Consider the following 57,671-nt stretch of genomic DNA (forward strand, 5'->3'; position numbering starts at 1 on the left):
TTTTTGCAATTGGTGCAGCTTTAGGTGCTGCCGTTGGGTATGTAGTTGCTTCCGATAAAAAAGAAGAATGGCTGAAAAGTGCAAATAATTTGGCCGATAAAATTGTTACCAATATAAAAAATACAGTAGCAAAGGGTAAGCATCATGCTGAAGAAATAGAGGAAGATGCAGAAGGATGATAGAGAAGAAATAAATGACCTGAATAGCCTTTTTTCATCACTAAAGGACGATACGTCGGTTTATGTAGAAAAAAGGCTTAGGATATTTAAATTAAGAGCATACGAAAAAACGTCGATAGCTAGTTCGTATATCGTATACGGAGTGTTGCTTTGTATTGTTTTATTCACGATTTTTATTTTAGGGCTTATTGCTCTTGGCTTTGTGTTTGGCAGTCTATTGGAAAGTTATGCGATGGGATTTGGAGTGTTGATTTTAATTGTTGTTTTAACATTTATATTGATGCTTTTCAGCGCAAAATCAATCAGACGAGTTTTTTCTAATATTATAGTGCGGATAATCAATAAAATAGAAAAAGATGAAGAATAAACTGTCGCCAATAGAGCAGTTGAGACAAGAACGCTTAGAACTAATAGCCGAATGTAAAGAACGTGAGGAGGAAATGTTATATAAAGTATCGTATCTGAAACAAAATTTTGGTTCGCTGCTTTTAGGTTCGGTAATAAATAGTACACGTAGCTCTTTTGGTTCTTTTCTTTCGGGTTTCTCTTCGGGCTGTAATGGCAGTCGACCGGCAATAATCGATAAAATAACGGCCTATGCTCCTATGGTTTTAGGAATGTTGCAACCTATTTTGATAAGTATGATAACCCGCAAAATAAAGTCTTGGTTATTCGGTAAAAAAAATAAAAGCTAAATTCTTATTAGGCTTATTTATATAAGAAATGAGAAGCTTGAATTAGTTTCTCATTTTTATTTTTACTGGTACTATGAAAAATATCTGCTCACTTTTAATACGAGTGTGCATTTTGGACTATCGTTATATATTTTGGTTTGTATTTTTATGAGATTTTGATGATTTTAATTTGTTTTTTATTCGTCAAATCTGAAATCATTATTTTAACTTTGTGATGCTTTTATAGAGGCAGTAATCCATATTTTTTTACTAAATTTATTGATTGGTGCTATGAAGATGTTTCGACAACTAAACTATAACAAACAACATAAAAATCGCTATGGGAAGAGAAATTAAATTTAGTCTCCTTTACCGTGACATGTGGCAGTCTTCAGGGAAATATCAGCCACGTGTTGATCAGTTAACACAAATTGCACCGGTTATTGTCGATATGGGATGTTTTGCCCGTGTTGAGACAAATGGAGGAGCTTTCGAACAAGTAAACCTTCTGTATGGAGAAAATCCGAATAAATCTGTTCGGGAATGGACTGCTCCTTTTAATAAAGCCGGAATACAAACACACATGCTCGAACGGGGGTTGAATGCTTTACGCATGTATCCAGTTCCTAAAGATGTAAGACAATTAATGTTCAAAGTAAAATGCGCACAGGGTACAAACATCGCACGTTCGTTCGATGGATTGAATGATCCTCGCAATCTTGAACTTTCAGTAAAGTATGCGAAAGAAGCAGGGATGATTTCACAAACTGCATTATGTATAACACATTCGCCTGTACACACAGTAGAATATTATCTTAATTTTGCAGATAAGCTGGTTGAGTTCGGAGCCGATGAAATTTGTTTGAAGGACATGGCGGGAATAGGGCGTCCTGCATTTTTAGGAAAGCTTGTAAAAGCACTAAAAGACAGGCATCCTAATATACCTATTGAATATCATGGACATACAGGTCCCGGTTTCTCTGTTGCCTCTATGTTGGAAGTAGCCCGTGCCGGTGCCGATTATCTAGATGTAGCTATGGAGCCTTTGGCTTGGGGTATGGTTCATCCGGATGTAATAACAATACAAGCAATGTTAAAAGACGCAGGCTTTTTAGTGCCGGATATTAACATGAATGCTTATATGGAAGCCCGTTCTTTGACACAATCGTTCATTGATGATTTCCTCGGGTATTTTATTGATCCATCTAACAAAATAATGACATCATTACTTGTTGGATGTGGACTTCCGGGAGGAATGATGGGATCGATGATGGCAGACCTTAGAGGAATGCACTCTGCAATAAATATGGCATTACGCAATAATGGTAAACCAGAAGTGACACTGAATGATCTTGTTGTTCAATTGTTCCAAGAGGTAGAGTATGTATGGCCTAAACTAGGCTATCCTCCATTAGTGACGCCTTTTAGCCAATATGTGAAAAACATTGCATTGATGAATATTTTTGCAATGGCTCAAGGTGAACCACGCTTCTCGAAAATAGATAAAGATAGCTGGAATATGATTCTGGGTAAGACTGGTAAACTTCCGGGTAAACTGGACGATGAAATAATAGAACTTGCCCAAAAACAAGGATTGGAATTTTACACAGGAAATCCTCAGGACGAATATCCAGATGCATTAGATCAGTATCGTAAAGAGATGGATGAGAATGGATGGGATTATGGTCAGGATGACGAAGAATTGTTTGAATTGGCTATGCACGACCGTCAGTATCGCGACTATAAATCAGGCTTGGCTAAAGAACGTTTTAATGCTGATCTTGAAAAAGAAAAGGCTAAAGCCGGAGCTCCTATAATTGTAACACGTCAGGTTGTTGAAGTGCCAGCATTTGATGCAAAAGCTATTCAGGAAAAATATCCTGAAGCAAAACCACTTCAGGCTGTTAGCTCGGGACAGGTAATATGGCAAGTTGATTTGGTTGATCCATCTACAGCTCCTGTTATCGGAACTTCTGTAAAAGAGGGAGATACTATATGCTTTATTCAAACTTATTATGGAATAGAAGAAGTAAAAGCTTTGGCTTCAGGGAAAATTCTTCAGATAGAAACCAAGCAAGGAGATAAAGTACAGAAAAATCAAGTGTTAGCTTATATAGGATAGAAGCTTAACTGATTTAGAATGAGTATATAAGGCTGCATTTCGAGAATGATCGGGATGCAGTCTTTTTTGATAAAAAAGATTAATATTTAGGTTACCCCAATAAACTAATAATCCTTTATTTTGTTTATCTATAAGTAATGTAGGTTATTAAAAATGGCTCTTAGAGGGAAATTACTAGCAATAAGAATAACAAAAGGACTAAAATATACTGTTTTTGCAACAAACCTTGTTGTAATAGTCTTACTATTGCTATCGGTTAAGGCGACGTCAATAGCTCCGTCTTCATCAATAATTATAGCATATCTGGGAATGGGATTTCCATTTCTGGCATTATTAAATGTCTTTTACTTAATCTTATGGATTATCACATTTAGGTGGTGGTATGTTATTATACAGCTGGTAATTCTTGTTCTGTGTTGGGAGTCTATCTACACCTACTTCCCGTATAACTCAATGCAGGAGGTGCCCAAAAATAACCTGAAAGTATTATCCTATAATGTTAGGGGATTTGATTGGTTAACAGGAAGTGAGGCGCGGAAAAACCCTGTGTTTGAGTATCTGGCGAATAATGATGCTGATATTATATGTTTGCAAGAGTTTGCTGTTGATGATAAGAAGGGAAGAAACAGGCTTATTTCATTACAAGAGTTTGATGATATAATGAAAGATTACCCATATCGGGCTATTGTTCGGTTGGGTGAAGAAAATCTACCCAATATTTATGGTCTGGCTTGTTATTCCAAGTATCCGATATTGACACAGGCCCGATTGCCAATAAATAGTGCGTTCAATGGATCGGCTATGTATGAGATTCGGATTGGTATGAAGAAGATCACTATTGTTAATAGCCATCTCGAATCGAACCGTATAACAGCAGAAGACAAGGTATTATATAAGAAGCTTGTAGTGGAGCCAACTCAGGAAAAAATGAATGAGATGGCCCAGATGGTACAAAAGAGGCTTGAGCCGGCTTTTAAAACACGCGAACAACAAGCTGATATTATTGCTAACTGTGTAAAGCAACAGCGAGAAAAAACATCGGCGATTATACTTTGTGGCGATTTTAATGATACACCAATCTCATATGCATACGAAACAATAAGAGGCAATATGACAGATTCGTTTAAGCGTACGGGACGAGGACTAGGCATAACATATCATGCCAATGGTTTTTGGTTCCGTATAGACTATATAATGCACACAAAGAATCTTAAATCATATAACAGTTATGTCGATAAAGTGAAATACTCCGATCATTATCCTATTTACAGCTATATATCGCTCGACGGGCTTTAAATTATTCTATATCTACAACAGTTATTCCTGCACCTCCGAATTGTACATGCTCATCCTGATAGTTCTTTATATTGGGAACAGTTCTCAGATAATCTCTGATTAATTGTCGGAGAATGCCTGTTCCAGTTCCATGTAAAATACGTACACGGGAAGCACCAATCTGGATAGCATCATCAATATAGTACATCACAGCTTGCAAAGCTTCTTCGCCACGCATTCCTCGAACATCTAAATCAAGCTTAAAGTTTAATTTCTTTTCGTTTATTTGCTCTCGTGCTTGCGAAACGACTATTCCCGATTGCTTATTTTCTCTTTTTATCTGATTCCTACTGACATATTCTAATAGTTCGAGCTTTGTATTGGTTTTTATCATGCCAAAAGCAACAACCACATTTTTACCTTGAATATCCATAACTTCCCCAATAGAGGTTTGCCCTTTAATACGAACTGAGTCTCCGATAGATATCGTTTCTTCTTTTTTGCTTTTTACAGAATCTTGTTTGTCTTTTTTCTTTTTATCCCGATTTTTTAGTTTTTCTATCTTTTGCTGTATTTTGTTATCAATAACAGCGTTATTCTCCGATAGAGAATCCTTAAATTTATTTAGCTCTTGTCGAACAAGTTTTGTTTTTTCTTTTTCAGCCTGTGCCTCTTTTATTGTACGGATTGTGTTCTCAATCTTAGCATTTGTTTCAGCTATAAGCCGTTCGGCTTCCTGTTTTGCTTTAGCCAAAATTTCTTTTCGTTGTTTTTCGATTGATACAAGATCGCTTTCATATCCCGAAGTTATTTCTTCGAGGCGTTTTTCTTTTTTGCGGATATTTTGTCGTTTAGTTTCCCAATAACGTTTATCCCGAACAATGTCCTGCAGGTATTTATCCATATTAATATAATCGCTACCTACAATTTCCGAGGCTTCGGAAATGACGTCTTCGGGTAAACCTATTTTACGGGCGATTTCGATTGCAAATGAACTTCCCGGATTACCGATAGATAGTTTGAATAGTGGCTGCATTTGATGCCGATCGTATAACATTGCCCCATTTATAACACCTTTGTTTTCGTTTGCAAAGTGTTTCAGATTTTGATAGTGGGTTGTTATAACACCAAATGCTTCTTTTTCGTTAAATCTTTTCAAGAGCGATTCGGCAATTGCTCCTCCAATCTGGGGTTCGGTTCCTCCACCAAACTCATCTATCAACAATATGCTTTTGGTATTACAGTTTCTTACAAAGTATTTCATATTTGTAAGATGAGAACTGTATGTACTCAAGTCGTTTTCGATAGATTGTTCGTCACCTATATCAATAAATATATCGTCGAAGATTCCAACTTTCGAGGTTTCATATAAGGGGATAGGTATACCACATTGCAGCATATATTGCAGTAAACCTACGGTTTTAAGGCACACCGATTTTCCTCCCGCATTAGGCCCCGATATTATTAATATGCGATTTTCGCTATCTAAGTATATATCAAGGGGCACAACCTCTTTCTGCTGTTTTTTATGCGACAAATAGAGTAGGGGATGTTTAGCCTTTTCCCAAATAATTTGTTGTTTGTTTTCGATATTTGGAACTATAGCATTAATATCGAGAGAGAATTTTGCTTTAGCCCTAATAAAATCGATAAGAGCCAGAAACTCGTATGACTGTATAATATCGGGAACTGATGGACGAACAACATCTGTTATTGCTGTAAGTATACGAACAATCTCTCTTTTTTCTTCGTTTTCAAGTTCTCTTATCCGGTTATTTGCTTCAACAACTTCCGATGGCTCTATAAAAACGGTTTTACCTGTCGCCGATTCGTCGTGTACAATCCCTTTTAGTTTTCGTTTGAAGGCGGGGGCAACAGGAATAACTAAACGCCCATCGCGCATTGTTGGTGTTACATCTTTTTCAACCAGACCTTCGCTTTGGGCTGCCCGAAGGATAGAGTTTAATGTGCGTGATATGCTGCCCGAAGTTTGGTGTATTTCGCGCCGTATGCGGCTTAGTTCGGGTGATGCATTATCTCTAATCCGTCCGAATTTGTCGAGTATGGAGTCAATCTTTTTTATTAGTTCGGGGAAAGTTATAACATTTCCGGCTAAAGCCTTTAAATGAGGGTAAGGGCTGTTATCATCATCTTCTTTATTCAAAAAACTAACAATATCGGCTATGGTTTGAAGAGAACGGCGTAAGTCAAATAAGGCGTTTTCGTCAAGCCATGTTCCTTCTACCCTTATATTCTTAAGAGACGGGCGAACATCGAAGAAGTAATTAGTCGGAAAATTATCTTCTTCTTGTATAATTCTCACAAACTCATTGGTCTGTGCTAATTGTTTCTTTATTATATCATAATCTGACAAAAATGACATTTCTTCGGTTTTTTCAATACCTAGAGGACTGAGGCATTTGTCGGCAATTAATTGTCGTATTTTGTCAAAACCTATTTTATATTCAAAATTTTCGGGGTAAATCACTTTTCAATTTAATATTTAAGTATGCTGCACAAAAGTTACAGCTAAAAATTATTTATATATAAATTCTATATTACTATAATACAACCTTGAAATAACAGTACTCAATGGACTATTTTTGCAAAACCTGACAGTTCTGACAGATTTATCGTTTTTTTTTATTCATCACTTTTTTAGTTTAAGTCATATAATTTATGCTTCTACACGTACATATATGATAGAAAACCTGACAATGACAATTGTTGTATGTAGATGAAAAATCTGACAACAATATTGTCATTACTTATACATCACTGCAGGCTAATGTAAATCTACAATATAAATCTAATATATAGATAAATAAATGACAGATAAACGGCTTTTCGTATTGTATTATAACGACTCGAAAAAAGCACAAATATACTAGTTTTTATAATTAATTGCTCGTAAAATATTAATTATAAAATGTAGATGCATTATTATAATAGTGTACTTTTCAGATCGTATATTATACTATCCGGTAGTTTTCTTTTCATTTTGTAAAGGCTAGTTTGCAGTATCATATTTAATCTTTTTTTTCGCCTTTAGCGAAACGGTTTTATTCATATAAAATGATTAAATTTGCGAACCGGAACAACGTTAAGGTTATTCACTCAAGTAAATTAATAATAATAAATTTCAAAACAATGGTAAATTACAAAGATTTAGGTCTTGTGAACACAAAAGAAATGTTCGCTAAAGCTATTAAAGGTGGATATGCAATTCCTGCTTTCAACTTTAATAACATGGAGCAATTGCAAGCTATCGTTCAAGCAGCTGCTGAAACAAAATCTCCTGTGATTCTTCAAGTATCTAAAGGTGCACGTGAATATGCTAATCCTATCTTGTTGCGTTATATGGCTCAGGGAGCTGTTGAATATGCAAAAAGCTTAGGATGGGAAAAACCACAAATCGTTCTTCATCTTGACCATGGCGATTCTTTCGAAACATGTAAAGCTTGTATCGATTCAGGTTTTTCATCTGTTATGATCGATGGTTCTCACTTCTCGTATGAGGAGAATGTAGCTCTTACTAAAAAAGTAGTTGAATATGCTCACCAGTTTGATGTAACAGTAGAAGGAGAACTTGGAGTGTTAGCAGGTATCGAAGATGATGTTGTTGCAGAACACCACACATATACACAACCTGAAGAAGTAGTTGATTTTGCTACTAGAACAGGTTGCGATTCATTAGCAATCTCAATCGGTACATCTCACGGAGCTAATAAATTTACTCCTGCACAATGTACTAAAGATGCTAACGGAGTATTGGTCCCTCCTCCATTGCGTTTCGATATTCTTGAAGGCGTAGAAAAAGAACTTCCAGGATTTCCTATCGTGTTGCATGGAGCATCTTCAGTTCCACAAGAAGAAGTTGCAACAATTAATAAATATGGCGGTGCATTGAAAGATGCTATCGGTATTCCAGAAGAGCAATTGCGTAAAGCTGCTGCATCTGCTGTATGTAAAATCAATATCGACTCGGATAGCCGTTTAGCAATGACTGCTGCTGTTCGTGAAGTTTTTGCAACAAAACCTGGAGAATTCGACCCACGTAAATATTTAGGTCCTGCTCGCGAAAATATGAAAAAACTGTACAAGCATAAAATCGAATCGGTTTTAGGAAGTGCAGGTAAAGCTTAATTTATACTTTAGGTATATATAAAATAAAAACTCCTGAGTCTTTTTAGATTTCAGGAGTTTTTTATTGTTTGATATTATGTTGTTAATTACAACCACAGCCCGAACCGCATCCACAGCTGTCGGCTTGTTGCGAAGGATCGTCGCAATCGCAATCCCCGCATCCACAGCCACCATGAGGAGCAAAAAGGGCAGCAATTTCTTCGGCAGAGGCGTCTCTAACTGTAAGTATCTTTCCTGCAAAGTGTAAGGTTTCGCCCGCAAGAGGATGATTGAAATCCATTTTTACAGTATTGTCTCCAACTTCAACAACCGATCCGTTTAAACGATGTCCTTCCGAATCCATCATTGGTATTGTGTTTCCTACAAAAAGAATTTTGTCATCAACTTGTCCGTCTACAACAAATATATCTTTAGGAAGGTCTACAATTTTTTCGTCTTCAAATTCGCCATATGCCTGATCGGGAGTAAGAGTGAATTTGAAAGAGTCGCCTTCGGCATGGTTAGCCAAAGCCGCTTCAAAAGCTTCAATCATCGAATTTGTTCCGTATATAAATTCCAAAGGATTTTCGGCTGTAGCTCTTTCCATTAATTCTAGTTCATCGCCTTCACCAACATTTAGGTCGTATGTTAAGGATACAAATTTATTAGCTTCAATTTTCATTTTTTTCTATACATTAAATAGTTAATAATTCAGGCACTTTTATAGCCATAACAAAGTTACAATAACTATGCCTAACTTGTAATATTAAAAGTTAATTTATCTGATAAATAATTATTTATTTATTGCTTTTGCTAGATTAGCAAAAGCTTGTTCGATGATGCTTCGGGGCGATCCCATATTCATACGCATAAAGCCTTCGCCTCCTTCGCCAAACATTGTTCCATCATTCAAGGCTAGCTTGGCATCATTTACAAATAAAGATACTAATTCGGATTGAGGAAGGTTTAACTCCCGACAATCGAGCCATAATAGGAAGGATGCTTGTGGTATTATTGCTTTTATTTGAGGTATATTTTTCTTCAAAAAATCGTCGGCATATTTTATATTCTCCTTAATATATGCTTTAACCTCTTTGAGCCATTCGTCTCCTTTAGTATAAGCTACTTCGGTTGCCAGATATGCAAATATATGCCCCTCTTGTAATTCGCTTCGATGTAAGTAATTATAAAATATCTCTCTGATCTCTTTATTTGGGATAACAGAGAAAGAGCTTACTATACCTGCAATATTAAAGGTCTTACTTGGAGCCATAAATGTAATACTGGTTTGTGCCGCTTTTTCTGAAACCGATGCGAATGGAATATGCTTGTGCCCATCGAATACAAGATCGGAATGGATTTCGTCGGATATAACGAGTATATTATTATCGTAACAAATATCAGCTAAATCCGATAATTCTTGTTTAGTCCAAGCCCTTCCTCCGGGGTTGTGCGGATTACATAGAATCAGTACTTTGCATGAAGGTTCGATAAGCGATTTTAAACCATCGAAGTCCATCTCATATTGTTCAGCTTTTAACACTAAAGGGTTGTCTACAACTTCTCGCTCATGCATTGTTGGCACAATGCGGAATGGGTGGTATACCGGAGGTTGTATAATAATCTTATCTTTATTGTTTGTGAAACAGTCTATGGCAAATGCTATACCTTTAACTATACCCGGTATAAAACTTATCCATTCTTGTTCTATATTCCACTTGTGGCTATTATATAACCAGTTTATTATAGCATCGTAATAGCTTTGCGAAGGCATTGTATAACCAAATATTCCGTGTTTTGCCCGTTCGATAATAGCTTCGGCTATTTCGACAGGAGAAGCAAAATCCATATCGGCAACCCATAGGGGGATTAAATCATCTCGTCCGTAACGTTCTTTCAATACATCTGTCTTTATGGCATAAGTACCCTTTCGTTCAATTATTTGGTCAAAATTATATTTGCTCATATTTGTTATATAATGTAGTTGTATAATATTGCAAAGTTATTCAAAAAAAAGCAGCATGGGTTTTCCCATGCTGCTAAATATTTATTGTATTGATAAATTTTACTTTATTTTCAACTTCAATTTATCGGCTTTCTTATCAAAGCTTGCTTCGATTACACTTCCATCTTTTAAGTCTCCCGAAAGAACTTGGTCGGCTATTTCACTTTCCAAATAGTTTTGAATTGCTCTTTTCAAAGGACGTGCGCCAAATTGAGGATCGTATCCTTTCTCAGCTAAAAAGTCTTTTGCATCTTCCGAAACTTCAACACTATATCCTAACTCGTTCGTCCATTTGAAGAATTCTTTCAATTCGATATCTATAATCCTTCTTATTGACTCTTTGCTTAATGGATTAAAGTATAAAATATCGTCAATCCTGTTCAAGAACTCGGGCGAGAATGTTTTATTTAAAGCTTTTTGTAAAACGCCTCTCGAAAATTCATGCTCATTTCCTTTCAATACTTCTGCTCCAAAACCAATACCTTTTCCAAAGTCTTTTAACTGACGTGTTCCAACATTGGTTGTCATAATGATGATAGTATTCTTGAAGTCAACTTTCCGTCCTAAACTATCGGTCAAGTGACCTTCGTCCATAACCTGAAGTAATATGTTGAATACATCAGGGTGAGCTTTTTCTATTTCGTCGAGCAAAACAACAGAATATGGTTTACGTCTTACTTTTTCGGTAATAATACCACCTTCTTCATATCCTACATATCCCGGAGGTGCTCCAACCAATCTCGATACATTGAATTTTTCCATGTATTCGCTCATGTCTATTCTTATCATAGCGTCGGCCGAACCAAACAGCTCTTTGGCTATCATTTTAGCCAAGTGAGTTTTACCAACCCCTGTGGGGCCAAGAAACATGAATGAGCCAATTGGCTTTTTCGGATCGCGTAACCCTACACGGTTGCGGATAATAGCTTTTACTACCTGATCGATTGCCGTATCCTGATCGATTACCACATTTTTTAAGGTATCTTTCATTTTAGACAATTTCTCTGTTTCGCTTTCCTGAGCCGTCTGAACCGGAACACCTGACATCATGGCTACGACTTCTGCCACTTTTTCAGCGTCAACAATTTGAGGCTGTTCTTTCAGTTCACTTTCCCATTTATTTTCTTCTTCTTCCAGTTTCACCATCAACTGACGTTGTTTGTCTCTGAAACTTGCAGCCAGCTCATATTTTTGAGCTTTTACTGCCTCGGTTTTTTTCTCAACAACTTCGTTTAATTCCTTTTCTAATTCTTCGATTATTGGCGGAACAACAATGTTTGATATGTGCATTCTGGAACCGGCTTCGTCTAATGCATCAATAGCTTTGTCAGGGAAGTTACGGTCTGTAATATATCTATCGGTCAGTTTTACACAAGCTTCAAGGGCATCTTCAGTGTATTTTACATTGTGATGTTCTTCGTAACGCCCTTTTATATTGTTTAATATTTGCAATGTTTCTTCTGCTGTGGTTGGTTCAACCACAATTTTTTGAAAGCGACGCTCTAGTGCTCCATCTTTTTCAATAGTTTTACGGTATTCGTCAAGCGTTGTAGCTCCAATACATTGTATTTCGCCTCTTGCTAATGCAGGTTTTAGCATATTGGCTGCGTCTAACGAGCCTGTTGCACCTCCAGCACCTACAATTGTGTGTATCTCGTCGATAAACAGAATTATATTCGGATTTTTTGATAACTCGTTCAATATTGCTTTGATGCGCTCTTCAAATTGTCCTCTGTATTTCGTTCCGGCTACAACCGAAGCCATATCGAGTGCAATAACACGTTTGTCGAACAATAGACGCGAAACTTTCTTTTGTATAATCCGTAAAGCTAAACCTTCAACAATAGCCGATTTTCCAACACCCGGTTCTCCAATAAGTACCGGATTGTTTTTCTTTCTTCGGCTTAGTATTTGGGCAAGTCTTTCTATCTCGTTTTCTCTGCCTACTATTGGGTCGAGTTTGTTTTCTTCGGCGGCTTTGGTCATATCAATACCAAAATTATCAAGAACAGGTGTATCTGTTGCCTGACGCGATTGAGTGTTGACATTAGATTTGCCGTTTCCGCTTAAACTTTCTTCTTCATCTTCGTCATCGTCTGTGAAATCGGCTCCCATTTGAGGCGAAAACAAATCGTCGTCGTTTTTGGCCGACGAATCTAACGATTTTATATATGAAAACATTCCTGGATAATCCATATTATAATCATGTAATGTTGTGGCTGCAAGATTATCATAGTCTTTCAGTATGGCTAGTAACAAATGTTCCGAATCGGTTTCTTCACTTTTTGTTAAACGCGATTCGAGAATACTAAGCTTAAGTATCTTTTCGGTACTTTTTGTGAGAACAATTTCGTTACCACTGTTAGAGTCTGTATCTTGATGTGCCAGAATTTTAGAATCGATATTCTTTTTTAATTCTTTTGTATCTATACCAAAATCATTTAATGCCTGTATGGCTAATCCTTCTCCGTTTCGGAGTATTCCAAGCATCAAATGTTCGGGAGCCAGATAATTGCATTGAAGCCGCCCAGCTTCTTCTCGGCTGAAACTCATTATTTTGCGGACTCTTTGCGAAAAATTATTTTCCATAACCTTTACCTCCGTTTACTTCTGATGTGTTTGTTTTTACAAATATAAGACATATTTCAATCTTGGAATCTATGAATGCCTTACTTTATTTTATAGGTAAACAAAAACTATGCCATAAAAGTTTTGTGAATATAACAGATTCTCTGTATATAGGTTTTTGTTTGTTTGCCTAAGTTTGTGAGATACACCCTGTATCAATTAAATAGTTAGCGCAATAAAATACTATTATAAGATGTATGCTAAATTATTTTTCTTAATTTTGCGTCCAATCTTCATACAAAAGAACAAAATAAAAGTATAACAATCAAAGTAAAAACTGAAAAATATACGAAAAAATGAGTTTATCAAATCAATCACCTACACTGGAAGAGATCCAGAGCTTTGAAGGAAAATACCCTAAACAACTGTGGCTTCTATTTACTGTTGAAATGTGGGAGCGTTTCTGTTTTTATGGAATGCGAGGAATTCTTACTATTTTCATGATAGATCAACTATTGATTGCTGAGGATGAGGCGAAATTAACATATGCAGCTATTCAGTCGTTTGTATATGCTTTCACTTTCTTAGGAGGAATATTTGCAGATAAGGTATTGGGATTCAAAAAATCGTTGTTGTTTGGAGCTCTGTTAATGATTCTTGGTAATGGCTTAGTTGCTTTATCGCCACAAGATTTATTTTTCATAGGTATTTCGCTTGTTGTAATTGGAACAGGATTTTTCAAACCTAATATTTCGTCAATGGTTGGCGATTTATATAAAGAAGGTGATGCTCGTAAAGAAGCTGGATTTAGTATGTTTTATGCTGGAATAAATGTTGGTGCATTTATGGGGGGTACTTTGTGTGTATACTTAGGTAAAACCTATTCTTGGCAATTGGCTTTTTTAGCTGCATCAATAGTAATGCTTCTGGGTTTAATAACGTTTGTATTTACAAAAAAATATCTTGGTCCTATTGGCGATTCTCCTTTAAAAAATTTACTGCCAAATAAGCGCCGCCTGAAAGAGCTTGCTGTATACATAATTGCAGTTTTAACTATACCATTTATATATGTAATGATACAAAACACCAATTATACCGATTATTTCATGTATATTATTGGACCTGCATCATTGGCTTTCTTCTTTTATAAGTGGTTTCAGGAAAAAGATATAATTGCTCGTAAAAAATTGATAGCTGCATTATTATTTATTCTTTTTTCTATCGTATTTTTTGCCTTATTTGAACAAGCCGGAGGAGCCTTGGCCGTATTTGCTTTAAATAATTTACATGATAAATTACTCTTTTTTCATATTGATCCCAATATAGTGAATAATAGCTCAAATGCTTTTTTTGTTATAGCGTTTAGTCCGTTACTGGGGCTATTCTGGTTGTGGTTAAATAAAAGGAAGAAAGAACCAAGTACAGTTGTTAAATTTGGCTTAGGATTTATTCTCTTAGCTCTGTCGTATATGATAATGTATTCATTGATTTATTTTGCTAATCAAAATGGTATGACCTCTTTAAATGTCTTTACTGGTGGATATTTGGTTATGACGCTTGCCGAGCTTTGCATTTCGCCCATAGGCTTGTCGATGATAACTAATCTTTCGCCTAAAAATATGGCTGGAACGATGATGGGGTTGTGGTTTCTTGGTAGTGCATATGGGCAGTATATTGCAGGATTGTTAGGAGCAAATGTTGTTACAGCGGCAGAGGGAGCTTCTAATCTAGATAAATTAATTTCATATTGTCAGGGATATCAGCAACTAGCTATAGGTGCTATAATTGTAGCTGTATTAATGTTTATTTTGATACCCGTATTTCGTAAATTAATGCAGGGCTCAAAATAAAAACATAATATAACAAAGCCTTAAAAGGTCTTAAGCTAAAACTTAAGGCCTTTTGTTTTATCTTTGTAGCCGGGAAAATAAATTAGATGCAATGCTTAAATACATATATATATTGGGTGGAACAATATCGTTAAGCTTAGGCTTTTTAGGGTTAATTGTGCCGGGTATTCCCACAACTCCATTTGTTTTACTTACAGGTTTTTTATATGCAAAAAGTTCGCCCCGTTTATATAGTCGTTTAGAAAAAAACAAATTAACAGGAGCATGCCTCAGAGGTGTAAAAGACGGCTTTAGCCTTAAAGTAAGATTGTTTTTATTAATGTTAATGTGGACAATGGTGTCGATAACCGCATTCGTTGTTTTTAGGGATGGAGTAATGTTTTACGTGATGTTTGGCTTAGGTGTAATAGGCACAATATCCCAGTTGTTATTTGTTAAGAAAAAAAGACCAATAGTAGAGATTCTGATAGATGAAAGCGATGAAAAGAGTAATGATAGCTATCGAAAATAATTAAAAACATTATTGTAATTATAGCATAATTTATTTTCTTTGTATTGAATGGCTATAAAAGAGTGAAGATAAACCTATAAAGACTACATAAAAAAGCTTATTATAAATTTAAAACAATAGAATGAAAATGGAAAACAAGGATCAACAAAACCAAATACAAATAGAGCTAACAGACGAAGTTGCTCAAGGTATATATTCGAATCTTGCGATTATATCGCATTCAACGTCGGAGTTTGTTATAGATTTTGTACGTATTGTACCGGGAGTTCCGAAAGCGAAAGTTAAATCGAGAATTATTTTAACGCCCGAACATGCAAAGCGATTGTTATTAGCTTTAAAAGATAATGTGTCGAAATACGAATCGCAAAACGAGACTATCAAATTAGATAATAAAGGAGGATTCTTTCCCCCGGTAGGAGGTGAAGCTTAAGCTCCTGTTTTTTTGAGGCATAAAAGTTAAAGTTGTGAAAGTCGAATTTCCAAACTATTTGGTAAGCAAAGCAGTTACCAATGCTTTTAGCCTTCTATATAAAGAATATTGAAGAATGTAAATAAATAACGAATCCCCGCCGAACATTTTCAGTGGGGATTCGTTATTTATATGTATATTACAATTGTTTCGTATAAAACGATTGACCGAAAATTATAATTGAAAATTATAATTGTTTGATAAACAGGGGTCTTGTTGAAACAAGGAAAAGAAGTATATTAAACTTTCTTATTAATGTCAAGGTGCGTCGTTTATCTTTAAATTAAGTTATAAATATTATTTATATGTAATAGATGGAAGGGGAAACACAAAAATTCAATTTCTATAGCATGTTCAGGGATGGGTTTCGAAATATGACCCTTGGAAAAACTTTATGGATTTTGGTTATTATAAAACTTATTATAATGTTTCTGATACTACGTCCGTTTTTTTTTCCGAATTTCTTGGGTTCGAAATTTGATGATAGCGAAGATAAAGCCGATTATGTTCGCCAGCAACTTATCGAAAGAACAGAATCGGAAAGCGAAGATAAAAGAAACTAATATTATATTAATACCTTAACAATACTAACCTTATGGAATTTTTAAGCACTTCGTTAATTGATTGGTCGCGGCTGCAATTTGCCATGACAGCAATGTATCATTGGCTGTTTGTTCCTTTAACATTAGGTTTGGGTGTCATTATGTCTATCATGGAAACTATGTATGTAAAGACAGGCAACGAACAATGGAAAAAAACAGCTAAATTTTGGATGAATATTTTTGGAATCAATTTCGCTATAGGAGTTGCAACCGGACTTATTCTTGAATTTCAGTTTGGAACAAACTGGTCGAATTACAGTTGGTTTGTTGGCGATATATTTGGTGCGCCATTAGCGATTGAAGCAATTGTTGCTTTTTTTCTGGAAGCTACATTTATATCTATTATGTTTTTCGGATGGAAACGAGTTAGTAAAAAAGCTCACTTGGCTGCAACATGGTTAACTGTTACAGGAGCAACAATTTCGGCCTTGTGGATACTTGTTGCTAATGCGTGGATGCAATATCCCATAGGTATGGAATTTAATCCCGATACTACGCGCAACGAAATGATAGATTTTTGGGCTGTAGCATTGTCTCCGGTAGCTATCAACAAATTTTTCCATACAGTTATTTCTTGTTGGATTTTAGGTAGCGTATTTGTTATTGGAGTAGCATCGTGGTATATACTAAAAAAACGTAATCTGGAGTTTGCCAGACAAAGTATAAAAATAGCTTCGGTTTTCGGACTTATAGCTTCTTTGTTAACGCTTTATACAGGTGATGGTTCGGCATATCATGTCGCTCAACGGCAACCAATGAAACTGGCAGCAATGGAAGGCTTGTATGAAGGACAAAATGGAACAGGGCTTGTTGTTGTCGCAATACCTAATTTAGATAAAAAATCGTATAATGACGGAAAAGATGCTTTTGTGTTTGATATAAGTATTCCTAAAATGTTGTCATTTTTAGGATATCGCGATTTTGATGCCTTTGTCCCCGGTATAAAAGATATTATTGATGGTGGATATCAAACAGAAGGCGGCATTGCTCTTTCTTTTGCCGAAAAGCAAGCCCGAGGTAAACAAGCACACGAAGAATGGAAAGCATATAAACAAGCTAAAAAAGAGGGCGATATTGAATCGGCGGAAATTCATAAAGAAAAATTAAAAGAAAATTATGCATATTTTGGCTATTCATATTTAGATTCGCCCGAAGATTTAATTCCTAATATACCGTTAACATTCTGGTCGTTCAGGGTGATGGTTGGTTTAGGATGTTTCTTCATTTTATTATTTATACTGGTGCTTTATTTTGATTATAAAAAGACCTTACAAAATAAAAAATGGTTACTCTGGTTGTCGGTGTTCTCTATACCTTTAGCTTATATTGCAGGGCAGGCAGGTTGGATTGTAGCCGAAGTAGGTCGTCAACCGTGGACAATACAAGATGTTTTACCTGTTCAGGCTGCAGTTTCGGCACTATCAACGGGTTCGGTAATGGTAACTTTCTTTTTATTCCTTGTGCTATTTACAGCATTATTGATTGCAGAAATACGAATTATGTTGAACCAAATAAAAAAGGGACCTGAAGCAGAATAGTTTAATGGGAATTCTTTTTTATTAAAAAATATAAAGTTATGTTCGAATATTCATTTTTACAGCATTACTGGTGGTTTCTAATTAGCCTGATAGGTGGTATATTGGTGTTTTTGCTTTTTGTACAAGGTGGTCAATCCATGATTTTTTCATTGGCTAAGACCAAAGAGCATCGTATAATATTGATAAATGCTCTTGGACGCAAATGGGAATATACATTTACTACTTTAGTTACATTTGGAGGGGCGTTATTTGCTTCATTTCCATTGTTTTATTCAACAAGTTTTGGAGGGGCGTACTGGGTGTGGATGGCTATTCTATTTTGTTTCGTAATTCAAGCTGTTGCTTACGAGTATCATTCAAAACCGGGTAATACCTATGGAATGAAAACTTATCGTTGGTTTTTATTTATTAACGGATTGTTGGGTACATTCCTTATTGGTGTGGCGGTTGCTACATTCTTTACCGGTTCGGAGTTTGGTGTTAATAAAGGTAATATTATAAATAATGTTACAAATGATCCTTTGGCTCTCACTATTAGTCGTTGGCAAAATGCTTGGCATGGTCTGGAGGCTTTAGCTAATTTTCGAAATTTAAGTCTGGGATTAACTGTGTTTTTTCTGGCTCGCACATTGGCTTGTTTATTCTTTATAAATCGTTTGCAAGATCAGGATATGGTAAAACGCTCACGTAAATTTTTATTATATAATGGTTTACCGTTTGTTGTATTCTTTCTGGTATTTGTAATATGGACATTTTTATCGGAAGGATTTGCTGTAAATCCGGCTACAAATGAAGTTTATATGGAGCAATACAAATATTTCAATAATCTGATTGAAATGCCTGTTGTTTTTGCTTTATTCGTGATTGGTGTTTTAGCTGTATTGTATGGTATTGGGCGCAGCCTTATGTCAGAGAAGTTTTCGTATGGAATCTTTTTTGCAGGGGTAGGTACGGTCTTAACTGTTTGCTGTTTATTATTAATAACAGGATTCAATAACACAGCATATTATCCATCAACTTACGACTTACAGGCTTCGTTAACAATCCAGAATTCGTCGTCAAGTGAATTTACTTTAACAGCTATGACGTATGTGTCATTCCTTGTTCCTTTTGTTTTAGCATATATTGTTTATGCATGGAGTGCATTAGAGCGAAAAAAATTTGACAGTAAAGACTTAAAAGAGGACGGACATGTTTATTGATATTTTGTAATTCCGGAATATTTCGATATAAAACAGCCTTTCGGGGCTGTTTTTCGTTTATACTTATATGGGTATATTATTCTTATTTGCTTAAAATTGTGTAGCTTTGCGCTAAATTTATAGATAAGTTCTTAATATGGGAAATTTAGTAGCGATAGTTGGCCGTCCTAATGTAGGTAAATCGACATTGTTTAATCGATTAACGGAGTCGCGTCAGGCGATAGTAGACGAAACGTCAGGCACAACTCGCGATCGTCAATATGGAAAAGTAGAGTGGGGTGGACAAGAGTTTTCGTTAGTCGATACCGGAGGTTGGGTTATAAACTCTGACGATATTTTTGAAGAAGAAATAAATAAACAGGTACATATTGCTATTGAAGAAGCCGATGTTATTTTGTTTGTTGTAGATGTGATGAATGGATTAACAGACTTGGATCAAAGTGTTGCTAACATTTTACGCAGGACAACTAAACCCATATTATTAGTGTCGAATAAGGCCGATAACTTTAATTTACATGCCCAATCAGCCGAGTTTTATGCTTTAGGTTTGGGCGATCCAGTAAATATATCGGCAATAAATGGTTCTGGTACAGGCGATTTGTTAGACGATATTATTTCAAAGTTTACAAAGAAAGAAGAGGAAGAGGTTTTGGAGGAAATTCCTCGTATAGCAATAGTTGGTAGACCTAACGCTGGAAAATCTTCATTCGTAAATGCTCTTTTAGGCGAAGACAGAAATATTGTTACAAACATAGCAGGAACTACCCGTGATTCAATCTATACTCGTTTCGATAAATTTAATATGGATTTTTATCTGGTTGATACGGCGGGTATTAGAAAAAAAGGAAAAGTTGAAGAGGGCTTAGAGTATTATTCGGTTATCCGATCGATAAGAGCAATAGAAAATTCAGATGTATGTGTACTTATGCTTGATGCAACACAGGGTATCGAAAGTCAGGATTTGAATATATTTTCGCTTATACAAAAAAACCGTAAGGGATTGGTTGTGTGCATAAATAAGTGGGATTTGGTCGAAAATAAAGAGCAAATCGTAATTAAAACTTTCGAGAATGCGATACGAAATAGGTTAGCTCCATTTACCGATTTTCCAATAATATTTGCATCAGCTCTTACCAAACAACGTATTCTAAAAGTATTGGAAACAGCAAAAGAGGTTTATGCCCGTAGAAAAACAAAAATACCTACACATAAATTGAATGAGGTGATGCTTCCTATAATAGAAAACACTCCACCTCCGTCCAATAAAGGTAAGTATGTAAAAATAAAGTATGTAACACAAATACCTCATACCCAAGTACCTACTTTTGTGTTTTTTTGCAATTTACCTCAATGGGTAAAAGACCCCTATAAGCGTTTTCTTGAAAATCGTATTCGCGATCATTGGGATTTATCCGGAACACCTATTAATATAATAATAAGGGAAAAATAGGACGAAAATAATACAGAATAATGAATATAGTAAAATTCTGGTTTAAGAATGCACGCCCACAATCGTTGCCACAAAGTGTCTTCCCCGCTGTTTTAGCGGTGTGTTTGGCATCATCTAATGATGATTTTTCCTTACTGTTAGGAGTGTTAGGTGTACTGGGGGTAATAATGGGGCATTTGGGGCTGAATTTATTTGATGATTATTTTGATTATAAAAAAAAGGATGCATCGTACCGTGATCGTATGGCTCACGAAGGTTTTCGTGCTCGCATAGGCAAGTGTTTATATCTTACAAATGGACAAACGACAGTCAAAAGCCTGTTGTTTGTATGTTGCATTTTTTGTGCTTTGGCTCTTTTGTGTGGCGCTGTAATCTGGTATTTTAGAGGAGAAAGTATACTATACATCGCTGTTATTACAGCGGTGTTAGGAATTTCATATTCAGGAATGCCTCTTCGCCTTAGTTATCATGGTTTAGGCGAAATTTTAATAGGTATAATATTTGGTCCGTTAGTAATGATGGGCACTTTTTATGCAGCATGTGGATTAATAAATCTCACAGTTTTATTTATATCTATTCCCGTGGGGTTACTCGTAACCAACATTGTATATGTACATGCTATACTCGATTTCGAGCCAGATAAAAAAATAGGAAAACACACATTAGCTGTTTTACTTAATAACAAAAAGGCAATGCTTTTAGTTTTGTCCGTAATTTTGTTTACACCTTATCTTCTTATTTCATACGCGGTGTTTATGTCGTATGTTTCAAGTTATTATTTGCTGTTAATAATAACACTGCCCATGGCTGTTTCGTTATTTGCAATGATGGTAAAATTTGTAAAAAATCCCCATTACAGATTTAGTCCGCGCATTTGGATGGGACCAATGGCTCATTGGGATAGATTACAGATTGCCGGAATAGATTGGTTTATGATCCGATGGTATTTAGCTAGAAATTTATTATCGGCATTCTGCTTAATAGTTCTTGTTTTATCACTTATTGAGTAATTTGTAAGTGTCTGGTATCATGAATTCTACGTTCTATTTGCCTCTATGGTTTTTTAAGGCTAAGTTTTTGGGAAAGAAAGATCCATTGCAATCTGTTATATTTATTTCGGATAAGTGCAACTTGGCTTGTAAGCATTGTAATGTTTATTCACGCCAAAACCCCAATATAAAGACTTACGAACAGATAAAAGAAGAACTTGAATATTGCTATAAGCGGGGATCTCGTTTTGTCGACTTTGAGGGGGGAGAACCTACAATCTGGACTGACGGAGACTATGATATAAATAGTCTTATAGCTTTGGCAAAACATATAGGATTTTTTTCTACTACTGTAACAACAAATGCGGTATTACCTTTCGATAAATTAAAGGCAGATTCGATATGGGTAAGTCTTGATGGATTAGGCGAATATCATAACCGTATAAGAGGAAATGGTGTATTTGATAAACTGGTAAAAAATATCGAGACAAGCGGTCATCCTGATTTAAGTGTTAATATGGTTGTTAATGCTTTGAACTATCAGTCTGTGGATGAAACTATTGAGTTTGTTAAAGATAATCCTTTTATAAAATCAATTTCGATAAACTTTCACACGCCTTATAAAGGAACAGAAAGCTTGTTTCTCAATTGGGATATTCGCTGTCAGGTTATAGATAAAGTAATAGCATATAAGAAGAAAAAATATCCGATTATGAATTCGGTATCGGGACTTAAATTAATGAAACATAATAAGTTTAAGAAACAATGTTGGGTCTCGAATTTTATACTTGCTGATGGTACACGATTGAATACTTGTTCTGGCGAAAATGCAGGCATTTGCGATCAGTGTGGGTTATGTATGGCCGGAGAAATGCATAGTGTAATGACTTTAAAACCCGATACAATTTTAGCCGGAATGAGGCTACGTATGTAATGAAAAGCTACTATCAGAAATGGTTTTTTATTCAACCATTTTCAGATATATCTCAAATTTACTACCTTTATGCCTTAAATTTTTGAAAAATAGAACTAAATCAATATTTTAATATAATAAAACAATAATTCAGTTATGGCAACTACTGCGGATATTAGAAACGGGATGTGTATAGATATAGAAGGACAATACTATGTGATTGTTGAATTTCTTCATGTAAAGCCCGGAAAAGGAGCAGCTTTTGTTCGAACAAAAATGAGGAATGTAACTACAGGTCGTATTTTAGACAGAACATTCAATGCTGGTGTTAAACTAGACGAAGTTCGTATCGAAAGACGTCCATATCAGTTTCTTTATAAAGACGGAGAGGAATATGTTTTAATGAATAATGAAACTTTTGAGCAAATCAATCTTAGTGGCGATCAGATAGATGGTGTCGCTTTTCTTAAAGAAGGTGATACTATTGATGTACAAGTTCATGCCGAATCAGAAACCGTACTTACAGCAGAACTTCCTCAGAATGTAATATTAGAGGTTACTTATACCGAACCGGGATTGAAAGGTGATACTGCTACAAACACATTGAAACCTGCAACTGTTGAAACAGGTGCCGAGGTGCGTGTTCCTTTATTTATAAACGAAGGAGAAAAAATAAAAATTAATACTCGCGACGGTTCATATGTTGAACGCGTGAGAAATTAATTTGGTATTGTAAAAAACAAATGATAAAATCGTACTTGGTTTTCTTAAATAAGAGCAAGTGCGATTTTTTATTGATTATATAAAGATATGAGTAAGTCGAAATTGAATGATATGGAAGACGAGAATTGGGATGATCCATCAATTCAGGATTTTGAGCTAATGCAACGTTATGCTTTTGTTACTCAAAGGGCTATCGATCATAATTTTGTGGGGTATTGCTACCGTGAGTATTCAGATATTAAGATCGACAGTGGTTGGCGTTTTATCTATGGAGATGAAGATGAAGATTACCTAGATAATCCGGATAATGTAATAACTCAGGATCTGTCTGACATTGTTGATTGGAAACCTGAATTAAAAGACTTATTAACTCAAAAGCCGGGATCAGAATTCGAATGGAACCCTGAAACGGAAAGTTTTGACCGAATATAAATAATACTAAGTATGATTGAAAAAGTTGAGATGTTTATAGATGCTTGTTCTCAAAACAAAATATTAAGATTCCTGTTATTCGCATTGTCGATTATAGGTGTTTTCGGGCTTATTCTATTTATGAATATCAAAACGCCGTTATTAGGAGATGATTTTACCTATCAACATATCTTTGATACTACTCAAAAAATTCATTCTTTTGACGATATTATTCAATCACAACAGAATCATTACTATACATGGGGGGGGCGGGTAGTTGTGCATACCATCGCTCAATTATTACTAATGTTAGATCCATTAACTGCGGATATAATAAATTCACTGGCTTTTATTTTATTTATAGCACTTATATATCTGCATATTAATGGTAGAAAATCATTTAGTGTAAGTCTGTTTTTAGGCGTTTTTTTGCTAATCTGGTATTTGGAGCCGTTTGGAGAAACAATACTGTGGATAACCGGAAGTGCTAATTACATGTGGGGTAGCATGCTAATTCTGGCCTTTCTTCTTCCTTTCAGATTTTATAGGAATGGAGAATACAAACCTGTACAGAACTATATAGTTGCGCTTATCATGTTTGTATTCGGGACTATTGCCGGATGTACTAATGAGAATATAGCAGCTGCAATGTTGTTAATGATTGTATTGTTCTTTATGTTTTACCGAAAAAATAAATGGAAAATTCCAGTTTGGGTTTATACCGGATTTGCCGGAGCTTTAATTGGTTATTTTATTATGATTATAGCGCCAGGCAATGCTATTCGTGCCGAAGGTACAGAAACTTCTATTTTTCATATTATATATCGTTTATTTAGGCATACACAAGCTTTACTAAACAATATAGGTATATTAAGTTTAGTTACATTGGTATTATTTGTCCTTCAAAAGAAGAAAAATCAAAATAAAGATGTTATATATTATGCTCTGATTTATGTAATAGCAACATTGTCTGCTATTTATGTAATGGTGTTTTCTCCGGCTTTCCCCGAAAGGGCTTGGTTTGGTGTATATGCTTTAAGTATTGTGGCTTTAGGTATACTTGCTGTGAACACTAATAATGCGCTAATTCGTAATATAAAATATTCATTTATTATATTAGGTTTACTAGCCTTGATCTTTAATTTGTTTGATATATATAAAGAATTGAATAGGGTAGAGGCTATACACAAAAATCGGACTAGCTTGATATTAGAGAGTAAAACCGAAGGTAAATCAACCGTTGAATTCGTCAAGTACGAAACAGCAAATAAATATGTTGTAGAAGATCCTACTTATTCTGCTGCTTTATTGACTATATTTTATGAAATAGATGTAAGATATAAAAAGTAGAAATGCGAATAAAGAATGTTTATAATAAGAATTTGAAATTCTTAACAATCCTCTTATCTTTGTAACTTGTCAATAATAAAAATAGATGAAAAAGTTTTATTTGTTATTTATAGTAATTCTGGGTTTTAGTGCATGCGAAACATCGCCAAAACAGTTTAATGATACTGTTATGCAAAATATTCAATATTCGGAAAAGTTAGTGTTGACTTACGATTCGATAGTTGATAAAGCCTTATTAACAGGTAATACCGAGAAGATACGAATAATGTCGGAAGATGTATCGGGCGAAATACTAATGAGGATTGACGAAGTGAAAAAATTAAAACCAACGGTTGAAGGTACAAATTTAAAAGTAGCAGCAATATCGTATCTTGAGTCAATGATGGAATTTGTTATAGCACAGAAAATATATACCAATTTAACCGACTCTTTAACACAAGATCAAGCAGCTATTTTTGATAATAAAAATGCAAATATAGTGCGTAATCTGAAGGCCAGCAGTCAGATTTATCATGAGTATCAATCAGCATATTCGAAGATAAAAAAATTGAATTAAGACAATAAGAATATATTTTAATTTATCTAAACTCTTAACCAAATGAAAAAATTACTATTTACACTATTTGCAACTGCACTGTTGTTAACTTCTTGCGGTCCTGATCCGGTGAAATTTAACGACTCGATGGTTTCTCTAATGACTAAAGCTCAAAAAGATTATGAAAGTGTGCACGAATCGTATGAAAAACTTCTTGAAGAAGAGAAATACGATCAAATGGGTACTATTTCAAAATCGGCAGTCGACAGTTTAAATGTTCGTTTAGAAGCTGTGAAAAAACTTGAAGTTCCATCAAATGGAGAAGAATTTCAAGCTGCATCTATCAGTTTTATCGAAGCATTAATTGCTGCTGCTAAAGAATATGACAAATTAGAGATAATGGGAAAAGAAGATGCTACGAATGAAGAAATACAGGCTGCTGTTGATGCTATTGAGGCTAAGGACGATGCTGTAGATTCAGCTTTTGATAGTGTAACATCAATGCAAAAAGAATTTGCTAAAAAGAAAAATATAGAATTAAGATAAATCTTCGTATTTGCAACTTAATTCAGTATAAAATTAATGAAAGGTAAACACAAGCTTAATTATTTTTTAAGCTTGTGTTTATTCATTTAAAGCTAAAAAAAGTGAACCGGAAAAAGAAGATAATTAACGATCCTGTTTTTGGATTTATATCCATTCCTAATAACTTTCTGTATAGTTTGATTAGCCATTCATATATGCAAAGGCTAAACAGAATAAAACAAATGGGATTAGCAGCATTTGTGTATCCGGGAGCACAACACACTCGTTTTCATCATTCTATAGGTGCAATGTATTTGATGCAGGAGGCAATAGATACGCTACACTCTAAAGGCCATGAAATAACAAAAGATGAAGCTAACGGGGCTTTGGCGAGTATACTTCTTCATGACATTGGACATGGTCCGTTTTCTCATGCTTTAGAAAATACTTTGGTCAATGGAATAAATCATGAAGATATTTCATTGATGCTGATGCAATCTTTAAATACTCAACAAAATGGAACTTTAGATACTTGTATTTCTATTTTTAAGAATGAATATCCCAAACGTTTTTTGCATCAACTGGTAAGTGGTCAGTTAGATGTTGACAGACTTGATTATTTGCGCAGAGATAGTTTCTTTACAGGAGTTACAGAAGGAAATATCGGCTCGGCACGTATTATTAAAATGCTTAATGTCCGAAATGATAAATTGGTTGTTGAAGCTAAAGGTATTTATTCGATCGAAAATTTTCTTACTTCGCGCAGATTAATGTATTGGCAAGTTTATTTACATAAAACGGCTGTTGCCGCCGAAAAAATGTTAATAAATGTATTAACTAGGGCTAAAGAACTAACACAAGATGGGATTGATTTATTTGCCTCACCATCATTGAAATACTTTTTAAAAAATAACCCATCGAAAGAAAGTTTTAAATCAGAGGCTTTACAACATTTTGTAAATTTAGACGATAACGATATCTGGTGTGCAATGAAAGTATGGGCAAAGCATAACGATGTTGTTTTGTCGACTTTAAGTTCTGCTCTTGTTGACCGCAATTTATTTAAAATAGAAATATTATCAACACCCAAAGACCCTCAGTCCATAAAGCAACAGATTGACAGATATATTTCAAAGTTCAATATTTCGGAACATGAAGCCGAATATTTTATTTCGGCTGATAATATTTCTACCAATATGTATACAGAGCTTGACGACAGCATTGATATTTTGTATAACGATGGCACAGTAAAAGATATATCTGAGGCATCGGATATGCTTAATATTGAATTGTTATCGAAGCGAATAGAGAAATATTATTTTTCCTATCTTAAAACATAGAAATATTTTAAAGCCATCTAATTTTTGTATATTTCAAGGAAAGGGTATAAGGCTACTAGCTAAATCTGCTTAATATTGCTTACTTTTTGGGAGGCTTTCACTATCTTTGTTATATTATTGAAGCTTTTTTCAAACTTTAGCCATTCTATAAATAGATAAAATGAATTCGAAATATCCGTCGACTCTTTTAGAAAATGCAGTTAATGAGTTTTCTCGTTTACCGGGCATTGGACGAAAGACCGCATTGCGTTTAGTATTGTGGCTGTTGCGGCAAGATAACACAATGGTCGACTCTTTTACTTCCACACTTGTAACACTTAAACAGAATATTAATTACTGCAAAATATGTTATAATATAAGCGACGATGAAGTATGTCCAATTTGTTCGAATCCATTAAGAGATACGAGTATAATATGCGTGGTAGAAAATATAAAGGAAGTAATGGCTATCGAAAACACATCTCAATTTAGAGGACTATACCATGTTTTAGGAGGAATTATTTCGCCTATTGAAGGAATTGGGCCAAATGATTTACAAATAGATAGTCTTATTGAACGAATTTCTAAGGGAGGTATTAATGAGGTTATTTTAGCTTTGAGTACTACTATGGAAGGAGATACTACAAATTTTTATTTATATAAGAAATTAGTAAATTTCGACATAAAAGTGTCGGTAATAGCTCGTGGTATATCGGTTGGAGATGAAATTGAATATGCTGATGAGATAACTTTAGGGCGCTCTATACTGAATAGGACTTTGTTTAATGAATCATTTAAATTATAATCATGGAGGAAACTTTAGTTGAAAAATCGACTAAATTAGGTAAAGGGTTGAAGCTCTATTTTGTGTTTTCGGTCTTTATTTTATCTATCTTTTTTATTTATACTGTTATATATACTATAAGATATAATGTTTGGAGTCCGAACGAAGTACTAGAACGCTATGTGATATTACTGACTTTAATTGGTATACCTGGAATATTAAGATTATTTTATGTTCAAAATAATAAGATTATAAATTATAGTACTGAAAAGTATATCAAACTGTATAAAAAATATTATATTTTGAGGTTAACTGTTCTTAATTGTATTGCGATAGTTAATATTATATCGTTACATATTTCAGGATCGAAAAATTTTATATATATGACTATCATTGTTATATTTGTTTTTTTCTTTTGCATACCTCAAAAGACTTTATATACAACTATAGATAAAAGTGAAAATAAATAATATAAAAAAATTGTATGGTTATAGCTGTTGATTTTGACGGAACAATTGTTGAACACGAATATCCGAGAATAGGGCGTGCAATTCCTTTTGCTATTGAAACATTATTAAAGTTACAACAAGAACGGCACATTTTACTTTTATGGAGTGTGCGCGAAGGTGATTTACTACAAGAGGCTGTAGATTACTGCGAAAGTAAAGGTTTAAAGTTTTATGCAGCTAATAAAAATCATCCGGAAGAAGATCGGGCAACTGCTGCACGAAAACTTGATGCTGATTTATTTATAGATGACAGAAACTTAGGAGGACTTCCTGATTGGGGGGTAATATACCATGCAATACAGGCAAAAGAAAGAGGTGAGGTTTCGTTTGAAAAAATAATGATGCTTTCGGGCGAGAGCAAAACTAGTCGTCGTAAGAAGAATTTTTTCATACGCTTAGGCGAGATGATAGAAAAAAACAAAGGATATTAGGGCTTGTTTTGCGGTAAATGGATATGAAATTATCAGTTATTATTGTTAACTACAATGTAAAATATTTTCTTGAACAATGTTTGCTTTCGGTTGAAGAATCAAATTTTCCGTTCGAATATGAAGTGTTTGTTGTTGATAATAATTCAAGTGATAATTCGATTGCTTATTTAAGCGAAAAATTTCCCAATGTTTTTTTTATAGCTAACTCTGATAATCCGGGATTTGCAAAAGCCAATAATCAATGTATAAAAGTCTCGAAAGGTGAATATATATTATTATTAAACCCCGATACTGTTGTTGGCGAAAATGTTTTCAGTAACGTTTGTGATTTTGCAGACAAGAATCCTATAGCTGGGGCTATCGGAGTGAAAATGATAAACGGATATGGTGAATTTTTAGCCGAATCGAAACGGGGATTTCCGACACCATGGGCTTCGTTCTGCAAAATATTCGGATTAACTAAGCTTTTTCCAAATTCAACTTTTTTCGGGCGATATCACTTAAAATATTTGGATGAAAATAGTATTCATAGGGTAGACGTACTGGCTGGTGCATTCATGTTGCTTAGGCGGTCGGCTCTCAATAAATCGGGGTTACTTGATGAAGATTTCTTTATGTATGGCGAGGATATTGACTTGTCGTATCGCATAATGAAGGCAGGATATGAAAACTATTATCTTCCGGAAAAGATAATTCACTATAAAGGAGAGAGCACCAAAAAGGATATAAAATATGTAAAGGTCTTTTATCAGGCTATGCATATCTTTTTTAAAAAACATTACCCTCACTTTGGAAAGATATATTCCTTATTTATTACCTCCGGCATTTATGCTCGGGCAGCTGTTGCTGCAATGAAACGAATAATAACTGCTGTTTTCAACATAAAAAAAACAAAAAAAGGGCTTAATGTTGTATTACTTGATCATTCCAGCCTTTCATATTCTCAGATTATAAATAAAATGGATAAGGAAAAGCGGAAAAATACTGAATACCGAATTTATTCGCCGAAATCGGGGATGATTATTGGTAGTAATTTCGCAGAAAAAGCCAATAATGATGCTGAACAATAATATCTTAAATCTAAGAGCGGTAGAACCCGAAGATTTAGACATTTTATATAGATGGGAGAATAATACCAATTTGTGGATACACGGCAATAGTATATCTCCTTATTCAAAACAAACTCTTCGTCAATATATATTAGATAGTCAAACTAGCGATATATATCAGAATAAGCAACTTCGATTGATGATTGATCTAAAAAGCGAAGGCAATAAAACAATAGGGGCTATAGATCTTTACGATTTGGATATTCACAATCTTAGATGCGGGATAGGTATTTTGTTGGATAAGGAATATCAAAAGAAAGGTTTTGCCGGCATAGCTCTTGATTTAGTGAAATTGTATGCATTTTCTTTTTTACGTTTACACCAATTGTATGCTTATATAATTGCAGATAACAAAGCGAGTATTCGTTTGTTCGAAAAATCGGGTTTTGATAGATGTGGAATCTTCAAAGAATGGATATGTGCAACGGATGATTATAAGGATGTTTTTATATACCAGTTAATACATAAAAGTGATGATTGAAGATATAAAAAAAGCTTGCGAAGTGATGATGGATGGCGGAATAATTTTGTACCCTACAGATACAATTTGGGGTATAGGATGTGATGCTACAAATCGGGATGCAGTTAAGCGAATATATGAATTGAAACAGCGTGCAGATAATAAATCAATGATTGTATTATTGGATAATTCGGTAAAACTTAATTATTATATAGAAGATGTTCCGGATATTGCATGGGATTTAATTGATCTTACCGAAAAGCCTTTAACTATTATATATGACGGAGCTCGAAATGTTGCTCCCAATTTGATTGCAGAAGATGGCTCGCTGGCAATCCGCATTACGAAAGAAAGGTTCTCGCAAGAATTATGTCGCCGGTTCCGAAAAGCCATAGTTTCTACTTCGGCAAATATTAGTGGTGTATCTTCGCCTCAAAGTTATGACGAAATATCGGATGTGATTAAGAATGGAGTAGATTATATCATTAAGTTCGGGCAAGATGACCAGTCGAAAGCTCAAGCATCGAGTATTATTAAATTAGGAAAGAATAGCGAAGTTAAAATAATCAGGCAATAAAAAAACAGCAGATTTTCCTGCTGTTTTTCTAATGATAATAATTAGCCTTAGTCAATTATATAAATTTATTCGATGTATTAATTATTAAACCATACAGGTGCGTCTTCGGGCGCAAAACTACAAAAGCCTGTTTCTTCCAGATTATATTCAGATAATACATTTTTGACTACATCTATAAAAGCATCTTTATCAAAAATAATGAAATCGATATAAGAAAAATGGAATCCTGTAGCTCCTCCTAACGAGTTTGCAATATGGCGTTCTTCGGCGATAGCCATAATTTTGTCCTCTATTTCAGACCTGAACGGAACCATTTCTTTTTGAGGAACATTTATATTTTCGTAATATATGAAGCCAAAATCTACACCGTCGGCTTTAAATTTATTGAAAAAATCGTTGTCTCCATTGAAAAATGCATTTAACATAGGTATACAAGCAGTATATCCAATCATAACATCCTCACGTAACGACCATTCTTTCTTTTCGGTCGGTTTCATTTTGTAGCTACTATATACATCGTAAGGATTCTCGTATTTAGGCCATTCTTTTTCGTCTGCAATTTTCACTATCAGATTCTTAAAATCAGAAAGAGAAACGACATTACCATTTAATTCTTCATCAGTAAAATCAATATATCCAATATATTCCATAGTATATAATTCGCCAATAAATTGATCGAGAAATATAAAGAACATATTAAATCGTTGATCTTCGTCTAACTCCATTAGTTTGGGAGAATATACCTGAAGGTTTATTTTAGGGCGTTCTTCATCTATTTCGTAATAGATTACAACGTCATCTTTCGATAATGAAATGTCATACATTTGTATGCCGAAATTAGAATTAGGATGGCCCGGTTTTGTTGAATAAAAATTCCATTTTTCACTCAAGCTTTCGGGGGCCATCTGATGCCAGTAATGTAGTTCTAGCAATCTGGCTCTGTCTCCTTCGGGAGTTAATATCAATTCATATTTACCTTCGTCGTTAACGCCCATCTCGAAAAATGGATCTTCGAATGCAATATTTAATATACTGTTAACAAAATTGACCATTGTGTTAGCCTCTGCTTTATTATCTATCAGGCTTCTTACTTCTGCTTCTTCTTTTTCGAAAGCTTTCCAAAATTCAGAGACTCTTTCCTTAAATGTTTTTGTCATAGTTTTGTATTTGATTAATTATGTTGGTTATAGTAAAAAAAAAGATTAACGTGCTTTATTTAAAAGATAATAATCGAGTATTGTAATTGCGGCCATGGCTTCAACAATGGGTACTGCTCGTGGAAGTACACATGCATCGTGTCTTCCTCTGGCTTTTATACGTATATCCTTTCCGTTTGTATCAACAGTATCCTGTTCCATCAGTATAGTGGCAACAGGTTTAAAGGCAACCCTGAAATAAATGTCTTGCCCATTCGAAATTCCTCCCTGAATGCCGCCGGAGTGGTTTGTATGAGTATTTATTGTATTGTTATCGTTGTAAAATATATCATTAACTTCTGATCCGCGATGATTTACATCAAATCCATCTCCATATTCAAACCCCTTTACAGCATTTATGCTTAGCATAGCTGATCCTAATGCTGCATGTAATTTACCGAATACCGGTTCTCCTAAACCAACAGGAACGCCTTTTATCACGCAAGTAATCACGCCTCCGATAGTATCGCCTTTAGATCTGACTTCGTTTATGAGGTTTATCATTTCTTCGGCCTTATTTATATCAGGACATCTCACAGGTGTTGACTCAATTTGACCTAGATCATATTCTGTATATTTTTTGTCGAGAGTAATGCCTCCCACTTGAGAAGTGTATGCTGTTATATTGATATTTAATTGATTCAGTGCTAATTTTGCGATGGCTCCGGCTACGCACCGTGCAATAGTTTCGCGAGCTGACGAACGTCCACCTCCACGATGATCGCGTATTCCATATTTGTTTTGGTAAGTAAAATCGGCATGGGACGGGCGAAAAACATTCTTAAGGCTATCGTAGTCGGACGAATGTTGGTTATTATTCCATACTGTAAATCCTATTGGTGTTCCGGTTGTTTTACCATCAAATACTCCGGATAAGAATTGTACTTCATCCGCTTCTTTACGAGGTGTTGTTATTTTCGATTGTCCCGGGCGGCGGCGATTTAGTTCATTTTGTATAAACGTCATATCTAATTCAATTCCGGCAGGACAACCGTCTATTATTCCTCCAACAGCTACACCGTGTGATTCGCCAAATGATGTTAACCGAAAAATATTTCCAAATGAATTCATTCTTTTTAATCTTGAAATTTTGAGATATGACAAAGATAATATTCTTTGCTAAAATGAATATCATTTTTCGAGCTTTCATATTACTATTTTAAAAGCTTATAGGTGTTTATGCAACTATAAAAAATGAAATTATTACTCATAATCAAAATTTTTAAATGTATTTTTGTCGAATAGGAAAATCAAAAAATAGAATAAGATGAATTACTACAACCATCTCGCAGAATTGATTCATTTGCGCGCCACTAAATACAAAGACAAAACTGTTATTAAATACAGGGATAATGATGAAAAGAAATGGAAATCGGTATCGTGGAGGCGTTTTTCTGAAAAGATAATGAAAACTGCATGGGCTATGGCCGAGCAGGGAATTGATATTCAGTCGAGAGTAGGGATTTATTCACAAAACATGCTTCAATACTTAGTCACAGAATTTGGAGCCTATGCAAACAGAGCAATCGTTGTTCCTATTTATGCAACATCGTCTCCTGCTCAAATTGAATATATAATTAATGATGCTAAGATAGAGACTTTGTTTGTTGGCGAACAATTCCAGTATAACAATGCGTATAAAGTTATGCAGGAATCGAAAGTTTTGAAGCAAATTGTGGTTTTTGATACACACGTTAAATTTCATCCCGAAGATACGACTTCATTATATTTTGATGATTTCAACGCCGTAGGAGAGAATTCGGAGGCAGAAGTACAGGTTAATATAAGATTGAAAACTATTTCGGAAGAAGATACAGCGTGTATTATTTATACTTCGGGAACAACAGGCGAACCTAAAGGGGTTGTTTTGTTACACTCTTCTTTTCTAGAGGTCTTTCGTATTCACGATATACGACTCACAATGGTGTCGAATAAAGATGTTTCGATGAACTTTTTGCCTTTAGCTCATATATTTGAGAAGGCTTGGACTTATTATGCTTTGCATGTTGGTATGACTGTTGTTATAAATCAGGATGCAAAAGAAATTCAAAAATCAATTAAACAAGTTCATCCTACCATAATGTGTAGTGTGCCCCGTTTTTGGGAGAAAGTATATGCCGGTGTATTTGAAAAAATAAGTTCGTCGAAAGGTTTGATGAAATGGCTTTATCAGGATGCTATTAAAACTGGGAAAAAATATAATCTCGATTATAAAAACAATGGTATTGCACCGCCGTTGGGTAATAGAATAAAATTCTCATTATATAATAATACTATATATAAGGTTCTGAAAATGGTAATAGGTATTGACAAAGGGAATATATTTCCGTGTGCAGGTGCCCCATTATCAGATACTATTAACGAGTTTTTACAATCGGTAAATATACCTATAATAATAGGATATGGCTTAACCGAAACTTCAGCTACTGTTAGTTTTTATCCATCTCAGGGTTTTTTACTTAGTTCGGTAGGAACAATAATGCCAGATGTTCAGGTAAAAATAGATACCAATGGCGAGATATTAGTTAAAGGTAAAACCGTGATGAAAGAATATTACAAAAAGCCGGAAGAAACAGCTAAGGCTTTCACTGAAGATGGTTTCTTTAGAACAGGTGATGCTGGAGAACTTACAGCAACCGGTACCCTGATATTAAGAGACAGAATAAAAGACTTATATAAAACCGCAAATGGCAAATATATTGCACCACAAGCAATAGAAACAACTTTAGGTTCAGATCGTTTTATAGAAATGGTTGCCGTAATTGGCGATCAACGAAAATATGTAAGCGCCCTTATTATTCCTGATTATGTGAATTTAGAGGCATGGGCTAAAGAACATCATATAGAGTATGATAATATTTCGGAGTTGCTTAACCGAAAAGACGTAAATTCTATGATTGCAGGACGTATAGAGTTGCTTCAAGCTCATTTCGCGCCATTCGAAAAAGTAAAGAAATTTGCCTTGTTACCCGAACCATTCTCGATGGAAGGTGGAGAACTTACAAATACCCTGAAAATGAAACGTCGGTTTATTGCTGATAAATATAAAGATATTATTGATAAGATGTACGAAGAATAAAATCTTGATTTTTTTTGCCAAGAAACTAATTTAGAAGTAAATTTGCTGTTCTGAAATAAATTAAACAATAAAACATTTATGCAAATTGTCGCAAGATTGATACAATTACTTCCCATACAATCGGGGACCGGACGTAACGGAGAGTGGAAAAAACAAGAAATGATAGTCGAAACAGACGGACAATATCCTAAAAAGATATGTATATCTATGTGGGGAGATAAGATTAATGAGCCTGTTTTACAAATTGGAAATATGCTTGACATTAATTTTGACGTAGAAAGTCGTGAGTATAACGGACGTTGGTACACTGATGTTAAAGCTTGGAAAGTTGAATTAGCAGGGCAGGGGGGAAGCATGCCTTCGTCTTCGTTTGAGCAAAACAATACAACTACTTTAACACCACCTGCCGATTTTTCGTCAGACAGTGGAGACGATTTACCTTTCTGATAAAGGATAGAATATAAAAATAATATATAGTAAAGTCCCGTAATAAGTTAATTTTTTAATTACTTATTTCGGGGCTATTTTTATGGCGATATAATTAACTACTTCTTATTGTATTATATTCCATGTTTAATCGCATTTTGTACATGAAATGTAGTTATTTATACATGTTATAATATACGTTAATAGTGTAAATTTGAAAAATAACGGATTCTATACTTAGAACAAATAAAATTTACATCTAAATTATTACCATGAAAAAAAAATCACTAAAATTTGCAATAGTATTGTTATGTCTTGTTATAGGGACAAATGATGCTTTTTCTCAACAACTAGCTTTTCCCGGAGCCGAAGGGTTTGGAAAATATGCTATAGGAGGCAGAAACGGTACAGTATACCGGGTTACAAATCTTAACGATTCGGGTACAGGTTCGTTTAGAGATGCTGTTAGTAAATCCAATAGAATTGTTGTATTTGATGTGGCAGGTGTAATTCGTATTAGTTCACGAGTTGCTGTTTCTTCCAATATTTATATAGCGGGTCAAACAGCCCCGGGCGAAGGTATAACTATATACGGAAACGGATTGTCTTTTTCGGGTGCAACTAATACTATCTGTCGTTATCTGCGTATACGTATGGGTAAAGTTGGTACTAAAGATTCTGATGCCCTGGGTATTGCAAATGGTTATAATATGATTTTCGACCATGTTTCTGTAGCTTGGGGACTAGACGAAAATTTTTCTATCACACACGATGGAAAAGGTACAAACCCGAAGGATATTACTATTCAGAATAGTATTATCGGGCAAGGACTTTTAGCTCATTCGGCAGGAGGATTAATACAGCCCGAAGGTGGTATTACTATTTATCGCACCTTATATATTGATAACGATACTCGTAATCCTAAATTTAAAGGTACACACCAGTTTGTAAATAATATTGTTTATAACTGGAAAAGTGCAGCTTATATAATGGGAGGCGATTCTCAAGGTGCGTCCGAAGCTAATGCTGTCAGTAATTACTTTATAGTAGGACCTTCGGGAGGTACATCTGCTTTTAGTGGAGCTAATAGTCGTTACAGCATATATTCAAAAGACAATTGGATTGATAAAAACCGAAATGGAATATTGGATGGGCACTTAATTCCTCAGAATGAATTTAGTGGAGGCCCTACATTTGTTTCTACTCCTTATAACTATCCTCTTCTTCCAACAATTCCGGCATCGCAGGTATATGATGAGTTGATGAAATCGGTTGGAGCTTCATTACCGTATCGGGATAACCTTGACTGGTATCTGCTAAATGAATTAAGTTCGTTTGGAGTAAAAGGTGCAATAATAAATAATGAAACAGATTTGCCATTCGGAGCTCCGAATACATGGGCAATGTGGGGTGGAAATAGCAGAACTGATTCGGATGGAGATGGAATTCCCGATGAATGGGAAACTGCCAACGGACTAAATCCAAACAATGCATCGGATGCAATGCAAATAGCGGCAAACGGATATACGAATATAGAGAATTATATAAACTCTATTACAGAGGAGTATTCGCAGAATTATCTGAAAGCTCCAATGTGTTTGACTACAGTAGACAAAACACAGAATGAATTAGCCATTGAATGGTTAGGATATACAAAGAATGAGGAAGGCTATATTATTGAAGAAAAAATAGGTGATACTTTTCAGGAAGTAAAACGAGTTGGAAAAGGTATTACATCATATATGTTTACAGAATTAGAGGCCGAATCGGAGCATACTTACAGAGTAAAGGCCTATAATGGAAGTACAGAGACTAGTTATACTAACGAATTGACTGTTAGGACTAATCCTATTCCGGTTGAAGTTCTTGATTTATCTACATTTACCCCCGATTTGATATGGACTGGTTCACTATCCTCTTCTTGGGATACAACTTCGGAAAACTGGACCGGAGGAAAGTTTGAAAGTGGAAAAACGGTCTTATTTAACGATACATATACTGGAGAAACAGTTATTAATATTTCGGAGTCGGCAGAACAAGCGAATATGGTTGTGAATGCGGTCAGAGATTATCAGTTTACAGGTGAGGCTATTTCCGGAACAGGTTCTGTTAATAAAGCAGGAACGGGAACTTTGACTTTGGCAGATAATAATACTTACACCGGTGGTACAGTTATTCACGATGGGGTAATAGTAATAAATAAACTGGCTAACGGAGGCCAGCCAAGTTCTATTGGAGCATCAGAAAATTATGACTTTAATTGGGTTTGGAAGGGTGGAAAAATCAGTTATACAGGAGGCAATGTGACAACAGATCGTAATGTTGCCTTAGATGCGGCAACAGAGTTTGATGTGGCAAATTCTTCAGCAATAATTACAATGAATGGGGTTGTCAGTGGTGTTGGCGATTTTATTTTGTCGGGTTCGGGAGAGGTAAAAACCACATATGACAGAAATACCTATAGTGGTAACACCATATTAAAAGGCGGAACATATCATATGACTGGTAATAATGTTACATTTCAGGTTAATAAACTTATATTAGAAGGAGGAAAGTTTAAAACTTCGGGAGGTGCTGATGGTATGACCGGCAAGCATTATTACGACATTCAAGTAACTGGCGAAAACGAAAGTACATATGAAGTAACCCGTAATACGGAAGTTTATAGTAATTTCTCAGGAAATGGTGATTTAAAAATCAATCTCACTTATTTACGTGAGTACTATAAAGGAAACTGGGATAACTACACAGGTACATTAACAATTGTAGGAGGAGCTTCAAACTCGATTGATAAAACTAAAAATGTATTCAGTTTGAATAATGAGAATAATGGAGCAGGTATCCCTAATGCGCGTATTGTTTTGTCGGGTAGTGCTCGATTAAATAGTGCAAAAAGTGGTAGTACGATGTACTTAGGTGGTTTATCCGGTAGTTCAGGTAGTTCTCTGATAGGAAGTAATATTAAAGCAGCAGGAACAATGACATGGGTTGTTGGAGGCTTAGGTACAGATGAAGAATTCAATGGCATTATAAACAATGAAGCTATTGGTGGTCAGAAAGGTACTACTCACATTGTAAAAGAAGGCGACGGATATTGGAGATTAAATGCAAATAATATTTATAGCGGAACAACAACAGTAAACAGGGGTAATCTTATAATAAATGGAACTCCAACAGGAAGTGCTGCCATTACAGTTAATGAAGATGGAACATTATCAGGAACCGGGACATTATCTTCTGCTGTAACTGTAAAAAGTGGAGGAACTTTAGACCCCGGAGATTTGGGAGTTGGACGACTAACAATTAAAGGATTAATTAAACTGGAAAGTGGAAGCTCATTGAATGTTGATATTAAAAAGGTAAACAATACTTGCGATAGGATTATAGCAAGTGGAGGTATTAATATAGCCGGAGATTTAAATGTGAACCTTATTGATGGGCAATTTGCAAATGGAGATTCTTTCAGCATTATAACAACAGGTGCATTATCCGGCAAATTTGCGAATATAATACCTACTAATCCTGCAAGTGGTTTGTATTGGGATACTACAAGTTTATATACTAATGGTATATTAAAAGTGACAGATCAGTCAACAGGTATAGGTAGTGATCTTATTGATAGAATCTTAAAAGTTCAGGGTAGAACAATAGTAATAGAAGAACTATCTTCAGATGCTTATGTGGCTATATATAATATTACCGGAGTTTATTTATTCGAGGATGTTATTTCAGGTTCAGCAAGAATGGATGTTGACTCGGGTGTATATTTTGTGAAAATAGGAGATACAACAACAAAAGTTATAGTTAAATAACATAGAAGTTCAACAAATAAAATGGGGCTTGTCCGACTTTTTAGGACAGCCCCATTTGTATTTAAGTATGCTTATTGTTAAAATTATGCGTCTATTTTTGCGTATGTCGCATTTTCTTCAATAAATTCACGGCGAGGAGCAACATCTTCACCCATTAACATCGAGAATATGTGATCGGCTTCGGCAGCATTATCTATTGTAACTTGGCGAAGGGTTCTGAATTCAGGGTTCATTGTTGTATCCCATAACTGAGATGCGTTCATTTCTCCAAGACCTTTATATCGCTGTGTATGTACTGCATTTTCGTTACCATCAGCATATTTATCAATAAATATCTGACGTTGTAATTCGTTCCAACAATATTCTTCAACTTTTCCTTTTTTACATAGGTAGAGTGGGGGGGTTGCAATGTATACATATCCCAGTTCGATAAGTGAACGCATGTGGCGGAAGAAGAATGTAAGAATTAATGTAGCAATGTGACTACCATCTACGTCGGCATCGGTCATAATAATGATTTTATGATAACGCAGTTTTTCTATATTTAATTCTTTCGAATCTTCTTCTGTACCGATAGTTACACCTAACGCAGTGTATATGTTGCGTATTTCGTCACTTTCGAGCACTTTATGTTGCATGGCTTTTTCTACATTCAGAATTTTACCCCTTAAAGGTAATATTGCCTGAAACAGTCGGTCACGTCCTTGTTTTGCTGTACCTCCGGCCGAATCCCCTTCAACTAGGAATATTTCACAGTCAAATGGATCCTTGCTCGAACAGTCGGCAAGTTTCCCCGGAAGCCCTCCTCCCGATAGAGGCGACTTGCGTTGAACCATTTCGCGGGCTTTACGTGCAGCGTGGCGAGCCGTAGCGGCAAGTATAACTTTTTCAACAATAATTTTAGCTTCTTTCGGATGCTCTTCCAAATAGTAACCTAATGCTTCGCCTACAGCTTGGTCGACTGCTCCTATAACCTCGTTGTTTCCCAATTTAGTTTTAGTTTGTCCCTCAAATTGAGGTTCGGCTACTTTGATAGAAACAACAGCAGTTAATCCTTCACGAAAGTCATCGCCACTTATTTCTATTTTCAGCTTTTCGAGCATTTTCGAGTCATCCGCGTATTTCTTTAGAGTTCTGGAAAGACCCCTACGGAAACCTGTAAGATGTGTTCCTCCTTCTATAGTATTGATGTTGTTTACATACGAATACACATTTTCGTTATACGATGTATTGTATGTCATTGCAATCTCGACAGGTATTCCTTGTTTTTCTGTTACAATATGGATAACATCAGGCATTAAAGATTCTTTTGAAGCATCTATATAACGAACAAATTCTTCCAAACCTTTTTCGGAATAAAAAGTCTCGTTTTTGTAACTGCCATCTTCCTTTTGTATGCGTTTATCTGTTAATGAAAGTTTAACTCCGGCATTCAGAAACGCCAATTCGCGCAAACGGGTAGCTAATGTTTCGTATTTATATTCTGTTACTATAAATATTGAATCGTCTGGCTTAAAAGTTATAGTTGTTCCTGTTGAGTTGTCTTTTCCTAGTACTTCTATATCATGCAATGCTTTACCACACGAAAACTCTTGCATATAAAGGTTTCCTTCACGGCGAACTTCAGCTTTCAGGTATGTAGAAAGAGCATTAACACACGAAACTCCAACACCATGTAGCCCTCCTGATACCTTATAGGTACCTTTATCGAATTTACCTCCTGCATGAAGAACGGTAAGAACTACTTCTAGAGCCGATTTTTGCTCTTTTTCGTGAAAACCGACCGGGATTCCCCGTCCGTTGTCCCATACTGTAATTGAATTATCTTCGTTTATGTAAACCCTTATGTCGTTACAATAACCGGCTAGGGCTTCGTCAATAGAGTTGTCAACAACCTCATACACTAAATGATGCAAACCTTTTTCCCCGATATCCCCAATGTACATCGCAGGTCTTTTTCTAACAGCTTCTAAGCCTTCGAGTACCTGAATATTCTCTGCCGAATACGAGTTGCTCGCAGCATTTTTTTCTTTATCAGTCATATTAATTCCTTTTTCTATTAGCTTGATTTACAGGCTTTTGTTTTTAGTATTTTTGGGTTTTGAAAAACCTAACAAATATACAAAAAAAAACGCAGATAACCAACACTTAAAAGGTGTTTGTTAAATAAAAAGACTTTGATGTTTTAGTGGGCTATATCTCAATTTCGTCGGGCGAAATATATCCGTGTGATAAGCAGTAGAATGTGAGTCCTGATACTGTTTTTATACCAAGCTTGGCTGTAATGTTTTTACGGTGAGAGAGTACCGTATTCAGGCTTATATTAAGTTTGTCGGCTATTTCTTTATTGAGGTATCCTAATGCTATAAGCCGTAGTACATCTGTTTCGCGTTGTGAAATGAGTTGATTCTGATTGTCTGTCGAAATTTTGTCCGACAATATCATATCCTGCCAGTTGGTTATTCCGGCTTCGACTAAAGAGTCGATCATTGGCTTCAGAATTTTTTCTCTTATTCTATTGTGTTTATTTAGATCGTTTTGCAGGCTATCGACGGAAAAGAGTACGGCATAACACAGGTTTTCGTTAAAGTTTCCTGATATATGTTTAATCAATATATTTTTCATATCGAGTAACAACGCATGGGAAGAATCATCTTCTATCAGCCCGTTCTCGATCCTGTTTAAAAATTCAGATTTAAAGTCTTCAAATAATTTCCTTATTAATCTTAGCTGTTTATTGTCGGAGGCACTCATTGCTATAAAAGCGTTCAGGTGCTTTTCTATATTAGGAATGAGAGCATGGCGATAGTCTGAATCTGTCTTTTTTAGATAATTGGCAACCAAATCGATACTGAATTTTTTCAGTTTAGTTTCCGGAAAAAAATCTTCGTTTAAATATGTGTTGATTATGGCTAGAAAAAAGTCTTCGTTCAAATTATATTTCAGGCATAACTCCGTAACACTCAAATCTCCTATGCCAAGTTTAATACCAAACCTGTTTATTATAGGGATGAGAAAATTATGTTCGGATATTGCATCTGATAATATATCGGAATTATGAATAAATGCCATTGTTTGTTTTTCGACTATCGTATTCTTTATTTTTGGTAGAGGAAACGCCTTATGCTTCGCTTAGGTGTTTTCTCAAATTCTTCGTCTCTAATATTTACTTTTGTTATTTGACTGTACGACGGCAGTCTTTTATTGAGGTTTTTAATCTCATTCTGAAAGATACTTTCTATTTGAGATTGCTTTATGTTTCCTTTCTTTATTTGATCCTGATCGGGCACAATTAGTGCCACAAGTTTTCCTTCTTCCTCTATGATTAACGATTCCAGCACATAGGGGTAGTTGTTTAATAGTCCTTCTATCTCTTCGGGATATATATTTTGTCCCGAACCACCAAGAATCATTGTTTTGCTGCGCCCTTTAATGTATATATGCCCATCTTTATCAATTACACCTAAGTCTCCGGTATGCAGCCATCCGTCGTTCTCTATAACCTTTTCTGTTTCTTCAGGGTTTTTGAAATAACCTAACATTACATTATCGCCTTTAACCATTATTTCGCCCGATATATTCTCTCGATCGGAAGAATCTATTTTTACAGACATTCTGTCTACCGGTTTTCCGCACGATGTAGGGCGGTATGTTTCCCAATATTCATAACTTATTAATGGACCGCATTCGGTCATTCCATATCCAACAGTATATGGAAATTTTATTTTTGTCAAAAAGTCTCCCACTTCTTTGTTTAAAGCAGCACCTCCAATAACCACTTCTACTAAGTTTCCACCAAAAGTAGCCATTAACTTGTTGAGTACTTTTTTGTAAATAACTTGCTTGATAAAAGGAAGTTTAATTAAAGTTTTTACAGGCTGCTTATCGAGTTCGACAAAGACTTTGTTTTTTATAATTTTTTCGATAATAAGAGGAACTGCTATAATAAGTGTAGGCTTTACTTTGGCAAAGGCTTCTACTATTATTTGTGGAGAGGGTACCCGTGTCAGGAAATTAATATGACATCCTTTGGCTATCGATAATAATATTTCGAAAGCCAGTCCGTACATGTGTGCCATTGGAAGCATGCTGACAAAACCGTCGCCTCTTTTCACAAATGGGATCATATCAATTGCAAAACGGGTATTTGACCACAAACTTCTGTAGGGAATCATTACCCCTTTAGGGGTGCTCGTTGTTCCCGAAGTATAATTTAAGACAGCAAGTTCTTCGGGTTTTTCTTTGTGGTATTTTACATCGTCTGGACTAAATCCATCAGGGTATTTTTTGTTGAAAACCAAATTGGTGTCAGAACCTATTTCTATAGTTTGTTCGGAACGTGATTTTATTATTGAAAAATCGTCAATTAGGATAATTGTTTCTACGGCAGGCATTTCTTTCGGGTCGAGCTTTTCCCATACATATTCGCCAACAAAAAGAAATTTTGCTTCGGAGTGATTTATTATATTGTGAATACTTTGACTATCAAAATCGTGCAGAATAGTTGTCGGAACAGCTCCGTAAGATATTGTTGCAAAAAAAGACACTACCCAGTTTGCCATGTTTCGTCCACAGATAGCAACAGTATTTCCTTTTTGTATGTTTAGAGAGTCGAATATAAGATGAAGTTCGGCTATTTTGTGTGCAAAATCCTTGTACTTATATGTTTGACCATTGTAATCGCTTAATGCGGGAAGATCCCAGTTGTTTTTAATGCTGTCTTCTATTATTGCCAAAAATCTGTTATCCATTTATTCGCCGTAAATTAAAACTAAAAAATAAAACTGTAAGAGTTAATTAGCTATCACTTTAGTTTTTATATTTAGTTTATGTGCTAACTATATATAAACTCATATCACAAATATATATCATAAATGTCAAAAAAACTCTTAATTTGCGACGAAAAAGAGAATAACTGTTTTTTTGAATATAATTGCGTCCCAATATTTAACAAAAAAACATATCTTTGCTGCTTAGTGTTAAGCAAACTACTAGGGATGTTTGTCTGATGAATATCATAAAATTAGATTTTTAAGCCTGAAAATAAGACTAGATAAATGTATAAAAAGAAGATTTTGGTAACCGGAGGAGCCGGATTTATAGGTTCTCATTTATGTGAACGTTTATTGAATGAGGGAAATGAGGTTATCTGTTTAGATAATTATTTTACCGGATCGAAACAAAATATTATCCACTTAATGGATAATCCCTACTTCGAACTTATAAGACACGATGTGTCGAATCCTTTTTATATAGAAGTTGACGAAATTTATAATTTAGCTTGTCCGGCATCTCCTGTTCATTATCAACATGATGCAATCCAAACGGTAAAAACGTCAGTAATGGGGGCCATTAATATGTTGGGATTAGCAAAACGATTAAATATAAAGGTGTTACAGGCTTCTACCAGTGAAGTTTATGGCGATCCTGTTATACATCCGCAAGTTGAGTCTTATTGGGGAAATGTTAATCCGATAGGTATAAGATCTTGTTATGACGAGGGTAAGCGTTGTGCCGAGACTCTGTTTATGGACTATCATCGTCAGAACGGAGTAAAATCAAAGATTATACGTATATTTAACACTTACGGGCCTAATATGAATCCGAATGATGGTCGTGTTGTTTCTAATTTCATAGTACAAGCTTTAAAAAATGAAGATATAACAGTGTTTGGAGATGGCTCTCAAACCCGTAGTTTTCAGTATGTTGATGACTTGGTGGAAGGAATGGTGCGTATGATGAACTCGGATAACTCTTTTACAGGACCTGTGAACATCGGAAATCCGGGCGAATTTACAATGATTGAGTTAGCTACTCAGATAATAGATTTAATAGGTTCTAAATCGAAAATAGTATATCGTCCTTTACCTAGCGATGATCCGAAGCAACGTCAGCCAGATATCAGTTTAGCAAAAGAAAAACTGAATTGGGAACCAAAAGTGAATCTGCACGATGGATTAGTTAAAACAATAGAATATTTTGACAAAATTATATAATGAAGAGGTAAGTAAACTTATCTCTTCCCATTTTTAGATTATGCTGGCTGTTTTTGTCTCGTGGATAATATGTACATTCATATCCTTGAATATAGGTAGGATGTTTATCAGGCTTTTCAATATTGGAAAGCAGTTGTATTCGTATAATGTTGCTGATACTTTTTTTATAGGGATATCAATTACAACATCGCTTCTTACTTTTGCATCTATTTGGTTGCCATTAAATAGCTTTGTTTTTGGAGGACTTTTCTTTTTATCAGCCTGTTTTTTTCTATATAATATATATAAAGGAGATTTTAAACAATTGATAGCTCTTAAATCAAAAATTGGAAGTTTATCTATTATATATAAAATTATACTAGCTGTAATTGTCCTTTTTTTAGCTTGTTTTGTTTTATTGCCTCCACTTGCTTACGATACAGGTTTGTATCATTTACAAGCTTTGATGTGGCTGGAAGACTATTCTGTGATTCCGGGTTTGGGTAATATCCATGAGCGTTTAGGATTTAACTCCAATGCTTTAATCATACATTCAATATTTTCTGCACAGGACATCTTCGGACTTCGTGTTTACGGAGTACAGTCTCTTTGCTTAATTGTTCTTTTGTGCTGGATGACTTATAGAGCATCAAAATCTTCAATATTACATCAAATAGCATTGTTGTGTATAGGTGTTTTTACTATAGCGTGTTATTCGGGATTTTTGTCATCACCTTCGACTGATGTTCTTCCTAACGTATTTGTATTATATGTTTTGTTGAGGTTATTATTCGATACCGATTCGGTAAATAAATTACCTTTACTTTATTGGGTTGTTCCAATATTTAGCTTAACTCTAAAACTGTCTGTTACTCCTATTTGTATTGTTTGTATTGTGGTTCTATATTTTTTATATAAAGAAAAGCAGTATAAATCTATTGTGTTTTTGTTATTATTGAGCTGTTTTATTGTTATACCATGGTGTATTAGAAATATAATAATAACAGGTTATCTTATATATCCGTTTCCGGCAATCGACATTTTTAACTTTGATTGGAAAATACCAATTAAGATGGTCGAAGCTGAAAAGGCTTGGGTTACGTCGTGGGCCCGCTTTCCAAACCTTCATTATGAAGAAGTTTTCGAAATGCCGTTTTGGGTGTGGGGCAAGAGTTGGCTGTTACGGCATATTTGGTTTTTTAGAATGAATTTATTTGCTACTGGAATGGCAGGAATTTCTCCTTTTATAATGTTGTATTCGTTCAAAAAAAATTTGCTAGAAAATAGTAAAATTATATATGTATGGAGTATTGCTATAATTGGGGTATTATTTTGGTTGATAATGGCGCCAGATGCTCGTTTTGGATTTGGTTTTATAGTTGCAACCGCTTTTATTCCGTTTCTAGGACTCAAATCCGGTCTTAAATTAAATAAGTATAAGTTTGTAGCTCCCTTAGTCTTTGTTTTATATATAGTATATGCTTCGATATCTTTGTATAAAGATATAAACGAATATAAAGGGGAGCGTACCTCGCTTACTTTATGTATAAACCTCAAAGTGTTGACGCGGTGAAATATCATGGATATAGAGCGGGGATAGAGTTTGTTCCGCATCAGTTAGGTAGCATTGTGATATATACGCCATCATATATGAATCAGTGTTTCGATCAAGCATATCCTTGTGCTGTTGTGTACCATAACAATCTAGAAATGAGGGGTGAAACGGTGAGTGATGGATTTAGAGTAAAGGGAAATAAATAATTAATACAAAATTGCATGAAACTATCGGTGGTAATTCCTGCTTATAATGAAGCTAAGACTATTCATCTAATATTGGATAAGGTTTTGGCTGTCAATTTAATTGGCGGAATGGAAAAAGAAATAATTATAGTAAATGATTTTTCGAAAGATAATACTGTTGAGGTTGTTGAAGAGTATATGAGACAAAATCCAGCTTATGATATGAAATTATATAGCCAGCCTCGAAATATGGGTAAGGGTGCAGCACTTCACCGAGGAATAGCAGAAGCTACAGGCGATTATGTTATAATTCAGGATGCTGATTTGGAATATGATCCGGAAGAGTATAATCTTTTATTAAAGCCTGTTCTTGATGGTTTTGCCGATGTGGTATATGGTTCTCGCTTTTTGGGTGGAAATCCACATCGTATATTGTTCTTTTGGCATTCTGTCGGTAATAAGTTGCTTACATTCGTTTCCAATATGTTTACCAATCTTAATCTGACAGATATGGAAACTTGCTATAAATTGTTCAGGGCTGATGTAATAAAAGGATTGAATTTGAAAGAGAATCGTTTTGGTTTTGAGCCGGAAGTTACAGCTAAGGTAGCGAAGATACCTAAAATAAGAATATATGAAGTTGGTATTTCTTATTACGGGCGCACTTACGAAGAAGGAAAAAAAATTGGGTGGCGCGATGGAGTCAGAGCCTTTATTTGTATGATAAAATATTCTTTTTTTTCGAAATAAAAATTTGAGACATTGAGTTCTGCTAAACTATATATAGTTCCTACCCCTGTCGGAAATCTGGAAGATATGACTTTCAGGGCTGTTCGTATTTTGAAAGAAGCTAATATGATACTGGCAGAGGATACCCGTACGACAAGTGTTTTGTTGAAGCATTTTGAGATACAAAATAAAATGCAATCGTATCATAAATTTAATGAACATAAAAATGTGGCGGGTATTGTCGATAGACTTAATGCCGGAGAAGTTATAGCTTTGGTATCGGATGCTGGTACGCCGGGAATTTCCGATCCGGGCTTTCTTATAGTCAGGGAGTGTGTTAAGGCTGGAGTCGAAGTAGAGTGTTTACCTGGTGCTACAGCTTTTGTTCCAGCATTGGTAGCGTCGGGAATTCCTTGCGACAGATTTACATTTGAAGGCTTTCTTCCTCAAAAGAAAGGGCGACAGACTAAATTGACTGAATTAGCGAGTGAGCAACGTACTATTGTTCTTTATGAATCGCCTTATCGAGTATTAAAAACATTGACTCAATTGGCTGAATTTTTAGGAGAAGGGCGTTATGCTGCTACATGCAGGGAAATTTCAAAGAAATTTGAAGAGATAAATAGGGGAACTTTAAAGGAACTTATAACTCATTTTTCGGAACACGAAGCACGGGGAGAATTTGTTATAATCGTGTCAGGAAAAGAAAATTAAATTAAACAGTATAATTTTGAACGAAATAAACGTATATTTGTTAATTAAGTAAGAGTTTTGAAAGAAATAATAATAAGAAAATTAACAAACAAATATTAGATTATGAAAAAGCTATTTTTTTTACTGTTCGCTGCCACTGCTTTAGTATCGTGTAATGTGAAAAATTCAGACGAATATAAAGCTTTGCAGGCTAAGAATGACTCCTTAATGCAGGTAAATGAAAAAGGGGGCTCGGAACTTGCTGAAGTAATGGGTATCATTAACGATGTGGAAGAAAACTTTAACCAAATAAAAGAAGCTGAAAAGTATTTGACTGTTCAGTCGCAAGGTAAAGGTGAAATGACTTCTGATACGAAAACTAGAGTTCAGGAGAATTTTCAAATGATTAATGATATATTAAAGAAAAATAAAACTGATATAGAAGCTCTGAATAAGCGTCTTAAAAACAGTTCGGGCGAGGTTTCTACTCTAAAAACAACAATAGAACGCTTAAATACTCAACTGACAGAACGTGCTAATGCGATAGTTAAATTGCAGAGCGATTTAGCAAGCCGTGATAAACAAATAATGGAATTGACATCGAATGTACATGATTTAACTCAAAATGTAGAAAATTTGTCTACCCAGGTAGAAAGTCAGGCTTCAACAATAAAAGAGCAGGATACAGCCTTAAATACAGCCTACTACATGTTTGGAACTTCTAGTGAGTTGAAGGATGCTAAAGTTGTGAAAGGTGGCTTTCTTTCTTCACCAAAAGTAATGAAAGAATCTATTGATAAATCGATATTTATTAAAATAGATATCCGTAATGTAAAGGCAATTCCTGTGTATGCGAAAAAAGCGAAAGTGTTGTCTGAACACCCCTCGGCAAGTTATAAACTAGATAAAGATGCTAATGGTCAGGTTGTTTTAAACATCTCCGATTATCAAAAATTTTGGAGTCTTACTCAGTTTCTTATTATAGAAGTAAATTAAAGATAGAATAAAATATTGACGGAAGCCTTATCCATTTTTGTGGATAAGGCTTTTTTGTTTCAAAGGTATTGAATACTATTCTTCATATAATAATCATTGGTTGTCATTTTGTCATAGCATTTTTTTGTTTATATTTGTTCGATAACAAACTTTAAATAGAACACCATATGTTTAATTTTTTCAAGAAGAAGGGGAAAGATGTTGCGGATAGTGGTAGCAACAATGGAGGTAATAGTAACAGAGCTTTGAAACAAGCTTACGATGAATTATTAAATAAATACAGGGATAACCCCAGTTTAATAAAAAAGCAAGCCGAAGAGTATAATTCGAAAGATAACTATGCTGATCCTATGGTATGGATGGATGCAATGGCTATTTGTGATGTATCTTTGGAAAAAAAAGCTGTTACCGAAACGGTTAAGGAACTATATAACCAAATATACAGTAGAGCATGGAATAAACATGTATCGGTAGATTTCAGCGACGAGGATTATGATTTTTGGTTCAAGCTAAATGTATCTGTAAATAATCGTTTTATTGAAATGGGGCATTTAAGAGGCTATTGCGAACAAGCCGATTTATATGGAAGTGCTCGTCGTCCATATCGTGACTATGCTAAAATGCGCGAATGCTTTAAAAAAGGAATAGAAGTAAACGATGCGGCTTCGTTGGGCGATTATGGATATGGACTATATTTCGGAGTTCCCGGATATGGAGAGCAAGACAAGGATAAAGGTCTTGAATACATGAAGCGATCGAAAGAACTTGGTTACGAATTGGCAGATCTTCTATTTTTACATATCGAATTTTACGATAATAAAGATGACGAATCGTTATTAAAATACATCGAGAATTATATCGAAAAAGCTTCGCCAACTCGCAAATGTTATTATATATTATCCGACTATTATTCACGAAAAGGAGAATATGACAAGTCCATTGAGCCTTTGAAAAAAGGAGTGGCTATAAACGAACATTATAGTCAATACCTATATGGTATGGGTATTTTGAGAGGAAATATTGAAGGTAATAAAGAAGAGGCAAAAGAACTTTTAGCAGATGCTTTTAGCTATAATATAAATTATGCTGCCGAATTTTTAGGACAGTATAATTATTATTCGGGCGATGAAGGTACATCGGTAGAAAAAGCTATCGAATGGCACAAAAAAGCAGTACAATATTATTCTCATAATTCACTATACGAATTAGCCATCATTTATTTATATAACGATACAATAAAAGATGTTGCAAAAGGTAATAAATATCTCGATCAGGCGGTAGAGGAGGATAGCCCTCGTGCAATGAGCGAAAAGGCATACTTGCTATTAGAAGATGAAAATCCGAGTGAGCAAAAGGTAAAAGAAGCTATTGGTTTACTAGAGAAAGCGATGGAGTTGGGTAACGATTATGCTCCATACCGTTTGGCACAGGAATATGAAAGAGGAGTGCTTAGACCCGAAAATCCTGACTATGCCAAAATATTAGAATTGTACGAGTTGGCTGCCGAGAGAGGTCATGTTGGAGGAATGGATATGGCTGGGCATTATTATCGTTTGGATGTTGTTAACGAAGATGAAGAAAATGGAGCAAAAGCTGTAAAATATTTTGAATGGGCTGTTGCTCGTAATTCAAACTATTCGCGCGTTGAGTTAGCTTTGTGTTACGAATATGGTACAGGTGTTGAACAGGATTATCAGAAGGCTTTCGATTTATATAAAGCTGCTGCCGATAATGGTTATATTTTTGCGAATCTTAAAATGGGCTATTATCTTGAGGATGCACTGCTTGGCGAAGAAGATTTGGCAGGAGCATTCGAGCAATTTAAAATTGCGGCTGAGGCGGGAATGCCCGAAGCAATCTATAATGTCGGACGTTTCTATAAATACGCTGTAGGGATACCCGAAAATCCAGAACTAGCAATGCAGAACTTTAATAAAGCCGCAGAGGAAGGATATCCTCAAGCTTTGGTTGAAGTAGGACTTGCGTACGAACAAGAATATGCTGGGATAGAGTTTGATGCTCAAAAAGCGATGGAGTATATGACCCGTGCAGCCGAAGCTGATTATGCTTTTGCTCAATATAAAGTAGGTTACTATTATCATTACGGGCTGGTTGAAACGGATTTACCTAAGGCATTGGAGTGGTATGAAAGAGCGCACGAACAAGGTTATCCGTATGCAGCTATAATGTTAGGTGAATACTATGTGTACAATCATGGCGGAGAAAAAGATTACGACCGTGCTTTTGAATATTACCAAAGTGCAGCCGAACGCGATATCATAAGCGAAGGATTAGGTGTTTGTTACGAGTATGGCTTGGGGGTAGAAGAAAACAATACCGAAGCATTTAAATATTACACAATTGCTGCCGAACGTGACTACCGTAATGCTAAATATCGTTTAGGCTTGTGCTACAAGTACGGAACAGGTACGACCGAGAATATGGAAGAAGCTTATCGTTGGCTGTCGGAAGCAGCCGAAGATGATCATTTCAGCTCGAAATATGAGGTTGCTATGATGTTGCTTGAGGGTAAAGGTACAGCAAAAGATGAACCGAAAGCTGTTGAGTTATTAACTGTAATCGCTGAGGACGACCATGATGATGCTCAGTTTGAGTTAGGTAACTGTTATCTAACAGGAAAAGGTGTTGCAGAAGATGAAACTCAGGCTATGTATTGGTATCAGAGAGCAGCCGAAAACGGAAACGAACAAGCTCAAAAAATAACAGGCAAACGTGAACGTCGCAGAAGATAATTTTTTGTCTTTATAATATAGATAGTTATAGGGTTACATCTTCTTTTTATAGAGAAGTTTGTAACCCATAATTACTAAAAGAGCTGTTTCTTTAATTACAGATAAAACCCAAAAGAGAAGGAATAAATAAAATAATGAAGGATAATAATCAATATCTCTTTCAAGTAAATCTGAAAGGGATGATAGAACTTTTATCGGAGCATATATATAGTGCCCCGAATGTTTTTGTACGCGAGTTATTACAAAATGGAGTTGATGCAGCAACCGCTCGTCGGACGATAGATGAAAGCCATAAAGGAGAAGTAAATATATATTTAAATGAAGTTGATGGTAAGCCTCAGATTATATTTGAAGATAATGGAATAGGACTTAGTGAAGAAGAAGTTCATCAGTTTCTTTCTGTTATAGGACAAAGTTCGAAACGGGGCGATTTTAACGAAAAAGACTATATTGGTCGCTTTGGTATAGGTATGTTGTCTTGCTTGGTTGTTAGTCACGAAATAATGGTGGAAACACATTCGTTGATAAAGAACAAGTCGGTGTGTTGGCGGGGAAAAGCCGATGGTACTTATACCGTAGAATCTATTGATAATCTGGAAAAACCAGGAACAAGGGTTATTTTGTCACCTAAGAAAGAATGGTTGCCTTTATTCGAAAAAGAAGAACTGAAAAAGAATGTGTTGTTCTTTGGTAGTGCTTTGCCAATAACCATACGGCTTATAACAAAAGAAGGAACCGAAATTTTAGTTGATAAGGATCCGGTTTGGTTGGATAAAAATAGTACTAAAGAAGAATTACTTGCACAAGGAAAAAAAGTATTCAATATAAATTTTCTCGATGCATTTCGTTTACGTTCTGTAGCCGGAGATATTGATGGCGTTGCTTATATTATGCCTTACAAGGTTCAGTTCACCGGATCGAAACAGCACAAAGTTTATTTAAAGCGGATGTTTCTCTGCGAACAGGCTAATAATTTATTACCGGAATGGACTTCTTTCGTGAAGTGCATATTGAATTCGAACGAATTGCGTCCAACCGCTTCTCGTGAATCATTAATGGATGACGAGGTAATGAGGCAGGCTAAAAAAGAATTGAGCGCTTGCTTTAAAGATTACCTGAAAGTATTGATGTTGAAAAACGAGGATACTTTGAGCGAAATAATAAAGATACATCACATATATATAAAAGCTTTGGCTATTGAAGATGTTGAATTGTTAAAGCTATTTATCGATTATATTCCGTTCGAAACCAATAAAGGATATATGCCTTTTCTGTCGCTTAAAACTTACAATGATGTAATATATTATACTCCATCGTTAGACGATTTCAGACAAATAAGACGTATAGCCGGTTCTCAGGGTAAAACCGTTATAAATGCAGCGTATTCTTTTGAATTGGACCTTATTCAGAAAATAAAGATAACCTTTCCTGATGTTATGTTACAAAAAATTACTCCTCAGGATTTGTTAGATACTTTGTCTGATGTGGAGATATCGGATGACGAACGTTTTCAAAAATTTGAAGAAAAGGCAAATACAGCATTAAAAGGTTTTTATTGTAAGGCTCAATTAAAGCAATTCGATCCGGTAGACACACCTGTTATTTATGTCGCAAATGACGAGGCTATGAGTAATAAAAATATTCAAAGTTTGTCTAATTCTTCAAATCCGTTTGCAGGAACATTACATAACTTCGTGAAGAAAGAAGATGTAATGCCTGTGATGTGTTTCAATAAGGATAACGAGATTGTGAAAAATCTTCTGGTGTTGGATGATACTACTATGTTTAACTCGGTTGTGCATATTATGTATATACAAGCTCTTATGCTAGGTGGTTATCCTGTGAACAAAAAGGAAATGAATGTTTTTAATGATGCTCTGTATCAGTTGCTTATTATGGGTATGAGCGACTTTATCGGGAAAATGGATTTGTAATATCAATAAATTGAAGATGATAGAGTGGAAAGTGACAGCCTTCGATGCAACCGATGTAAACTCGTTATACAAAATATTGCAGTTACGAACTGAAATATTTGTAGTAGAGCAAGATGCAATATATCAGGATATGGATGATAAAGATCAGGTTGCAACACACTTACATGGTTATATCGGTGGCGAGTTAATTGCTTATTGTCGCTTGTTCCGACCGGGCGATTATTTTGACGAAGCATCCATTGGCAGGGTAGTAGTTAATTCAAAATATAGACGAAAAGGATACGGGCATATATTGATGGATAAAGCTATCGAATTAATCACTTTGTCTATGAATGAGAATGTTATAACAATATCGGCGCAATTGTATCTGAAAGAGTTTTACGAAACTCATGGCTTCGTAAAGGTAAGCGAAGTATATCAAGAAGATGGAATACCTCATATCAGAATGAAGAGAGGGATAGTAGAGTTATTATAATTTGATTACAACTTAAAAAAACGAAAGAGCATTAAACCATTTTACCAATAACATGTTCTAATGAGTATGGAATAGAATGAATATTTATTCGTTAAAAGTAAGTGTAATGAAAAAAATAATAGTAATACTAATTATATCGGTTTTTATTTTTGCATGTAGTTCGATGAGGACCGTAGATATGGGTAAACTTCGGATTGGTATGACTAGAACCGAGGTGCAAAATTTAATCGGAATACCTGACAGAGTGCTACATGCAGGTGCTTCTGATGGAGGATATGAGGAAGTTCTGCAATATACAACCTATCAGGGGGAAATATATGCAGTTACTTTTTGGAACGATCATCTTGAAAGTTATTCTTTTTTAGATCAAACATATCCTGTAGGTGGTGTAACTCCGGTTCCTCCGGTGTATTATCCTACACCTCGTCCACCAGCAAATCCAACTCCAAGGCCTCCGGCAAATGAGAAGCCTTCGACTCGGCCTCCAACGAACGGAAGTGGAAGTCGTCCGGGGGCAGGCAATAGCGGTAGTGGCAGTACTGGACGTCCAACAATACGTCCTAGCGAGCCTGAAGCTAAGCCGACTACACGACCGGCACAGAATTCAGGATCGGGTAGTACAACTAATACAGGAAGAGGCGATTCGGGTGGAGGAGCAAGCGGACGTGCCACTAGAACTTCAACTAATAATGGCGAGTAATGCCTATAAATTTTGTAAACTAAATAAAAATAAGAACTGTAGAAGTAATATTTCTACAGTTTTTTTATCTTTGGGATATAGATAATCAACACTAATACAAAAATTACATAATTATGAACTATAACCTTGAAATACAAAAGATTTTACTTCAAGTTGAAAAGTTAAGCAACCCCGATGATAAAATAAATCTGTTGAAGCAGGCAATAACCTTAGCCGATGCTAATAACGATCTGGATTGGGGGTTTGATTTAAGACTGGATCTTATTTCGAAAGAAATAGATACATCTCATTGTACCGATAGTTTTCCTGCTTTCGCATGGTTGTTGAGTACTTACGATGCAAATCCCGATTTGTTTGATGAAGAAGATTTTCTTTGGGAGTACAAATGGATGTCGTCGGCAGCAAGGCGTAATGCCGGAATTTCTCGCGAACAGGTTGAGAATATTATGGCTGATTTGAAAGAACGTATGAATCGTAATGGATATAGCGACAGGGCATACTATAATATAATGTTCTATTGGCATTTATTTATCGGCGAATATGATGAAGCCCGTAAATATATTAAACTAAGAGATGAATCGACTCACGATCGAATGTCGCACTGCGAAGCGTGTGAGTTGGATTCGCGTGTAGAAATGGCGCTGATAGATGGCGAGTTGGATAAGGCTATAACTTTAGCTCATGATATTATTACGAAAAAACAAACTTGCGGGCGATTGCCTTTTGCCACTTTTTGTAATCTTACAACTCATTTACATAAGGTTAACGATCCAAGGGCAGAAGAATTTTTTGCAAAAGCAGAGGAAGAACTGAACGAAATAGAGAACGATACATCTTTTCTGGCCGATGTGGCAGAATTGATGCGGTATCTGACTAAAACAAATAAAGATAAGGCTTGGCAGTATTTCGAGAGATATGCCGATTGGGAAGTTGGTGCGGAAGATGCGCTTTGTTTTGAGTTCGCTTTGGCTTGTTTATCAGTATTAAACAAGGAAGAGGGGGTAAGAAAAATGAATATCAATCCAAAGCTTCCATATTTCAATACAGCCAACGAATACGACTTAAAAGAACTTTTCGATTATTATCATAAAAAAGCTACCGATTTAGCTGACAGGTTTGATGCACGTCATGGAAATAATTATTTCAACAAACAATTATCTGAAATATTAGCCTGATTCAACAAATAGATAATGAACTATAATCTGGATATACAGAAGATATTGCTCGAAGTTGATAAACAGGTAAACCCAAACGATAAATTGGTCTTATTAAAACGAGCTATAAATATAGCCGATGCTAATAATGATATTGATTGGGGATTTGATCTAAGATTACACCTTATACACTGCGAGCAACATACTTCTCGTTCGGAAGAACGTTTTCCTGCTTTTACATGGATTCTTAATGTTTTCGACTCTACACCCGATTATTTTTCGGAACATGATATTGAAGTTATACTTGCCGAATACCAGTGGATGGCTTTCGAAGTATATCGTAACGCCGATATATCAAGAGATCAGATAAACGCTGTTTTTAACGACTTTGCACGTCGGCTCGAGCAAAACGGATATACTATGCGAGTCTACTATAGTATAATGTCCGGGTGGCACTTATTTCTTGGAGAAATAGATGAAGCAGAAAAATATATTGAATTAAGAGATTCTCTACCTCGCGATGTTTTTTATTATGAGTCTGAATTGATTGAAAAGGTTTGTGTAGAGCTTGTTCGGGGCAATTTTGATAAGGCGATAGCATTAGCTCACAAGCAAATAATACCAAATGCAAATAATTCAGAGGCTCGCATCGACTCTATATCGATGCTTTGTACTCTTATATATTATTTATCGAAAGCGGGGGATAAACGGGCTGATACTTTTTTCTACCAGATAGATGAGGAGATAAAGAAACTTCCACATTTGTTTCCATTTTCACTTAATACATTTGCCTTGTTAATGCAT

At 35.2% G+C, this 57,671-nt stretch carries 49 protein-coding genes (2 of these 49 cut by a window edge); 40 read left to right on the plus strand and 9 right to left on the minus strand.

Features of this window, described 5'->3' with window-relative positions:
- From D0T53_RS02680 to D0T53_RS02700, 5 genes are all read left to right on the plus strand, one after another.
- Positions 1–179: the 3' portion of a YtxH domain-containing protein gene (locus D0T53_RS02680; protein WP_163264814.1), read on the plus strand. It extends 28 nt beyond the left edge of the window; the window shows 179 of its 207 coding nt (coding positions 29–207); its start codon lies beyond the left edge, outside the window; it ends in the stop codon at positions 177–179.
- Positions 166–546 carry a phage holin family protein gene (locus tag D0T53_RS02685; RefSeq protein ID WP_163264816.1) on the plus strand — a complete coding sequence of 127 codons (381 nt, stop codon included), beginning with the start codon at positions 166–168 and terminating at the stop codon, positions 544–546. The genes D0T53_RS02680 and D0T53_RS02685 overlap by 14 nt, the downstream gene beginning before the upstream one ends.
- Positions 536–874: a hypothetical protein gene (locus D0T53_RS02690; RefSeq protein WP_163264818.1), complete on the plus strand. Its 339-nt coding sequence runs from the start codon at positions 536–538 to the stop codon at positions 872–874. Before D0T53_RS02685 ends, D0T53_RS02690 begins: the two co-directional genes overlap by 11 nt.
- Before the next feature lie 319 nt (positions 875–1,193).
- The gene (locus D0T53_RS02695) at positions 1,194–2,975 is read left to right on the plus strand and encodes a biotin/lipoyl-containing protein (RefSeq protein WP_163264820.1); all 1,782 of its coding nucleotides are present in this window, start codon (positions 1,194–1,196) and stop codon (positions 2,973–2,975) included.
- Positions 2,976–3,128: 153 nt separating this feature from the next.
- Entirely contained in the window at positions 3,129–4,271 is a 1,143-nt protein-coding gene (locus D0T53_RS02700) for an endonuclease/exonuclease/phosphatase family protein (RefSeq protein WP_163264822.1), read from the plus strand.
- A 1-nt stretch (position 4,272) separates the two neighbouring features.
- Here the strand turns inward: D0T53_RS02700 and D0T53_RS02705 are convergent, their stop codons facing one another.
- Entirely contained in the window at positions 4,273–6,738 is a 2,466-nt protein-coding gene (locus D0T53_RS02705; RefSeq protein WP_163264824.1) for an endonuclease MutS2, read from the minus strand.
- 662 nt (positions 6,739–7,400) lie between these two features.
- On the opposite strand from D0T53_RS02705, the gene D0T53_RS02710 reads away from it, so the two are divergent.
- Positions 7,401–8,396 (plus strand): class II fructose-bisphosphate aldolase, encoded by a 996-nt coding sequence (locus D0T53_RS02710; RefSeq protein ID WP_163264826.1) that lies wholly within the window; start codon positions 7,401–7,403, stop codon positions 8,394–8,396.
- Between the two features lie 82 nt (positions 8,397–8,478).
- Here the strand turns inward: D0T53_RS02710 and D0T53_RS02715 are convergent, their stop codons facing one another.
- The 3 genes from D0T53_RS02715 to D0T53_RS02725 form a co-directional block, all read right to left on the minus strand.
- Complete coding sequence (locus D0T53_RS02715; RefSeq protein WP_163264828.1) at positions 8,479–9,057, minus strand: peptidylprolyl isomerase; 579 nt, start codon at positions 9,055–9,057, stop codon at positions 8,479–8,481.
- 111 nt (positions 9,058–9,168) lie between these two features.
- Positions 9,169–10,341: a MalY/PatB family protein gene (locus tag D0T53_RS02720; protein WP_163264830.1), complete on the minus strand. Its 1,173-nt coding sequence runs from the start codon at positions 10,339–10,341 to the stop codon at positions 9,169–9,171.
- Between the two features lie 99 nt (positions 10,342–10,440).
- The gene (locus D0T53_RS02725; RefSeq protein ID WP_163264832.1) at positions 10,441–12,969 is read right to left on the minus strand and encodes an ATP-dependent Clp protease ATP-binding subunit; all 2,529 of its coding nucleotides are present in this window, start codon (positions 12,967–12,969) and stop codon (positions 10,441–10,443) included.
- Between the two features lie 335 nt (positions 12,970–13,304).
- On the opposite strand from D0T53_RS02725, the gene D0T53_RS02730 reads away from it, so the two are divergent.
- The 20 genes from D0T53_RS02730 (at position 13,305) to D0T53_RS02825 (ending at position 31,205) form a co-directional block, all read left to right on the plus strand.
- Positions 13,305–14,798, plus strand: a complete 1,494-nt coding sequence (locus D0T53_RS02730) for a peptide MFS transporter (protein WP_163264834.1) — start codon at positions 13,305–13,307, stop codon at positions 14,796–14,798.
- A 91-nt stretch (positions 14,799–14,889) separates the two neighbouring features.
- Entirely contained in the window at positions 14,890–15,309 is a 420-nt protein-coding gene (locus D0T53_RS02735; RefSeq protein WP_163264836.1) for a YbaN family protein, read from the plus strand.
- A 127-nt stretch (positions 15,310–15,436) separates the two neighbouring features.
- Entirely contained in the window at positions 15,437–15,739 is a 303-nt protein-coding gene (locus D0T53_RS02740) for a DUF3467 domain-containing protein (protein ID WP_163264838.1), read from the plus strand.
- Between the two features lie 353 nt (positions 15,740–16,092).
- On the plus strand, positions 16,093–16,341 hold the full coding sequence (locus D0T53_RS02745; protein WP_163264840.1) for a DUF4492 domain-containing protein: 249 nt from the start codon (positions 16,093–16,095) through the stop codon (positions 16,339–16,341).
- 32 nt (positions 16,342–16,373) lie between these two features.
- Complete coding sequence (locus D0T53_RS02750) at positions 16,374–17,918, plus strand: cytochrome ubiquinol oxidase subunit I (protein ID WP_163264842.1); 1,545 nt, start codon at positions 16,374–16,376, stop codon at positions 17,916–17,918.
- Between the two features lie 38 nt (positions 17,919–17,956).
- The gene (gene cydB / locus D0T53_RS02755) at positions 17,957–19,120 is read left to right on the plus strand and encodes a cytochrome d ubiquinol oxidase subunit II (RefSeq protein WP_163264844.1); all 1,164 of its coding nucleotides are present in this window, start codon (positions 17,957–17,959) and stop codon (positions 19,118–19,120) included.
- Positions 19,121–19,256: 136 nt separating this feature from the next.
- Entirely contained in the window at positions 19,257–20,570 is a 1,314-nt protein-coding gene (gene der, locus D0T53_RS02760; protein ID WP_163264846.1) for a ribosome biogenesis GTPase Der, read from the plus strand.
- A 20-nt stretch (positions 20,571–20,590) separates the two neighbouring features.
- Positions 20,591–21,580 (plus strand): prenyltransferase, encoded by a 990-nt coding sequence (locus D0T53_RS02765; RefSeq protein WP_163264848.1) that lies wholly within the window; start codon positions 20,591–20,593, stop codon positions 21,578–21,580.
- A gap of 19 nt (positions 21,581–21,599) precedes the next feature.
- Positions 21,600–22,493 carry a radical SAM protein gene (locus tag D0T53_RS02770; RefSeq protein WP_163264851.1) on the plus strand — a complete coding sequence of 298 codons (894 nt, stop codon included), beginning with the start codon at positions 21,600–21,602 and terminating at the stop codon, positions 22,491–22,493.
- 135 nt (positions 22,494–22,628) lie between these two features.
- Complete coding sequence (efp, locus tag D0T53_RS02775; RefSeq protein WP_163264853.1) at positions 22,629–23,195, plus strand: elongation factor P; 567 nt, start codon at positions 22,629–22,631, stop codon at positions 23,193–23,195.
- An 87-nt stretch (positions 23,196–23,282) separates the two neighbouring features.
- Positions 23,283–23,627, plus strand: coding sequence for a DUF2185 domain-containing protein (locus D0T53_RS02780; RefSeq protein WP_163264855.1), 345 nt, complete (start codon positions 23,283–23,285; stop codon positions 23,625–23,627).
- A 12-nt stretch (positions 23,628–23,639) separates the two neighbouring features.
- Complete coding sequence (locus D0T53_RS02785; RefSeq protein ID WP_163264857.1) at positions 23,640–24,956, plus strand: DUF6056 family protein; 1,317 nt, start codon at positions 23,640–23,642, stop codon at positions 24,954–24,956.
- Positions 24,957–25,041: 85 nt separating this feature from the next.
- Positions 25,042–25,512: a hypothetical protein gene (locus tag D0T53_RS02790; RefSeq protein ID WP_163264858.1), complete on the plus strand. Its 471-nt coding sequence runs from the start codon at positions 25,042–25,044 to the stop codon at positions 25,510–25,512.
- 42 nt (positions 25,513–25,554) lie between these two features.
- Complete coding sequence (locus D0T53_RS02795) at positions 25,555–26,037, plus strand: hypothetical protein (protein ID WP_163264860.1); 483 nt, start codon at positions 25,555–25,557, stop codon at positions 26,035–26,037.
- Between the two features lie 101 nt (positions 26,038–26,138).
- A complete protein-coding gene (locus D0T53_RS02800) occupies positions 26,139–27,356 on the plus strand; it encodes an HD domain-containing protein (RefSeq protein ID WP_163264862.1) in 1,218 nt (405 codons plus the stop codon).
- 160 nt (positions 27,357–27,516) lie between these two features.
- Entirely contained in the window at positions 27,517–28,140 is a 624-nt protein-coding gene (recR, locus tag D0T53_RS02805) for a recombination mediator RecR (RefSeq protein ID WP_163264864.1), read from the plus strand.
- A 463-nt stretch (positions 28,141–28,603) separates the two neighbouring features.
- Positions 28,604–29,059: a BT0820 family HAD-type phosphatase gene (locus tag D0T53_RS02810; RefSeq protein WP_163264866.1), complete on the plus strand. Its 456-nt coding sequence runs from the start codon at positions 28,604–28,606 to the stop codon at positions 29,057–29,059.
- A 23-nt stretch (positions 29,060–29,082) separates the two neighbouring features.
- Positions 29,083–30,129, plus strand: coding sequence for a glycosyltransferase family 2 protein (locus tag D0T53_RS02815; protein ID WP_163264868.1), 1,047 nt, complete (start codon positions 29,083–29,085; stop codon positions 30,127–30,129).
- Positions 30,113–30,649: a GNAT family N-acetyltransferase gene (locus tag D0T53_RS02820; protein WP_163264870.1), complete on the plus strand. Its 537-nt coding sequence runs from the start codon at positions 30,113–30,115 to the stop codon at positions 30,647–30,649. Before D0T53_RS02815 ends, D0T53_RS02820 begins: the two co-directional genes overlap by 17 nt.
- Positions 30,642–31,205 carry an L-threonylcarbamoyladenylate synthase gene (locus D0T53_RS02825; protein WP_163264872.1) on the plus strand — a complete coding sequence of 188 codons (564 nt, stop codon included), beginning with the start codon at positions 30,642–30,644 and terminating at the stop codon, positions 31,203–31,205. The genes D0T53_RS02820 and D0T53_RS02825 overlap by 8 nt, the downstream gene beginning before the upstream one ends.
- Before the next feature lie 77 nt (positions 31,206–31,282).
- On the opposite strand, the gene D0T53_RS02830 is transcribed toward D0T53_RS02825, so the two are convergent.
- The gene (locus tag D0T53_RS02830) at positions 31,283–32,362 is read right to left on the minus strand and encodes a hypothetical protein (RefSeq protein WP_163264874.1); all 1,080 of its coding nucleotides are present in this window, start codon (positions 32,360–32,362) and stop codon (positions 31,283–31,285) included.
- 45 nt (positions 32,363–32,407) lie between these two features.
- Positions 32,408–33,472: a chorismate synthase gene (gene aroC, locus D0T53_RS02835; protein WP_163264876.1), complete on the minus strand. Its 1,065-nt coding sequence runs from the start codon at positions 33,470–33,472 to the stop codon at positions 32,408–32,410.
- Positions 33,473–33,668: 196 nt separating this feature from the next.
- Between aroC and D0T53_RS02840 the strand changes: the two genes are divergently transcribed.
- The 3 genes from D0T53_RS02840 to D0T53_RS02850 all read left to right on the plus strand — a co-directional run bounded on the left by D0T53_RS02840 (position 33,669) and on the right by D0T53_RS02850 (position 39,718).
- Complete coding sequence (locus D0T53_RS02840) at positions 33,669–35,480, plus strand: long-chain fatty acid--CoA ligase (RefSeq protein WP_163264878.1); 1,812 nt, start codon at positions 33,669–33,671, stop codon at positions 35,478–35,480.
- Between the two features lie 78 nt (positions 35,481–35,558).
- Entirely contained in the window at positions 35,559–35,927 is a 369-nt protein-coding gene (locus tag D0T53_RS02845) for a DUF3127 domain-containing protein (protein ID WP_163264880.1), read from the plus strand.
- A gap of 251 nt (positions 35,928–36,178) precedes the next feature.
- Positions 36,179–39,718, plus strand: a complete 3,540-nt coding sequence (locus tag D0T53_RS02850; protein ID WP_163264881.1) for an autotransporter-associated beta strand repeat-containing protein — start codon at positions 36,179–36,181, stop codon at positions 39,716–39,718.
- Between the two features lie 83 nt (positions 39,719–39,801).
- On the opposite strand, the gene gyrB is transcribed toward D0T53_RS02850, so the two are convergent.
- The 3 genes from gyrB to D0T53_RS02865 form a co-directional block, all read right to left on the minus strand.
- Positions 39,802–41,760: a DNA topoisomerase (ATP-hydrolyzing) subunit B gene (gene gyrB / locus D0T53_RS02855; protein ID WP_163264883.1), complete on the minus strand. Its 1,959-nt coding sequence runs from the start codon at positions 41,758–41,760 to the stop codon at positions 39,802–39,804.
- Positions 41,761–41,911: 151 nt separating this feature from the next.
- The gene (locus D0T53_RS02860; RefSeq protein ID WP_163264885.1) at positions 41,912–42,790 is read right to left on the minus strand and encodes a helix-turn-helix transcriptional regulator; all 879 of its coding nucleotides are present in this window, start codon (positions 42,788–42,790) and stop codon (positions 41,912–41,914) included.
- 26 nt (positions 42,791–42,816) lie between these two features.
- Positions 42,817–44,469, minus strand: coding sequence for an AMP-binding protein (locus tag D0T53_RS02865; RefSeq protein WP_163264887.1), 1,653 nt, complete (start codon positions 44,467–44,469; stop codon positions 42,817–42,819).
- A gap of 306 nt (positions 44,470–44,775) precedes the next feature.
- Here D0T53_RS02865 and D0T53_RS02870 point away from each other — a divergent pair, with 306 nt between their 5' ends.
- From D0T53_RS02870 to D0T53_RS02920, 11 genes are all read left to right on the plus strand, one after another.
- Positions 44,776–45,714 (plus strand): UDP-glucuronic acid decarboxylase family protein, encoded by a 939-nt coding sequence (locus D0T53_RS02870; RefSeq protein ID WP_163264889.1) that lies wholly within the window; start codon positions 44,776–44,778, stop codon positions 45,712–45,714.
- Positions 45,715–45,754: 40 nt separating this feature from the next.
- Positions 45,755–47,266, plus strand: coding sequence for a hypothetical protein (locus tag D0T53_RS02875; protein ID WP_163264891.1), 1,512 nt, complete (start codon positions 45,755–45,757; stop codon positions 47,264–47,266).
- Between the two features lie 203 nt (positions 47,267–47,469).
- Positions 47,470–48,183 (plus strand): glycosyltransferase family 2 protein, encoded by a 714-nt coding sequence (locus D0T53_RS02880; RefSeq protein ID WP_163264893.1) that lies wholly within the window; start codon positions 47,470–47,472, stop codon positions 48,181–48,183.
- 12 nt (positions 48,184–48,195) lie between these two features.
- The gene (gene rsmI / locus D0T53_RS02885; RefSeq protein ID WP_255489375.1) at positions 48,196–48,876 is read left to right on the plus strand and encodes a 16S rRNA (cytidine(1402)-2'-O)-methyltransferase; all 681 of its coding nucleotides are present in this window, start codon (positions 48,196–48,198) and stop codon (positions 48,874–48,876) included.
- A gap of 102 nt (positions 48,877–48,978) precedes the next feature.
- A complete protein-coding gene (locus D0T53_RS02890) occupies positions 48,979–49,851 on the plus strand; it encodes a hypothetical protein (RefSeq protein ID WP_163264895.1) in 873 nt (290 codons plus the stop codon).
- Between the two features lie 167 nt (positions 49,852–50,018).
- Complete coding sequence (locus D0T53_RS02895; RefSeq protein ID WP_163264897.1) at positions 50,019–52,604, plus strand: SEL1-like repeat protein; 2,586 nt, start codon at positions 50,019–50,021, stop codon at positions 52,602–52,604.
- 134 nt (positions 52,605–52,738) lie between these two features.
- Positions 52,739–54,538: an HSP90 family protein gene (locus D0T53_RS02900; protein WP_163264899.1), complete on the plus strand. Its 1,800-nt coding sequence runs from the start codon at positions 52,739–52,741 to the stop codon at positions 54,536–54,538.
- A 16-nt stretch (positions 54,539–54,554) separates the two neighbouring features.
- The gene (locus tag D0T53_RS02905; RefSeq protein ID WP_163264901.1) at positions 54,555–55,013 is read left to right on the plus strand and encodes a GNAT family N-acetyltransferase; all 459 of its coding nucleotides are present in this window, start codon (positions 54,555–54,557) and stop codon (positions 55,011–55,013) included.
- Between the two features lie 106 nt (positions 55,014–55,119).
- Positions 55,120–55,713, plus strand: coding sequence for a hypothetical protein (locus D0T53_RS02910; RefSeq protein WP_163264903.1), 594 nt, complete (start codon positions 55,120–55,122; stop codon positions 55,711–55,713).
- Positions 55,714–55,826: 113 nt separating this feature from the next.
- Complete coding sequence (locus D0T53_RS02915) at positions 55,827–56,888, plus strand: hypothetical protein (RefSeq protein WP_163264905.1); 1,062 nt, start codon at positions 55,827–55,829, stop codon at positions 56,886–56,888.
- A gap of 15 nt (positions 56,889–56,903) precedes the next feature.
- Positions 56,904–57,671, plus strand: partial view of a hypothetical protein gene (locus D0T53_RS02920; protein WP_163264907.1) — the 5' portion only. The gene runs 312 nt beyond the window's last position; only the first 768 of its 1,080 coding nucleotides appear in the window; it begins with the start codon at positions 56,904–56,906; its stop codon lies beyond the right edge, outside the window.

This window comes from Dysgonomonas sp. 216 (assembly GCF_010501065.1).
Classification (GTDB): Bacteria; Bacteroidota; Bacteroidia; order Bacteroidales; family Dysgonomonadaceae; genus QVMM01.

Excerpts from the sequence above, each read along its gene's own strand:
- D0T53_RS02685 (WP_163264816.1), top strand. The coding sequence starts at position 166 with ATGCAGAAGGATGATAGAGAAGAAATAAATGACCTGAATAGCCTTTTT.
- D0T53_RS02690 (WP_163264818.1), top strand. The coding sequence starts at position 536 with ATGAAGAATAAACTGTCGCCAATAGAGCAGTTGAGACAAGAACGCTTA.
- D0T53_RS02695 (WP_163264820.1), top strand. The coding sequence starts at position 1,194 with ATGGGAAGAGAAATTAAATTTAGTCTCCTTTACCGTGACATGTGGCAG.
- D0T53_RS02700 (WP_163264822.1), top strand. The coding sequence starts at position 3,129 with ATGGCTCTTAGAGGGAAATTACTAGCAATAAGAATAACAAAAGGACTA.
- D0T53_RS02710 (WP_163264826.1), top strand. The coding sequence starts at position 7,401 with ATGGTAAATTACAAAGATTTAGGTCTTGTGAACACAAAAGAAATGTTC.
- D0T53_RS02715 (WP_163264828.1), bottom strand. The coding sequence starts at position 9,057 with ATGAAAATTGAAGCTAATAAATTTGTATCCTTAACATACGACCTAAAT.
- D0T53_RS02720 (WP_163264830.1), bottom strand. The coding sequence starts at position 10,341 with ATGAGCAAATATAATTTTGACCAAATAATTGAACGAAAGGGTACTTAT.
- D0T53_RS02725 (WP_163264832.1), bottom strand. The coding sequence starts at position 12,969 with ATGGAAAATAATTTTTCGCAAAGAGTCCGCAAAATAATGAGTTTCAGC.
- D0T53_RS02730 (WP_163264834.1), top strand. The coding sequence starts at position 13,305 with ATGAGTTTATCAAATCAATCACCTACACTGGAAGAGATCCAGAGCTTT.
- D0T53_RS02735 (WP_163264836.1), top strand. The coding sequence starts at position 14,890 with ATGCTTAAATACATATATATATTGGGTGGAACAATATCGTTAAGCTTA.
- D0T53_RS02740 (WP_163264838.1), top strand. The coding sequence starts at position 15,437 with ATGGAAAACAAGGATCAACAAAACCAAATACAAATAGAGCTAACAGAC.
- D0T53_RS02745 (WP_163264840.1), top strand. The coding sequence starts at position 16,093 with ATGGAAGGGGAAACACAAAAATTCAATTTCTATAGCATGTTCAGGGAT.
- D0T53_RS02750 (WP_163264842.1), top strand. The coding sequence starts at position 16,374 with ATGGAATTTTTAAGCACTTCGTTAATTGATTGGTCGCGGCTGCAATTT.
- cydB (WP_163264844.1), top strand. The coding sequence starts at position 17,957 with ATGTTCGAATATTCATTTTTACAGCATTACTGGTGGTTTCTAATTAGC.
- der (WP_163264846.1), top strand. The coding sequence starts at position 19,257 with ATGGGAAATTTAGTAGCGATAGTTGGCCGTCCTAATGTAGGTAAATCG.
- D0T53_RS02765 (WP_163264848.1), top strand. The coding sequence starts at position 20,591 with ATGAATATAGTAAAATTCTGGTTTAAGAATGCACGCCCACAATCGTTG.
- D0T53_RS02770 (WP_163264851.1), top strand. The coding sequence starts at position 21,600 with ATGAATTCTACGTTCTATTTGCCTCTATGGTTTTTTAAGGCTAAGTTT.
- efp (WP_163264853.1), top strand. The coding sequence starts at position 22,629 with ATGGCAACTACTGCGGATATTAGAAACGGGATGTGTATAGATATAGAA.
- D0T53_RS02780 (WP_163264855.1), top strand. The coding sequence starts at position 23,283 with ATGAGTAAGTCGAAATTGAATGATATGGAAGACGAGAATTGGGATGAT.
- D0T53_RS02785 (WP_163264857.1), top strand. The coding sequence starts at position 23,640 with ATGATTGAAAAAGTTGAGATGTTTATAGATGCTTGTTCTCAAAACAAA.
- D0T53_RS02790 (WP_163264858.1), top strand. The coding sequence starts at position 25,042 with ATGAAAAAGTTTTATTTGTTATTTATAGTAATTCTGGGTTTTAGTGCA.
- D0T53_RS02795 (WP_163264860.1), top strand. The coding sequence starts at position 25,555 with ATGAAAAAATTACTATTTACACTATTTGCAACTGCACTGTTGTTAACT.
- recR (WP_163264864.1), top strand. The coding sequence starts at position 27,517 with ATGAATTCGAAATATCCGTCGACTCTTTTAGAAAATGCAGTTAATGAG.
- D0T53_RS02810 (WP_163264866.1), top strand. The coding sequence starts at position 28,604 with ATGGTTATAGCTGTTGATTTTGACGGAACAATTGTTGAACACGAATAT.
- D0T53_RS02815 (WP_163264868.1), top strand. The coding sequence starts at position 29,083 with ATGAAATTATCAGTTATTATTGTTAACTACAATGTAAAATATTTTCTT.
- D0T53_RS02820 (WP_163264870.1), top strand. The coding sequence starts at position 30,113 with ATGATGCTGAACAATAATATCTTAAATCTAAGAGCGGTAGAACCCGAA.
- D0T53_RS02825 (WP_163264872.1), top strand. The coding sequence starts at position 30,642 with ATGATTGAAGATATAAAAAAAGCTTGCGAAGTGATGATGGATGGCGGA.
- D0T53_RS02830 (WP_163264874.1), bottom strand. The coding sequence starts at position 32,362 with ATGACAAAAACATTTAAGGAAAGAGTCTCTGAATTTTGGAAAGCTTTC.
- aroC (WP_163264876.1), bottom strand. The coding sequence starts at position 33,472 with ATGAATTCATTTGGAAATATTTTTCGGTTAACATCATTTGGCGAATCA.
- D0T53_RS02840 (WP_163264878.1), top strand. The coding sequence starts at position 33,669 with ATGAATTACTACAACCATCTCGCAGAATTGATTCATTTGCGCGCCACT.
- D0T53_RS02845 (WP_163264880.1), top strand. The coding sequence starts at position 35,559 with ATGCAAATTGTCGCAAGATTGATACAATTACTTCCCATACAATCGGGG.
- D0T53_RS02850 (WP_163264881.1), top strand. The coding sequence starts at position 36,179 with ATGAAAAAAAAATCACTAAAATTTGCAATAGTATTGTTATGTCTTGTT.
- gyrB (WP_163264883.1), bottom strand. The coding sequence starts at position 41,760 with ATGACTGATAAAGAAAAAAATGCTGCGAGCAACTCGTATTCGGCAGAG.
- D0T53_RS02860 (WP_163264885.1), bottom strand. The coding sequence starts at position 42,790 with ATGGCATTTATTCATAATTCCGATATATTATCAGATGCAATATCCGAA.
- D0T53_RS02865 (WP_163264887.1), bottom strand. The coding sequence starts at position 44,469 with ATGGATAACAGATTTTTGGCAATAATAGAAGACAGCATTAAAAACAAC.
- D0T53_RS02870 (WP_163264889.1), top strand. The coding sequence starts at position 44,776 with ATGTATAAAAAGAAGATTTTGGTAACCGGAGGAGCCGGATTTATAGGT.
- D0T53_RS02875 (WP_163264891.1), top strand. The coding sequence starts at position 45,755 with ATGCTGGCTGTTTTTGTCTCGTGGATAATATGTACATTCATATCCTTG.
- D0T53_RS02880 (WP_163264893.1), top strand. The coding sequence starts at position 47,470 with ATGAAACTATCGGTGGTAATTCCTGCTTATAATGAAGCTAAGACTATT.
- D0T53_RS02890 (WP_163264895.1), top strand. The coding sequence starts at position 48,979 with ATGAAAAAGCTATTTTTTTTACTGTTCGCTGCCACTGCTTTAGTATCG.
- D0T53_RS02895 (WP_163264897.1), top strand. The coding sequence starts at position 50,019 with ATGTTTAATTTTTTCAAGAAGAAGGGGAAAGATGTTGCGGATAGTGGT.
- D0T53_RS02900 (WP_163264899.1), top strand. The coding sequence starts at position 52,739 with ATGAAGGATAATAATCAATATCTCTTTCAAGTAAATCTGAAAGGGATG.
- D0T53_RS02905 (WP_163264901.1), top strand. The coding sequence starts at position 54,555 with ATGATAGAGTGGAAAGTGACAGCCTTCGATGCAACCGATGTAAACTCG.
- D0T53_RS02910 (WP_163264903.1), top strand. The coding sequence starts at position 55,120 with ATGAAAAAAATAATAGTAATACTAATTATATCGGTTTTTATTTTTGCA.
- D0T53_RS02915 (WP_163264905.1), top strand. The coding sequence starts at position 55,827 with ATGAACTATAACCTTGAAATACAAAAGATTTTACTTCAAGTTGAAAAG.